This window comes from Rheinheimera sediminis, assembly GCF_004005375.1.
GTDB lineage: Bacteria > Pseudomonadota > Gammaproteobacteria > Enterobacterales > Alteromonadaceae > Pararheinheimera.
Map to the genome: position 1 here is coordinate 1 of NZ_RZUF01000013.1, position 57,671 is coordinate 57,671.

Sequence of the window (57,671 nt, forward strand, 5' to 3'; positions counted from 1 at the left end):
ACACCGAGAGGCTAATGGGTGACCCCATTTTAATTTTTTGCCAAGTTTTTAAGTTACAGTGCTATTAATTCGCTCATTAATTGGGTGAGCCAGGTATTCAAACGCTGGTCTGTTTGGTCATACTGATTTTCTTCATCTAATGCTAAACCATAGAACAAGGTACCGTCTGCTGTTGTTGCCTTAGAAGCGATAAAGTCATAGCCCTCAACAGGCCAGAAACCAATGCGAATGCAATCTTGTGGTGCTATGGCTTGATGCAGCATTCCCACGGCATCCTGAAACCACTCTGCATAACCCAGTTGATCGCCCATGCCGTAAATGGCAACAATTTTGCCGCTTAAATCAACACTTTTGATGTCGTCCCAGTGTGCTTCCCAGTCTTCCTGCAACTCACCAAAATCCCAGGTTGATATGCCTAATATCAGCAAATCATAGTCAGTCATTCGTGTCAGAGGCTGATCTTTAATATTATGAAGTGTTACACTGCTGCCATCAGGCATGCTCGGGTCGGCGCTTAAAAGCACTTGAATTTTTTCTGCCACTATCTCTGTGTAGCAGGTGGTAGAGCCGTAAAAAAGACCAATTTTCATCTGATGGGACTCAGCATTTTCTGTGGGCTGCAGTGTAGCAGAAGCGTCGAAATCAACAAAGTCAGGCAAAGTAAATTAACCCGGGAGCAGATACGTGGCGCTAGTGTTGGCCGTTTCAGAACAACAACTGATAAAGGCCTTTTTAGACCAGATCTGGCTGGATAAAGGTGTCAGCGAACATACGTTAAGTGCTTATGGCACAGACTTAACGAAATTCGCATTATTTTTGCAGCAACAGGGACAGCAACTGGTCTCTGTTGATCAAATGTTGCTCAACAGCTATTTGGCGTTTCGGGTGGATCAGGGCTTTAGTCCACGTAGCACCTCCAGAACCTTAAGCAGTTTGCGACGTTTTTATCGACACCTGCATAAAACTAAACAAATCAGAGAAAATCCATTATCCGAGGTGTTTAATCCAAAAATTGGCCGCTCTCTACCTAAGACTTTGTCCGAGCATGACGTGGATTTATTGCTTTCCGCGCCTGATGTCAGCGATTTAATTCAATTTCGTGACAAAGTGATGTTAGAAATTCTCTACGCAGCCGGTCTCCGAGTCTCGGAGCTGGTAGGTTTAACCTTACAGCAAATAAATCTGCGCCAAGGTTTGGTCAGGGTGACAGGCAAAGGTAAAAAAGAACGGCTGGTCCCTTTGGGTGAAACTGCAGTGGAGTGGCTAGACAATTACCTGAGACAAGGACGTGGCTTGCTGCTTGATGGACAGAGTGATGTAGTCTTTCCAAGTAGTAGAGGGCAACAAATGACCCGACAAACCTTCTGGCACCGGATTAAATTTTATGCCAAAGTGGCGGGCATTAGTGCAGAGTTGTCACCGCATACGGTACGGCATGCTTTTGCCACTCATTTATTGAATCATGGCGCAGATTTGCGGGTCGTACAGCTGTTATTGGGGCATAGCGATTTATCGACCACCCAAATTTATACCCATGTGGCGCAAGCCCGTTTACAAAGTTTACATCAACAACATCATCCCAGAGGCTAGCTTTGGGTTCAGGAAATACAGATGAAGAAGTTTAGCTACCTCGCCGTAATGGCTGCCTTTTTAAGTACCGGATTAACAGCTCAGGTCAGTTTGCCTGAAGTGAATAAAGCCTTCTCTGAAGTGGGTTTAAATGTCAAAGCTGTAGCTGAATCGACAGTGCCAGGCATGTTGCAGGTACAAACCGACAAAGGCTTATTTTTTATGTCAGAAAATAAGCAGTATCTGTTTGAGGGCAATATTTACGATTTAAAAACCAAAAAGCTGGTGAATGAAGACATTCTGAAAGATATCCGTAAAGCGGGTGTTAAAGAATTTAACGACTCAGCAATTGAGTTTAAAGCGGCTGATGAAAAATACGTGGTGCATGTATTTACTGACACCAGTTGCGGTTATTGCCGTAAGTTACATAATGAAATGGCCGACCTGAACAAAGCTGGTATTACAGTGCGTTATCTGGCGTTCCCTCGGGGTGGTATACAGTCTGCGACTTACGATGAATTGCAATCCATCTGGTGTGCGAAAGACACCCAACAGGCGATGACTGACGGTAAAGCCGGTAAAGCGGTAAAACAAGCCAGTTGCAAGAACACTGTGGCTCAGCAGTATGAACTTGGCCAGAGCTTTGGTATCAATGGTACTCCGGCATTAATTCTACCTGATGGTCGTTTAATTCCAGGATACCAACCAGCAGCAGCATTAGCTGCCACCTTGAGTCAAGAAGCGCCCTAAGCAGGTTTCAGTTTGAGTATCACTAAAGCAATACAACGCCGGTCTGTGCCGGCTATTTCGTCTGAATTGGCGCAGTACCACCCGGTGATCCAGCGTATTTACGCCAGCCGCGGTATTGAAAGCTCACTGCAACTGGCGCGAGGTGCCGCTCAGTTACTGCCTTTTACTTTGCTTAAAGGCATGACTGCTGCCGTTGCTTTGTTGGTTGATGCGTTGCAGCAGCAACAGCACATTGTCATAGTTGGCGACTTTGATGCCGACGGTGCCACCAGCACAGCCACTTTGCTGACCGGCTTAAAAAGCCTGGGTTTTAAGCATGTGGAGTATCTGGTGCCCAACCGTTTTGAATACGGTTATGGCTTGTCTGTCGAGATGGCAGAAATTGCTGTGGCTCAGGGCGCTCAGCTGATAGTGACTGTCGACAATGGTATTTCAGCGATAGACGGTATAGCGCTGGCGAAAAAAATGGGCGTGAAAGTGCTGGTCACAGACCACCATTTAGCTGGCAATGAACTACCGGATGCTGACGCTATCGTCAATCCAAACCAGCCGGGTTGTGACTTTCCCAGTAAGCAGCTGGCTGGTGTAGGGGTGGCCTTTTATCTGTTGTTAGCGCTGCGTGCTGAACTTCGTACTCAAGGTTATTTTACTGAAACTCAGCCTGAACCTAATTTAGCTGATCTATTGGATCTGGTGGCTTTAGGCACAGTTGCTGATGTAGTGCCACTGGATACCAATAACAGAATTCTGGTGTATCAAGGCCTACAACGTATTCGTAGCGGTAAAGCAAGACCAGGTATTGTCGCACTGATGGATGTTGCCAACCGTAAAGCGGAGAAACTGACAGCCCAGGATTTTGGTTTTGCCTTAGCGCCGCGCTTAAATGCTGCCGGGCGTTTAGACGATATGGGGCTTGGTATCAGCTGTTTATTAGCGCCTGATTTGCCCCGCGCCCGTATGTACGCCGCGGAGCTTGACAGTTTAAACGTTGAGCGCCGTGAAATAGAGCAGGGCATGCAGCAGGAAGCGCAAGCTTATCTGCAGCGTCTGTCTTTTGCTGCTGAAGAGTTGCCTGATGCCTTGTGTTTGTATCAAAGCGATTGGCATCAGGGCGTGATAGGTATTCTGGCTGGCCGGATTAAAGAGCAATACCACAGACCTGTACTGGTGTTTGCACAAGGCGATGCAGGCGAGCTGAAAGGTTCAGCCCGTTCTATTCCCGGCCTGCATATTCGCGATTTATTGGATGAAGTCTCTACCCAATACCCAGGCCTGATTAAAAAGTTTGGTGGCCATGCCATGGCGGCTGGTTTAACTATTGCCGAAGAGCGGTTTGAAACTTTTAAGCTGGCGCTGAATTTTGTCGCCAAAAAGTATCTAACCCCTGAGCTTTTGACCGCAGTACTCTTTACTGACGGAGATTTGAGCAGTGATTGTTTGTCTGTACCTTTTGCCCAGCTGTTACAACAGGCTGGACCTTGGGGGCAAGCTTTTCCTGAGCCGGTATTTGAAGGGGTATTTATCATACGCCAACAACGTCTGCTGGCGGATAAACACCTGAAACTGATGCTGGAGTCCAGTGATGGTAATCTGGTCGATGCCATCTGGTTTAATGCCGACAACAAAGCCTGGCCTGATGCCAACGTCAAAAAAATCCGCGTGGCTTATCAGCTCGATATCAACGACTACCGTGACCAGCAGTCTGTGCAGTTGATTGTCCGGTTGATTGAAAAAATCTGTTAGTTCCATGCTAAACGGATCCTGCACAGCTTATGTTGCAAAGCCAGTGCAGGATCCTGTCCAACTCTTTCAACAGAAAATCGTCGGGATGGCTGCATGTCTGCGGAAAAATTGCTACAATCGCCACCAATTTTTTTCTAAGCGCCTTAAATCATGTTTGAAGTAAATCCGGTATACAACGCCATTAAAGACCTGACTGAACGCACCAATGTGCTTCGGGGGTATCTTTGACTACGACGCCAAAAAAGAAAAGCTAGAAGAAGTCAGCCGTGAGCTGGAAGATTCTGCCGTCTGGAACAACCCCGAAAATGCACAGGCATTAGGTAAAGAACGTTCAGCGCTGGAACAGATTGTCGGCACCATAGACAAACTGGATCAGGGCCTGGAAGACGTGGCTGGCTTAGTGGAGTTAGCGGTTGAAGCCGAAGACGAAGATACCTTTCTCGAGGCTCAGGCTGAACTGGCCGATTTAGAATTACAGCTGGCGAAGCTGGAATTCCGTCGTATGTTTTCGGGCAAAAGCGATCCAAGCGATTGTTACCTGGATATTCAATCTGGTTCTGGTGGTACAGAAGCTCAGGACTGGGCCAGCATGTTAATGCGTATGTATCTGCGTTGGGGCGAAGCCAAAGGCTTTAAACCTGAGTTATACGAAGTGACAGACGGCGACGTGGCAGGCATCAAAGGTTGTACCATCAAATTTACCGGCGAATATGCTTATGGCTGGTTACGTACTGAAACTGGTGTACACCGTTTAGTGCGTAAAAGCCCGTTTGACTCAGGCAACCGTCGCCATACGTCTTTTGCATCCGTGTTTGTGTCACCAGAAGTGGATGACGATATTGAAATCGAAATCAACCCGGCCGACTTACGGATAGATACCTACCGTGCTTCAGGCGCTGGTGGTCAGCACGTCAACAGAACCGACTCAGCGGTGCGTATTACTCACTTACCGACCAATATTGTGGTGCAGTGTCAGAACGACAGATCACAACACAAAAACCGCGATAACGCCTACAAGCAGTTACGCGCCAAGTTGTATGAGTTTGAACTGCAAAAACAAAACGCCGAAAAACAAGCACTGGAAGACACCAAGTCGGATATCGGCTGGGGCAGTCAAATCCGCTCTTATGTGCTGGATGACTCGCGTATTAAAGACTTACGCACAGGCGTTGAAACCCGCAATACCCAGTCGGTATTGGACGGCGATCTCGACAAATTTATCGAAGCCAGCTTAAAAGCCGGTTTATAATTCAGTGTAAAATCAGGAACTTATCATGTCTGAACAGAATACTCCTATTGAAGAACATCAGGACGTCAATAAACTGATTGCTGAGCGTAAACATAAGCTGGCCGGATTACGTGAACTGGGTAACCCATTTCCAAATGATTTTCGCCGTGATGCCACTTCCGATCAGATCCATGCCCAGTACGAGCATCTGAGCAAAGAAGAGCTGGAAGAGAAAAAAGTTCGCGTTACTGTGGCCGGCCGGATTATGTTTCGCCGAGTTATGGGTAAAGCCAGCTTCGCCATTATTCAAGACGTTGGCGGCAAAATTCAGCTGTATGCTGCATTGAAAAGTTTGCCAGGTGATGTATACGAAGAAGGCTTTAAGAAATGGGATTTAGGCGACATCATAGGCGGTAGCGGTGTGTTGTTTAAAACTCAGACCGGTGAGCTGACGGTGTGGTTAGACGAAATCCGTTTACTGACCAAAGCCTTGCGTCCACTGCCAGACAAATTCCACGGTTTAACTGACCAGGAAGCCTGTTACCGTCAGCGTTATTTAGATTTGATTGTGAACGATCAGTCACGCAAAACCTTTTTAATCCGTTCAAAAACTGTGGCCTATATCCGTCAGTTTTTTAACAGCAAAGGCTTCTTAGAAGTAGAAACCCCAATGCTGCAAAGCATTCCAGGTGGTGCTTCGGCTCGTCCTTTTGAGACGCACCACAATGCGCTGGATATGCAAATGTTCCTGCGTATTGCACCAGAGCTGTATTTAAAGCGTTTAGTGGTCGGTGGTTTTGAAAAAGTATTTGAGCTGAACCGTAACTTCCGCAACGAAGGCGTTTCCACCCGTCATAACCCAGAATTCACTATGCTGGAATTCTACTGGGCTTATGCCGATTACAACGACTTAATGGATATCACTGAAGAGTTATTCCGTGGTCTGGCGCAGTCTGTGCTGGGCACCACTGAAGTGCCTTATCAGGGCAACCTGTTTGACTTCGGCAAACCTTTTGCCCGTATGTCAGTGACTGAATCTATTCTGCACTACAACCCTGAAGTGAAAATTGAGCAGTTAACGACCCGTGAAGCTGTGGCTGAATTGGCTAAGTCGTTAGGCATTGAAGTCAAAGCCAACTATGGCCATGGCCGTATTCTGATGGAAGTCTTTGATGAGCTGGTCGAAACCAAGCTGCAACAACCTACTTTTATCACTGAGTACCCGGCTGAGATTTCTCCGCTGGCCCGTCGTAATGATCACAATCCGGAAATCACTGACCGTTTTGAGTTCTTTATCGGTGGTCGTGAATTAGGCAATGGTTTTAGCGAATTAAACGATGCTGAAGATCAGGCTGAACGTTTCCGTGAACAGGTTGCGCAAAAAGAAGCCGGTGATGATGAAGCCATGTACTACGACGAAGATTTCGTCACAGCTTTGGAACATGGTCTACCTCCAACTGCAGGTCAGGGTATTGGTATCGACCGTCTGGTGATGTTACTGGCCGATGCGCCAAGTATCCGTGACGTCATTCTGTTCCCGCATATGCGTCATAGCGATAAACAGGGTTCGTAACAGGTACCCAACAAAGGCAGCGCAAGCTGCCTTTGTTTTATCGTTTTTAGCCAAAATCTAAGCCCATAATTGCGCTTTATTGATTTATTCTGTTTTTATCCAGCCTTTTGATTGAGCGACAAGCCGCCCTTTGTTATAATTTCCCCCCGTCCTAAGTTCGTAAATTCTTTATTGCCAATGGCGTCTCAGGGGTCTCATGACTACAAGATACATCTTCGTGACGGGTGGGGTTGTCTCATCCTTAGGTAAAGGCATTGCTGCAGCATCCTTAGCTGCTATTTTAGAAGCCCGTGGCCTGAAAGTGACCATCCTTAAACTGGATCCGTACATCAACCTGGATCCGGGCACCATGAGCCCTATTCAACACGGTGAAGTGTACGTCACAGAAGACGGTGCAGAAACCGACCTCGATTTAGGTCACTATGAGCGGTTTATCCGCACCAAAATGACCAAACGTAATAACTTCACTCAAGGCCGTATTTACTCAGACGTTTTACGTCGTGAGCGCCGTGGTGATTATTTAGGCGCCACTATTCAGGTGATCCCTCATATCACCAATGAAATCAAAAGTCGTGTGATTGCAGGCGCCGAAGGCTACGACATCGCTATCGTAGAGATTGGTGGCACTGTAGGTGATATCGAATCCTTACCATTTTTGGAAGCTATTCGTCAGTTAGGGACTGAAATTGGCCGCGAACGCGCCATGTTTATGCACCTGACTTTAGTGCCATATCTGGGCACTGCCGGTGAAATTAAAACCAAACCTACTCAGCATTCTGTGAAAGAGCTTCGTTCTATTGGGATTCAGCCTGATATTCTGGTTTGCCGTTCTGACCGTGCTATTCCATCCAACGAGCGCGCTAAAATTGCACTCTTTACCAATGTGGAAGAACGTGCCGTTATTTCATTAAAAGACGTGTCCAGCATTTACCAAATTCCTGCGCTGTTAAAATCACAGGGTCTGGATGAATTAGTAGTACGCCGTTTCCATATGACGTGCCCTGAAGCTGACCTGACCGAGTGGGAACAGGTGTTGTATCAGGAGTCCAACCCGACTGGTGAAATCACAGTAGGTATGGTGGGTAAGTATGTTGAATTGCCGGACGCTTATAAATCAGTCAACGAAGCCTTAAACCATGCTGGTTTAAAAAACCGTTTAACTGTGCATATCAAATACATTGATTCGCAAGATGTCGAAAGCAAAGGCACAGATATTTTGGGCACTGTAGACGCTATTCTGGTGCCTGGTGGTTTTGGTGAACGTGGCGTGGAAGGTAAAATTATGGCCGCCCGTTATGCCCGTGAACACAAAGTGCCTTACCTTGGTATTTGTTTAGGTATGCAAGTGGCGTTGATTGAATATGCCCGTAACGTAGCAGGTATGAAAGACGCACACTCGACAGAGTTTAATAAGAACACGCCTTACCCTGTGGTGGGTCTCATCACAGAATGGCTGGACTCGGACGGTAATGTTGAACAGCGGACCGACAGGTCTGATATGGGCGGCACTATGCGTTTGGGCAGCCAAAACTGTAACCTCAAAGCCAATACAAAGGCCCGCGAGATCTATGGCAGCGACATCGTCAGCGAACGTCATCGTCACAGATACGAAGTGAACAACAACTATGTTGCTCAGCTCGAAGAGGCTGGCTTAAAGATCTCTGGTTTGTCGGCGGACAACCAGCTGGTTGAAATGATTGAAATACCTACACACCCATGGTTTGTGGCGGGGCAGTTCCATCCGGAATTTAACTCAACGCCACGTGACGGACATCCGTTATTCCAGGGCTTCGTGGCCGCCGCTTATAAATATCAGAAACAGCAACTCGTTTAATTTGATTAAAGCCGGGCCTCACAGTCCGGCTTTTGTTTATGCAGCATATAAGGGGATTTACATGTCTGAGATCGTCAATATTATCGCCCGTGAGATCATGGATTCACGCGGTAACCCAACTGTAGAAGCCGACGTTTTCCTGGCCAGTGGTGCCATGGGGCGTGGCTGTGCGCCATCAGGTGCTTCTACCGGTACCCGTGAAGCTTTAGAACTGCGTGATGGCGATAAAAGCCGTTATTTGGGTAAAGGCGTGCGTACTGCAGTAGCCAATATCGATGGCCCAATCAAAGCCGCTTTACTGGGTAAAAGTGCCTATAAACAAGCTGAAGTGGACCAGATCATGATCGACCTGGACGGCACTGAGTCTAAGTCTAAATTAGGCGCAAACGCTATTCTGGCTGTGTCTTTAGCTGTAGCCCGCGCAGCTGCTGCTGACAAAAAAATCCCACTGTATCAGCACATTGCTGACTTAAACGGCACACCTGGCCTGTATTCCATGCCAGTACCTATGATGAATATCATCAACGGTGGTGAGCATGCGGATAACAACGTTGATATTCAGGAGTTTATGGTGCAGCCTGTGGGCGCTAAAACTTTCGCTGAAGCTCTGCGTATGGGCGCCGAAATTTTCCACCAGCTGAAAAAAGAACTGCACAGCCAGGGCTTAAACACAGCTGTAGGTGATGAAGGTGGTTTTGCTCCGGATCTGAAATCAAACGAAGAAGCTTTAACTGTGATTTCTAAAGCAGTGGCTTCAGCTGGTTATGAGCTGAACAAAGACATCACTTTAGCCTTAGACTGTGCTGCCTCTGAGTTTTATGTCGATGGTAAATACAAACTGTCTGGCGAAGGCAAAGAATTCACTTCTTATGAATTCAATGACTTCCTGGCCGGTTTAGCCAGTCGTTTCCCTATCATTTCTATTGAAGACGGCTTAGACGAGTCGGATTGGGATGGCTGGAAAGACATGACCAATAAAATGGGCGATAAAATCCAGCTAGTGGGCGACGATTTATTCGTGACTAACACCAAGATCCTGACCCGTGGTATTGAGCAGGGCATTGGTAACTCCATCCTGATCAAATTTAACCAAATCGGTAGTTTAACTGAAACTTTAGCCGCTATTAAAATGGCAAAAGACGCGGGTTTCACTGCAGTGATTTCACACCGTTCAGGCGAAACTGAAGATTCCTTTATTGCTGACTTAGCTGTAGGTACAGCTGCTGGTCAAATCAAAACAGGTTCTTTATGCCGTTCAGACCGCGTGTCTAAGTACAACCAATTACTGCGTATTGAGCAGGAGTTAGGTGCTAAAGCGCCGTATCGTGGCCGCGTAGAAATTAAAGGTCAGGTGTAAGCCAGGCCAGATAAACTGAACAAGGGGTCAGGGTCTGTCATTCAGACCCCTTGATTGGTTTTGCTCCCTTGATTACCATCAACGGATGAAAAAACATTCAGCCGATCAACATCAGCTGTGGCATGGCCCGGCGCAGGACCTGACTTATACAGAGCTTTGTAATGCTTTGTATGAACGGGAGTTGATGCGTTATGCCAAAACTGCCCCCGAGTTTTTAGCTGGTCTTCCTAAAAAAATCGCCAGTTTACCTTTTTATATCCGCCGCGCTGCCAGCAGTATTTTGTCGCATAAATCTCCGCTTGAAATCGATAGCCAGAATGCCAGTTGGATGGGACGCCAAAGTCCACAATGTCCGGCCAAAGAGCAGGGCATAGAGCAAATTGAACAGTTTTATTTGAAACACAACAAACTGGCTTTATTAGTCCCTGTGTACCAAAACCAGCAGTCGCAGGAAACCGTCTGGCTGGATTCAGTGGATGAAATTGATTTGGCAGGGCAAAGGTTACACTGTAACGAACATGGCTGGTTTAGTTTTAACGGCACCCCTCTTACTGACGAAAACAGTGATAAATTCCTGCTTAAGCCGACAAAAAGCTTAATGACGGCAGCTTGTTGCGGTCATCAATGGCTAAACGGCGAGCGCAAAAGCCCACGAGTGCTGAGTTTAAGAGAATTATTGTTGGCAAGCCGGCTGAATTGGCAGAACTTCGCTAAACCTTTTCAACCTTAAGCCGCTTTTTTCCGCAGCAAGCCTTTGTTTTCGGCTTTATTAGGGCTTTCCAGTCAGGCCGATAAGCTTCATAATACTATTGTGTATTTATTTTTTGGTTCGTTATGCGCCTGTTAGTTTTACTGCTATTTATACTGCTTGCAGCACTTCAGCACCGCTTATGGCTTGGCCAGCATAGCGTGATGGAGTATTGGGCGCATAAAACTGAATTGGCGAAGATGGAACAACAAAATGAGGTCCTGGCGAAACGCAATAAATTGCTTAAAGCAGATGTGACTGACCTGCAAATAGGGCTGGATGCGATTGAAGAGCGCGCCCGCAACGAATTAGGTTTGATCGGACAAGACGAAGTATTTTTTCGGATTATTACCCCGCTGGATAAAAAATGACCGCTATTCCTGCTATTGCGACTGTGATCCCGGCCGCTGGTGTTGGCAAACGAATGAAAGCGGATAAGCCCAAGCAGTACCTGCCACTTTGTGGTCTGACTGTGCTGGAGCAAACTCTGCATCGCTTAAAACAAGTTCCTGCTTTACAGCAGTTTTATCTGGCGCTAAGCCCGGACGATCCTTATTTTCCCGACCTACCTTTAGCCGCTGACCGACAAATTCAACGAGTGGATGGCGGAAGCGAGCGGGCTAATTCTGTGCTCAATGCTTTAATTCAGATTGATGCACAGCAGTACCCCTGGGTTCTGGTGCATGATGCCGCCAGGCCTGTAGTGCGAGTCAGCGATATTGAGTTGTTAATTCAGTGCTGTCTGCAAAATGAACAGGGTGGTATTTTAGCTACGCCAGTACGGGATACAATGAAGCTCGCTACAGCTGAGAACACTGTAAAGCAAACCGTGGATCGCACAACTTTATGGCATGCCTACACGCCACAGCTATTTCCGACTGTTTTACTCAGAGAGGCGTTGCAACGAGCTTTAGCTCAGGGCGTGGCTATTACCGATGAGGCCAGCGCTATGGAATGGGCCGGATGGCCTGTCCAGTTAGTGCAGGGCCATTCTGACAATATCAAAATTACTCAGGCTGAAGATTTAGCTTTGGCCACTTTTTATCTGGAGCATTCTGTATGATGCCGTTTCGTATTGGTCATGGTTTTGATGTGCATGCTTTTGGTGGCGAAGGCCCTATTACTTTAGGTGGCGTAAAAATACCTTACGGACAAGGTTTACTGGCGCATTCAGATGGCGACGTGGTGTTACATGCTGTGTCCGATGCATTGTTAGGCGCTATGGCTTTAGGGGATATTGGTCATCATTTCCCTGACACAGATGCGGCCTTTAAAGGTATAGACAGCCGTATTTTGTTGCGAAAAGTATTTGCTGATGTCAAAGCTTTGGGTTACGAAGTCGGTAATCTGGATGTGACTATTATGGCTCAGGCACCAAAAATGGCTCCTCATGTCGATGCGATGCGCGCCTGTATTGCCGAGGATCTGGTCTGTGGTTTATCGCAAGTCAATGTCAAAGCGACTACAACAGAGAAACTGGGTTTTGTTGGTCGTAAAGAAGGCATAGCTGTTGAAGCGGTAGTGCTGTTGGTGAAATCCTGATGCAAAATACAGTACAGCTGCCAAGCTTAAGTTATTTATATGGTCAGCCTGAAACGACCGCTTTATTGCGTGTACAACCTGATGATTTTATTGTGCATGAAGAGCTTAGCTTTACGCCCACCGGTGCTGGCGAACATATGCTGCTATTGGTGGAAAAAATTGGCCAGAATACTCAGTATGTCGCCAAACTGCTGGCTGAATTAGCTGGCTGTAAAGCGCGCCAGGTCAGTTATGCCGGGTTAAAAGACCGACACGCCGTTACCCGTCAGTGGTTTTGTTTACCTGTGCCCATTAAGCAAGAATTAAACTGGCAAGAGTGGAACATCGAAGGCGTCAAAATTCTCGACAGCATACGACATCAGCGCCGCTTAAAATTAGGCTCGATAAAATACAATGAGTTTAGCCTGACGTTGCGCGATGTCAGCGATATTCCAGCGCTGCTAAAGCGACTGGAGTTGGTGAAACAAGGCGTGCCGAATTATTACGGCGAACAACGTTTTGGCATTCAGGGCGGCAATTTACGTCTAGCCGAGCAGCTGTTTTCCGGTGGCGGTATTGAGGACCGCAAAATTCGAGGTTTAGCATTGTCGGCCAGCCGTTCATTTTTGTTTAATTTACAGGTCGATGCCCGTGTCAAAGCTGGCACTTTTAATCAGCTTCTTAAAGGCGAAGTGGTACAGCTGGATGGTTCAGGCTCAATTTTTAAAGTGCCTGAAATTGATGAGACCTTAAAACAACGATTACTGGATGCCGACATTCACCCAACAGCAGGTTTACCAGGCTTAGGTGAGCCTTTAATTGCGGCAGAAGCGCTGACCTTTGAGCAACAGAGTCTGACGCAATGGCAGCATTGGGTCAACAAACTGGCACAACTGAATGTCAGGGCAGAACGGCGCAGTATCAGAGTGTTGCCGAAAGATTTAAAGGCCGAAGTACAGGGCCAAAATGTAAAAATTAGCTTTAAACTCTATTCTGGTTGTTTTGCTACCTCTGTACTAAGAGAGCTGGTGGATTATCAGGACGTACAGCGTAATTACGCCACTTTGGATTAATCGATTTTATGGCGACGGCGGGTGATGAATGCGGATTTTATTGAGTAACGACGATGGCGTATATGCTAAAGGTATACAGGTATTGCAGCAGGCCTTATCTGAAATTGCAGAAGTAACTACGGTAGGACCGGATCGTAATTGCAGCGGCGCCAGTAACTCACTGACCTTGCTTAACCCTTTACGTACACAACAACTGGACAATGGTTTTATTGCAGTCAATGGCACACCAACAGATTGCGTGCATTTGGCTATTAGTCAGTTATTGGCTGATACACCAGATCTGGTCGTAGCTGGTATTAATCACGGCGCTAATTTAGGTGACGATGTATTGTATTCAGGCACAGTGGCTGCAGCGACAGAAGGCCGGCATTTAGGTTTACCTGCTATTGCTGTCTCTTTGGCCGGGCGAGATGAGCAGCATTTTGCTACAGCTGCCTATGTGACTGTTCAGGTGATTAAAAAGCTTAAATCTCACCCTCTGCCTGCAGATCAAATCTTAAATATTAATGTTCCTGCTATCCCCTTAGAACAACTCAAAGGTATTCAGGTGACTCGTTTAGGCCGGCGCCATAAAGCTGAAACTATGCAAAGTTCAACTGATCCCTGGGGGAGAGCCATTTATTGGTACGGCTCTTTAGGGCCAGAGCTCGATGCAGGCCCGGGCACTGATTTTTATGCCGTCGCTCAGGGTTTTGCTTCAATTACCCCTTTGCATGTGGATATGACTGCTTATCGTAGTATGGAATTGTTAACGGACTGGTTAGATGGAATTGAGTGTTAAGTTATGGCTGTAGTGACCCATCGCAGTGCCGCGGTATTGGCACAGAAACTTCAGCAAGATGGCATTCAGGACTCAAGAGTGTTAGCTGCTATAGCACAAACTCCACGGCATTTATTCGTTGAAGCTGTGCTGGCACACAAGGCCTACGAAAATACCGCTTTGCCCATAGGTCAAGGGCAAACCATTTCACAGCCTTATATAGTGGCGAAAATGACAGAGTTACTGCTGCAATCGCAACAATGTCAAAAAGTACTGGAAATCGGTACTGGTTCAGGTTACCAAACCGCGGTATTAGCGCGTTTATTTTCACAAGTTTGTAGTGTAGAGCGTATAAAGTCGTTGCAGTTTCAAGCCAAGCGTCGTTTGCAGCAGCTGGACTTGCATAATGTGTCTATGAAACATGGTGACGGTTGGCTTGGATGGGCAACCAAAGCTCCTTTTGACTGTATTATAGTCACAGCGGCACCTCATCAAGTGCCACAAGCCTTGCTACAACAACTGGATGAAGGTGGGATACTGGTGATCCCTGTTGGGGCTCAGGAACAGGTATTAAGGGTATTTACTCGTGTAGGTGATACCTTTGAACAGAAAGACGTTGAGGCGGTACGTTTTGTGCCATTAGTGCCAGGCGAGCTGGCGTAATTAATAAGGACAATGTAGTTGAAAATTTTTCAATGGATGTATGACAAAGCTCTGGTCTGGGCCAGGCATCGCCACGCTGAACGTTATTTAGCAGGTTTAAGTTTTACTGAATCCGTCATTTTCCCTATTCCACCTGATGTAATGCTGGCTCCTATGGCGCTTGCTCAACCAGAAAAGGCCTGGCGATTTGCCTGGGTGACGACTTTGTTCTCAGTATTGGGTGGTATTTGCGGCTATTTCCTCGGATTGTGGTTATATGAACCCGTCGTGTTGCCCGTAGTTGAATATATGGGCTATCAGGAAACCTTTGCCAAAGTAGAACATTGGTTTACAACCTATGGGGTTTGGGTGGTATTCATTGCTGGTTTTTCGCCTGTTCCTTACAAGCTATTTACCGTAGGCGCTGGTTTAATGAATATGGCATTTTTGCCTTTTGTCATTGCTTCTTTTGTCGGTCGAGCCAGTCGTTTCTTTCTGGTGGCTGGATTGATGTACTGGGGCGGTGAAAAAATGCAGCAAAAACTGCGGGATATAGTTGACTGGCTTGGCTGGGGCACAGTAGCACTTGGCGGTGTTTTGTATTTGGTCTATCGCTAATTAATGAAATCTTTTTGTCTGTGTTGTCTGGTGTTTTTCTTAAGCGCTTGTAGCTCAAGAGAATCACCAGCGCCTGTCACTACACTCAATGACATCAAAAACTATTATAAAAAATATCCTCAGGGAGAGCCCGGTTCTTCGCATGTAGTGCAGCCGGGTGACACGCTTTATTCCATCGCATTCCGCGCAGGTGTGGATTACCGTCAGCTGGCAAAACAAAACAATATTGCGCCACCTTATCGTATTTTGGTAGGGCAGAGAATACATTTAGTTAATAATTATGCAACATATCCAGCGTCTGGAAAGCCTGCTTTGGCGTTAAAAGGCCAAAAAAACACGACCAGTGCTGTAAAGACTCCGAAACAAACTCAAGATAAATTAACAAGTCCTAACAAAGCTATTGCGCGTAACAATCAAACGGGTTATGTTCAGAACCGGACAGTAAAGGAAAATGCAACTTCAGCGACGAGTGCTGTTTCTAGTTCAAAAGTGCGGTGGGCATGGCCAGTTCGCGGACCTATACTGGCGGGGTTTTCCAACGCTGAACATGGTAACAAAGGATTGGATATAGGAGGAAAAGCAGGTACTCCTATAAAAGCAGCAGCAGCGGGCGAAGTGGTTTATGCGGGTAATGCACTAAGAGGCTACGGCAATCTGGTGATTATTCGTCACAATGACGACTTTTTAAGTGCCTACGCTCATAACAGGAAATTATTGGTGAAGGAGCGTGATACTGTCGTAAGTGGACAAACTATAGCCGAAATGGGCAATACAGATGCACCCTCAGTTCGGTTGCATTTTGAGATCCGTTTTCGTGGTAAAACTGTAGACCCAAAACGATACTTAAATAATTAAATACAATAATAAAAAAACATCACCCCGAAAGGGCAAAAGGTAGGGATACCAAGCAGTTCAGGTGATACCCAAAGCTTGTAGAAGTGGGAGAAGGATATGGGCCATAAAGATGACGATGATGTAATAGAATTTAAAGAAGCCGAATTAACGGATGATATTAGTGATGTTAGTTTAGTGGATGACGACAGTGCCGAACCAGATTTAGCTGCTTTGGCAGCGGAAGAAGACAATACTACTGAAGACGTATTTACCCCTAATGATAACCAGCGTGCTATGGACGCGACCCAGATTTATCTGGGAGAAATTGGTTTTTCCCCCTTATTATCCGCCGAAGAAGAAGTGTATTTTTCCCGCCTTGCGCTCAAAGGCGACAAAGCAGCCCGTAAACGTATGATTGAAAGTAATTTACGTTTAGTGGTGAAAATTGCCCGCCGTTATATTAATCGTGGTTTAGCTTTGCTGGATCTGATTGAAGAGGGCAATCTGGGCCTGATCCGGGCCGTGGAAAAATTTGATCCTGAACGCGGTTTCCGTTTTTCAACTTATGCCACCTGGTGGATCCGCCAAACCATAGAACGGGCCATCATGAACCAGACCCGAACCATTCGTTTGCCTATTCATGTGGTCAAAGAGCTGAATATCTATCTGCGTGCCGCCCGCGAGTTATCACAACGACTCGATCATGAGCCGACACCTGAGGAAATTGCAGCAGCCTTAGACAGGCCGGTTGAAGAAGTTCGCAAAATGTTGAAGTTGAACGAAAAAATTACTTCAGTGGACACTCCGGTTCCCGGTTCATCAGAGAAGCAGTTGCTTGACGTATTGGCGGATGAAAAAGAACTAGGCCCTGAAACTGAATTACAGGATGCTGATATTCGTCAGCATTTGGTGATTTGGTTGGATGAACTTAATGCTAAACAACGCGAAGTGTTAGCCCGACGTTTTGGCCTGTTAGGCTATGAGCCGTCGACGCTGGAGGATGTAGGTAAAGAAATTGGTTTAACCCGCGAACGAGTGCGGCAAATTCAGGTAGAGGCTCTTCGTCGCCTGCGTGAAATCGTCACTCACCAGGGGCTGAATATCGAAACCTTATTCCAGGAATAGTCTGTAAAGATGGGGTCAGATCACAGTGTTAACTATTGACTTAACACTGTGATCTGACCCCATTTTTTTGGGCTGGCACAACCCTTGCTCTTTTCTGATACAGAACAAAAAAAGCAGGCCTTGAACTGATGTTGTTCGGGTTGTATCGGACGGGAAGGAGTCGCCAATGGGTGCAAAAAGTTTTGGGCACTATCAACAAATTGAGCAGTGTTTTGATGAGTTGGTACAAGCGGATGGACAAATACGATCACCAGCTGCTGCTATAGCCCGTTTTATAGATCGTCATGGTTCTGCTGAGCTGATTCAGAGGCAAAATCAGTTAAATCAAACGATTAGCTCTATGGGTGTCTGTTTTACCTTGTATTCAGACGGTAATAATATTGATCGTTGTTGGCCCTTGGATGTGATGCCGCGTACCATTCCCAGCTCAGAATGGCAAAAAACCAGTGCTGGCTTAAAACAGCGCCTGGCTGCGTTAAACCTGTTTATCGATGACTTGTATCACGACCAGCGTATTCTTAAGGACGGTGTAGTACCATCGGATTTAGTGCTGGATTCCCGCAATTATCTTGCACCATGTAAGGGCATTTCGCCCCTTTATGGGGTGTGGGCCAATATATGTGGGACTGATTTGGTGCGTGATGGTTCTGGCCAGTTTTTAGTGCTGGAAGATAATTTACGGGTGCCGTCCGGTGTGTCCTATATGCTGGAAAACCGCACCGTGATGAAACGAGTCTTTCCGGAATTATTTGCCGACTCTTTTATCTACCCTGTAGACGATTACCCACATCAGCTCTGGCGCATGTTAGCCTCTTTATCGCCTCGCCCTGGTGACGTGCCTTGCATAGTACTGCTGACTCCTGGTGTCTATAACTCAGCTTATTTTGAGCATAGCTTTTTAGCTCAGCAAATGGGTGTTGAACTTGCCGAAAATACAGATTTAGTGGTGCAGGACGACATAGTTTATTTAAAAACTCTGCATGGCTTGCAGCGTGTCGATGTGATTTACCGCAGAGTGGATGATGTGTTTATCGATCCGCTGGCGTTTCGGCCTGATTCAGTCTTGGGTATTCCGGGTTTAATTAAGGCTTGGGCCAAAGGTAATGTGTCTATCGCTAACGCTCCTGGCTCTGGTGTGGCGGACGACAAAGTGATTTATGCTTATGTACCGCAAATCATTAATTATTATCTGGGTGAGCAGCCGCTGATTGACAATGTTCCCACCTATTTATGTCTAGACGCAAAGCAGCGTGAGTATGTGCTGGCCAATCTGGATCAACTGGTGGTGAAGCCTGCCAATGAATCCGGTGGTTATGGCATTTTAATAGGCCCACGTTCCACTAAAGAAGAACAACAACAGATGGCGGAAGCCATCAAAGCCAATCCTCGTAATTTTATTGCCCAGCCGACACTGGCGTTATCCACTGCCCCTACTTTATGTGATGGCGTGCTCGAACCACGGCATTTAGATTTACGGCCCTTTATTTTGCAGGGCAGAGATTTGTACTGCACCACAGGCGGATTAAGCAGGGTGGCGCTGAAAAAAGGCTCTTTGGTGGTCAACTCGTCGCAAGGCGGCGGTAGCAAAGATACCTGGATCATCAACGATGAGGTCTGATTTATGTTATTAAAATCTTTAGATCATATATTCTGGTTAGGTCGTTATCTGGAACGACTGGACGACACGGCCCGCTTAATCAATGCCACCAGCCATTTACTAATAGATAGTCACAAAGACAGCCAGTTTAGCTGGCCTTTATTGCTGGATGTGTTAGGCCAGAATAGCGAGGAACTTTTGAGTCAGCTACCCGTCAGCGATTTAACGGTAGAGCAGCAGGTCATGGGATATCTAATTACAGATGTCTACAGTCAGGTATCGATACGTTCGGCCTGCAGCGCGTTAAAACAAAACGCCAGAACAGTGCGACAGCTGATCCCCCGAGATATGTGGGAGGAATTGAATTCACTGGATTTGTTTTTACAAGAGCATTGCCAACAATTACAGGGACGTCAGCACAGATACCGTTTAATGACCGAAGTGAGTCGTCGCTGCCAAATGGTGGTGGGGGTGCTGGATGGCACCATGCTGCGCAGTGATGCGTTCGATTTGTTTAATATTGGCCGGCACTTAGAGCGGGCTGATATGACGACCCGTATTATGGATGTAATGGTGTTACAGCAGTTGCAACCGACCGATATCAAAAGACCACGATTTCGCTGGACTTCGATCTTAAATGCCCTGGGCGGGGTAGAGTCGTATCACTATTATCTGGCGCATCAAAACACCGAAGTGGATGCGGTGGATTATTTACTGACGTATGCTGATTTCCCTCGCTCTATTGCCTATTGTCTGAACAGAGTGGCGGCTTCTGCCAAAGCTCTACCTCATGGTGCTGCTATTTTGCAACGGGTCTGGCTGTTACAGGACTTGTTAAAAACACAACAGCTGGCGGAACTAACGACAGGCCAGCTGCATCAGCTGATCGATCAACTTCAGACAGGAATCATTGAATTGCATCAGGTCATCAGCACTCCTTCACTTGAGTTTTCTTCAGAGCTCAGTCAACAAATGTCGGCTTGAGGATGGCAGTGCAAAGTCAGCAATTCAACGAACAGCAGCTTTGGGTGGACTTGCCGCAGTGGCAACAGTTACAACTCTGGTGGCAGCAACAGTCTGAGCCGCAGCTGTTGCAGTTGCATACGGAGCTGCAGCATCAACTGCGGGAAAATGGTGCCACTTTTGATCCCTGGCTGGAGCAGCAACGGCAGCTGGATTTAATGCCTTGGCTGGTCAGTGACTCTGAGTGGCAGCAGCTGCAAGCTGGAGTAAAGCAGCGACAATTGCTGCTCTCGATGATCTTGCAGGACTTGTATGGCCCCCAGCAGCTGATCCAACAGGGTCTGCTACCAGCTGAACTGATTTTTCAGAATAAAAACTATTTGTTGCCTTGCCACCAGTTGGTACCTACTCATCAGCAGTGGCTGAGCTTACTGGCTGTGGATATAGGTCGGGATAGCAAAGGCCAGTTTTGTGTCTATGCCGATCAAAGCCAGATGCCAGCAGGATTAGGTTTTGTGTTAGAACACAGGCTGGCCTTTAACCACTGCATTGGTGAGCTGAATCACAGCATAGGTAAAAGTCAGCTGGCTGGTTTTTTCCGTAAATTGCAGCTGGTGTTTGCACAGGGCACTGGCCATACAGCCGAAGGGCGACGGCCACTTTGTGGTTTATTAACCCATGGCAAACGGGATGCTGCTTATTTTGAACATGCCTTTTTAGCCAATTATTTAGATATAGCCCTGATGCACAGTGCCGATCTGATGTTTAAAGACGGTGCTTTATGGCTTAAAACAGTTACAGGTTTACAGCAGGTCGACAGCCTGATGCGCTATTTACCCGATGCACGTTGTGACGCATTGGAACTGGACCCGGATTCAACAGGCACTGCAGGTTTATTGCAAAGCATCCGTCAGCAGCAGCTATTTTGTGCCAATCCACCGGGAGCTGCCTTAGTGGACTCCGGTGTGTTATTGCCTTTTTTACCGCAATTATGCCGGGTACTGTTGAATGAAGAGTTGCAGCTACCTGGCACTGCGGCTGTTTGGTGTGGTGAACCTGATCTGCTACAGCAGGTGTTGTCTGATGCCATGCAGTATAGGTTCCATCGGGTCGACACTGGCCAAAGCTGGCTTTGGGCTCAGCTGGATCCGTTGCAACAACAGCAGTTGCAGCAGCAACTGCAGGCAGAGCCCAGACTTTTTATTGCCATCCATTTGCTGCCTTTAAGCACAGTGCCTTGCTGGAATGCGACTCAAGGCGAGCATCAGCAATATGGCGTGTTGCGGTTATTTGGATTGTTGTCCGAGCAGCATAGTCCTGCTGTGATGCCGGGCGCTTTGGCTCGTATCAGCCCGGATCCGCTTTCTTTGCAACATCTGTACACTATGGGATTTGTTGCTAAAGATGTCTGGGTACTGGCCGACCAGGACCACGCGGTTAGCCTGCTGCAAAATACCCAAAAGCGAATTTTATTGTCCCGCCACAGTGGATTACTACCAAGCAGAGTGGCTGATCATTTGTTCTGGTTAGGCCGTTATAACGAAAGGCTGAACTTAGTGTGCCGGGCTTTACGTTACACAGTGCCGCTCTTAACCAGCTTCCAGGTAACAGCCATTCAGCAACATGACAGCAGAGCTTTAGTCCGGTTTTGCCTGCAGGCCAATGGCACTTTGCCTACCAGTGCAGCTTTGAGTTCGTTGCAACACACCAGTGCCTTGCAACAGGCCTTAAGTGAGCTCTTTTCACTGCAACATCCGGCAGGTTTAGCACAGGTGTTGAAAAACTTACTCTTTAATGCACAGTCGGTGCGGGAATATTTCAGCGAGGATACTTGGTATGTGCTGGACAAATTACAACTGGCGCTGACGCAGTGGCCTCATCCGCTGAACTGGCAACAGCCACAACAAATGGTGCGTTTGTTGGATGAAGTGATTTTATTACAGACCGCTATTTATGGGCTGAATAACGAAACCATGAGCCGAACTCAAACACTGCGATTTATGGATCTGGGCCAGCATCTGGAAAGGGCTCTACAAAGTGTCACTTTGCTGCAGGAAGTTTTTGTGTTTGAGCAGGGGCATAGCTGCAGCGCCTCCTTGATGGAATCCGTGCTGCGGATGACAGATACGCTGATGACTTACAGACGCCGTTATAAAACCGAACTGCATCCGCTGGCTGTGATTGACTTACTGCTACTGGACGACAGCACGCCACGCTCTGTAGGCTATCAATGCGCCCGTCTTGCCAGTCAAATTCAGCAATTGCCTAAGCCAGGAGCCGCCGCAGTGCTGAGTCGTGAGCAAAAATTGGCGGTGGAACTGGTGTCTTTGCTACAACTAGCGGAACCTGAACAACTCTTTGATGACCAGTTAATGGCGACACCAGAGCTGAGCCAGTTGTTACAGCAGCTGCATGCTGTACTGAGGCAATTATCCGACAGCATAACATTGTCTTATTTCAGCCACGCCGAAGCTGGCACTTCCTGGCAGAGTTTTTAATGGGCATTGACTTGAACACCGGACGGGCGGGTGCAAGACCCGCCCCTACAAGGCCGCACCTATGAAGTACCAGATCCGCCATCTGACCCGTTATTGTTATCAGCATCCTGTAGCTAACAGTTATAATTTGGCGTGTTTACAGCCAAGGCAATTACCAGGTCAGGAGCTTTGTAGTTTCAGTCTGGACGTAGCGCCGACAGCCTCTTCTGTCTATGCCAAAACGGATAGCTTTGGCAATACTCAGCATTTTATCCATTTGCAACCGCCTCATCAGCAGCTCACTGTCACCGCCCATTCAGTGCTGGAAGTTATGCCGCGTCAGCACAGTCTGGCACTGGATTTAACTCAGGCCTGGCCACAGGTTGTGGCTTTTTTCCAGCAGCGGCAAGGCTATTCAGCGGAGCAACTTAAAGCACTGTTATGCACTGGAGCAAGCCGGATGATCCCGGTATTGCCAGAAACTAAGGCGCTGATCCAGAGTATTGCCGACCCCAAACTTACAGTGTTGCAGTTGGCACAGCAGCTGACGGATTTAATATTTCAGCAGTTTGAATACGACCCTGAATTTAGCTCAGTCGTCACTCCTGTATCTGAAGTGCTGCAGCACAAAAAAGGCGTTTGCCAGGATTTTGCTCAACTGGCGATCAGTTGTTTACGAGCTTTAGGTATTCCTTGCCGTTATGTCAGTGGTTACCTGGAGACATCGCCACCAGAAGGTCAGCCACGTTTAATAGGAGCAGATGCCTCTCATGCCTGGTTTGCTGTGTACGATCCGGAGCTGGGTTGGGTAGATTTTGATCCTACCAATAACCTGATGCCAGAAGATCGCCATATCACTTTGGCCTATGGCCGTGATTATGCCGACCTGGTACCGTTAAAAGGTCTGTTGCAAGGCCATGGCGTGCATCAGTTAGAAGTGGAAGTGGATGTCATGCCGATTTGAGCCTGGCTGAGCTCTGAGTTACAAACTCAAATCCAGCTCAGTTTCATCATCGCCTTTTTCCAACTCAAAACTAACAGTGTCACCGTTGGCGCAAAGCTGGATAATTTTGCTGGGCACGCCTTCAGGCGTGAGCTCTACTAAACCTATACCAGCAGCATTGACCAGACGGCGACCTTTGGTTTCGCCTATGGGTTTGTGGTGGGTGATTTTCATCCGGCGTCTTTTGGTAAACCAGTTCAATGGCGAGCGCGAGGCATAGAGCCAGCGGTTGGCTGTATCTAAGATAACCAGCAGAGTGTGTGGAAACTCATTTTTCAGGCCACTGCTGGTGATTTGCCAAATCGACGGGCTTTGCTCTTTGTAGCGCAGTTTTACTTCAAAGACAAAGCTGTAATGCACATCACCGGATAGAATGACAAAGTTGCGTGGTGTTTTTGGATGGCGGAATAAATTCAGTAGTGCATGGGCAGAACCTGGATGAGTCATCCAGTTTTCAGCATCCACCATCAGAGGTTTGCCAAAACTGGTAAAAACTCGCTGAATAGTTTCAATTAGTTTCACGCCAAACACAGGGGCGGGGGAGACCAGCAATACAGCTTCGCGGCCAAGCAACTGCTGCTGCAATTCAGTAATAGCTTCCCAATCCATTAAACCTGAAGGCTTTTCCAACGACGTTTCTGAGCGCCAGCGCTGGGTTCTGGTATCCAGCACTAACAAAGGGGGTTGGGTCGGCCAGCTGTAATGCCATTCAGAGAATTTAAGCAGGCGAGTTATGCAGTCATCATGAGTTTCAGTACTGGGTTGACTCAGAGCTTGTTGGCACAAAGGCAGCAGCTGTTGTACTTTCTCTGGCGCATTCCCCCAGCCCTGAAACAGCAGATAGCCCATTAGCGCGTTGCCAATAATACGGCGCGAAAACGGGTGTTCGTAGGCGGTTTTTTCCCACTCTGCAGTTAAATTCCAATCGTCAGTAATATCGTGATCATCAAACATCATAGCCACAGGCAGGTGGGCCATTAAACGTCTGACCTGGCCTAAACCAGCTTTAAATACTGTCAGGTTTTTGCTGTACGTAGCGCAGCGCTTTTGCCGCTCTGGACTAAAATTGTTGAGAAAAGCGTTCGGCATTTGTAAGTCTAGCCCCTGCCATGGTGCAGGCGACCAGACCAGCAGGTACATTGAAAATATTTCAGCCATAGAGATCAAATGGTTGTGAGCGCTGTCTGTGGTAAATACCGGCTTTTTTACGCCTTGAAACAGCTGTTTTAATACCTGATAACTGGCTTCGGTAGCAGGCAGAAGTTTCTCGCGTTGGTAATAAAATGGTGTTTTGCTGTGAAGTTCTTGGGCTGAGCTTAAGGTGGAACAAGGTAACTCTTCGTCAGCAAAATCCAGTTTTGCAATCAACTGATGAATAGCATAAAGCGTAGGTGCTGCCACATCGTCTGTATAGACCTGATCACCACTCAACATCAGTAAGGACGGCCACTGTGCAGGGCTTGTTTCTAATAGCTGCTGATCGGCACGGACTAAGCCATCGCCAGCGCCAAAATGCGGTTTGCGACAAGAGCCATGCAATACCGAATGCACTTTGGGTTTGATGATAAAACCCGGTAAATCACGGCCCGGATAGACTAAATCCTCTGCCCACTGCCGCCAGTTTTGCCAATCGCTGCTGCTGGTTTTCAGCTGCAGATCATAACTAATCCAGCATTCAGTCGGCAGTGCTTCGGTAAGCTGCAGATCCAACAAAATCACGTGCAATTTGCCAGCCAGTTGCATCTGCTGGATAAAGGGCTGCAGCTGTTTTGCATCAAACTGCAGCGCCTGGCTTTGTTCAGGTTGAAGCTGAAGTTTCAGTTCCACTGGTTCAGAAGTGGCTAACCAGAGACAGAGCCGCTCTGGGGTCAGACGACGTAACAGAGGGCCAGCCCAGACTAAGGGTAACGCTGTATCTGCTGCAGATAATGTGACCTCTGAAATAACAACTCTCCTTTTATAAGCTGGCTTTAAGCTGATACAACAAATCCAAAGCCTGACGGGCTGATAGCTGATCCGGATCCAGGTTGGCCAGTTGCTCCAGTATTGGATGAGGTTCGGCTTCGACAAATAATTGTTGTTGCAGCGGCTCTGCTGTTTTAGTCACTGCTGGTGCTTTGGCACTGACAACAGACTGTTGTTCCAATTGGGCCAGTTTTTGTTTGGCTTTTTGGATCACTATCCGGGGTACACCGGCGAGCTGGGCTACCTGTAAACCATAACTTTTGCTGGCGGCGCCGTCTTGCACCTGATGCATAAACACAATGTGTTCGTCGTGTTCTACTGCATCCAAGTGAATATTGGCTAAGCCCTGTAACTGCGAAGCCAGCTCGGTCAGTTCAAAATAATGGGTGGCAAACAAGGTCATGGCTTTGAGTTGCTGTGCCAGGTATTCAGCACAGGCCCAGGCCAAAGACAAACCATCATAAGTACTGGTGCCACGGCCTATTTCATCCATCAGCACTAAACTCTGGGCTGTGGCATGATGCAAAATAGTGGCGGTTTCTGTCATTTCCACCATAAAAGTAGAACGGCCAGAGGCCAAATCATCAGATGCGCCTACTCGGGTGAATATCCGGTCGACCGGGCCTAATACAGCACGCTCTGCCGGTACAAAACTACCTATATAAGCCATCAGGACGATCAGCGCGTTCTGGCGCATATAAGTCGATTTACCGCCCATGTTCGGGCCTGTAATCATCAGCATGCGTCGCTCTGGCGACAGCTTAAGCGGGTTAGCGATAAAAGGCTCCGTCATCACCTGTTCCACCACAGGGTGGCGGCCAGCTTCAATCTGGATACCAGGCTCAGAAGTTAGCTCTGGTTGATGGTAATTCAGCTGTTCAGCGCGTTCAGCAAAGTTAGTCAGCAAATCCAGTTCGGCCAAAGCCGCGGACAGTTGCTGTAAATCAGCCAGATAAGGCGCTGTTAAATCAAACAACTCTTCATACAGCTGCTTTTCCAACGCCAAAGCTTTGCTTTGACTGCCAAGCACCTTGTCTTCGTATTCTTTTAATTCAGGAATAATATAACGTTCGTTGTTTTTTAAGGTTTGGCGGCGAATATAATCCGCTGGCACCTGATCGGCAGCGCTGCGGCCAGTTTCAATGTAATAACCCGCTACTCTGTTAAAACCCACTTTGAGTGAGGCTATGCCGGTACGCTCTTTTTCACGCTGCTCCAGCCGCTCCAGATAATCCGTAGCGCCTGTCGCCAGTTCACGCCATTGATCCAGCTCAGCGTTGTAGCCTTGAGCTATCACGCCGCCATCGCGAATCAGCATGGGCGGTGTGTCCACTATAGAGCGCTCTAATAAATCACTAAGCTCTGGTAGCGGCTGGCATTTAGCAGCGAGCTGCGCCAATAAAGGGCTTTGCAATGGGCTAAGTTCAGGTGAGAGTTCAGGCAATAACTGCAAAGCTGCACGTAAACGCGAGAAGTCACGAGGCCTGGCACTACGCAGAGCTAAACGGGCAATAACACGCTCTGTATCACCCACTTGTTTAAATAGCGGCTGCAAACTCTGGTGGTGTTGCTGCAATTCAGCCACAGCCTGATGTCGGGCTGAAACTAACGCCTGATCGCGCAGCGGCGCATGGATCCAGCGCTTCAATAAGCGGCTACCCATAGCGGTTTGGCATTGATCAAGCACAGCTGCGAGGGTGTGATCAAACTGGCCTGCCAGGGTTTGGGTCAGTTCTAAGTTGCGTCGTGTAGCCGCATCCAGAACTATGCAGTCCTGATTGCGCTCAAGGGCTATAGAGCGGATATGAGGCAACTGAGCGCGCTGGGTGTCTTTGACATAACCCATTAAGCAGCCTGCAGCCATCAGTGCCACTGGTGCTTGTTCTACACCAAAACTTTGTAAGTCGCGGGTGCCAAATTGTTGGGTCAGTAATCGTTTGGCATTGCTTAACTCAAACTCCCAGACTGGGCGGCGACGCACGCCTTTGCGGCTGACAATGCTATCCGGCCAGTCTTGCTCTTCGGCATATAAAATTTCTGCAGGGTTTAACCGCTGCAACAAGGCCAACAGGTCGTCTAAGTGAGAGACTTCGTTAATTAAAAAGCGGCCGCTACTTACATCTAAATAAGCAAAACCATAACTGCCTTTTTGCTGATACAAAGCGGAGACTAGGGTGTCCTGACGTTCATTCAGCAGCGCTTCGTCTGTGACTGTGCCTGGCGTCACAATACGCACCACAGCACGTTCAACCGGGCCTTTGCTCAAAGCAGGGTCGCCAATTTGTTCACAAATAGCAGCAGATTCGCCCAGTTGCACTAAACGGGCTAAGTAACCTTCAATCGAATGATAAGGCACGCCTGCCATAGGAATAGGCTGGCCCGCCGACTGACCTCTTTTGGTCAGGGAAATATCTAACAGCGCAGAGGCCTTTTTGGCGTCATCGTAAAACAGCTCGTAAAAGTCACCCATACGATAAAACAGCAAAATATCAGGATGCTGGCATTTCAGGCCAAGGTACTGTTGCATCATCGGAGTATGCGGGCTTAGGGCTTGCCCGTCTTTCTGTTCTGGCGGCATAATGGCTTAATAATTCCTGCGTTGGACCAAAGATGACAATTCCAGTAACCACCTACAACTTGGCGGCGGATCTCGGAGCGCTATTATTGCGGAAAAATATCAGTATCACCACAGCAGAATCCTGCACTGGCGGTGGTATTGCTTATGTGTTGACCGCAGTGCCTGGCAGTTCAGCGTATCTGGACCGATCTTTTGTCACTTACAGTAATAAATCCAAGCAGCAGTTGTTAGGAGTCAAAGCCGAAACCTTGTTGCAATACGGCGCTGTCAGTAAAGAAACAGTACTGGAAATGGCCATAGGCGCAGCCAAAGTTGCTGGGGCTGAAGTTGCAGTGGCTGTATCTGGGATAGCAGGACCTGGCGGTGGTTCAGCCGGTAAGCCTGTAGGCACTGTGCATTTTTGTTTTGAAATTTCAGGCCATCAGGTGCTGTCGCACCGTATCTTTGATGGCGATAGAGCGACAGTACGGCAGCAGGCGATCGATTTTGTCTTACAGCAGCTCATCTTGTTATTGACAGACTAAAACAAAAAGACTACTGTATGAGCATACAGCACTTTGAGTGCATCCAAGAATCCACCGGAGAGAGCAATGGACGACAATAAACAAAAAGCACTGACCGCAGCCTTAGGTCAAATCGAACGCCAGTTTGGTAAAGGTTCTATTATGCGTCTGGGCGATAGCACAGCGCTTGATATCGACTTTATCCCTACAGGTTCGTTGGGTTTGGATATTGCGCTCGGCATAGGTGGTTTGCCTTGTGGTCGTATTGTTGAAATCTACGGTCCTGAATCTTCAGGTAAAACCACCTTAACATTACAAGTCGTCGCTGAAGCGCAGCGTATGGGTAAAACCTGTGCTTTTATCGATGCTGAACACGCGCTGGATCCGGTGTACGCGAAAAAATTAGGCGTAAACGTTGATGATTTATTAGTGTCTCAGCCTGATACAGGTGAACAGGCGCTGGAAATCTGTGACATGTTAGTGCGCTCAGCTGCGGTAGACGTCATTGTTGTCGACTCAGTAGCTGCTTTAACACCACGCGCTGAAATTGAAGGCGATATGGGTGACAGCCATGTAGGTTTACAGGCCCGTTTAATGTCTCAGGCGCTGCGTAAACTGACAGGTAATATCAAACGTTCAAACACTTTATGTATTTTCATCAACCAAATCCGGATGAAAATTGGTGTGATGTTTGGTTCACCAGAAACGACCACTGGCGGTAATGCGTTGAAATTCTACGCTTCTGTGCGTTTAGATATTCGTCGTACTGGTTCTGTCAAAGATGGTGACGAAGTGACAGGAAACGAAACCCGCGTCAAAGTGGTGAAAAACAAAGTAGCACCGCCATTTAAACAAGCCGAATTTATTATTATGTACGGCGCTGGTATCAGCAAAGACGGCGAGTTAGTCGACTTAGGCGTACTGCATAAGCTGATCGACAAAGCCGGTGCCTGGTATGCCTACAAAGGTAACAAGATTGGTCAGGGTAAAGCCAACGCCATGAAGTACCTGCAGGAAAACCCTGCGGTTGCCAAAGAAATTGAAGCTGAATTACGTCGTATGCTGTTGCTGGAACCTTCTAAAGGAGCTCCATCACCAGCAGAAGATTTTGGTATGCTGCCAGCTGACGCAGAAACTGATCTGTAATTTTTACAGAGTTTACACTTCGGGTGCTAAACCCAAGACAAACCCGGCTTAAGCCGGGTTTGTTATTTTTAACTGTACTGAATGTGAGAAAATACAGATTTTATTTCCTGTTCTGCCGGCTATTTTCAAGCTCAAAATTTCATAATGCGGATGCCTGAACAACTTGTATGCATTCATCGATCATCTTTACTTTTATTTAGACGTCTAAACGTGTAGATGTTGACATTTCCGCAGCTTTAAGCCAAAGTAACCTCATTTTTCAGCCTTGTCGGAGATGCTATGCCTATTAAAGTCATTGATCAGTTACCTGCTGTGGAAGCTCTTTCTGCGGAGAATGTGTTTGTCATGACTGAAAGCCGGGCTTTGTCTCAGGATATCCGGCCGCTGAAAATAGCCATTTTGAATTTAATGCCGAACAAAGTGGCGACTGAAATTCAACTGTTACGTTTGTTAGCTAACAGCCCGCTGCAGGTGGATGTAGAGCTGATTCGTCTTGATAACCATGTCAGCAAGCATACGCCGCAAAATCACCTGGACTGCTTTTATCGCTATTTTTCCGACGTACAACAGCAAAATTATGACGGTTTAATTATCACAGGTGCGCCTTTAGGTTTAGTCAATTATGAAGATGTCAGTTACTGGCCTCAGTTGGCAGAAATCCTGACCTGGGCTGACCGCCACGTTACTTCGACCTTGTTTTTATGCTGGGCTGCTCATGCTGCGCTATATCACTACTATGGTTTGCAACGCGAAATTAGGGGAGAGAAGTTATCAGGAGTGTACTGGCAAACTGTATCCCAGCCTTTAAGCCCTTTAGTGCGGGGTTTTGATGATGAGTTTTTAGTGCCTCACTCGCGTTATGCCCAGGTGCCTAAACAAAAGTATCAACATCATCCAGACTTGCATGTAGTGGCTGAAGCTGACGCTACAGGTGCCTACTTACTGCAAAATAGCAGCGGCAGCCGGGTTTTTGTTACTGGTCATCCTGAGTATGATTTAACCACCTTAAACGATGAATATCAGCGTGATCTAGCCGCAGGTCTTGAGCCTAAAATTCCAGAGAACTACTATAAACAAAATGATCCGGCCAAAGGTCCACATAAATTATGGCAAAGCCATGCGTTTTTATTGTTCAGCAACTGGTTGAACTATTATGTGTACCAGGCCACACCTTTTGATATTCAGCAGATAGGGCAGTAGTAATGAGTAATCGTAGTGTGTTAACTCCGGACGCCCTTCGTGCGCTGTTGGCGGAACGTATTTTGGTGTTAGATGGTGCTATGGGCACCATGATCCAGCAGTATAAATTGCAGGAAGCGGATTATCGCGGCACAGAGTTTGCTGATTGGTCGACCGATCTGAAAGGCAATAACGACTTGCTGGTGTTGACCAAACCTGAACTTATTCTGGAGATCCATCGGCAGTACTTAGCAGCTGGTGCTGATATTCTGGAAACTAATAGCTTTAACGCTACACCTATTGCGATGGCGGACTACGATATGTCGCATTTATCAGCGCGCATCAATCTTGAGTCTGCGGCTTTGGCGCGTCAGGCCTGTGATGAATACAGCACGCCAGATAAACCCCGTTTTGTCGCTGGTGTATTAGGCCCAACCAACAGAACTGCTTCTATTTCACCTGATGTAAACGACCCAGGTTATCGTAATGTCGACTTTGATACCTTAGTCACTGCCTACTCTGAATCCACTCATGCGCTGATTGAAGGTGGGGCTGACATCATCATGTTGGAAACCATTTTTGATACCCTAAACGCCAAAGCTGCAGCTTTTGCCGTGCTGAAGGTCTTTGACGAACTGGGCTACAGCTTGCCTGTGATGATCTCAGGCACCATCACAGACGCCTCAGGCCGCACTTTATCCGGTCAAACCACTGAAGCATTTTATCATTCACTTTCTCATGTAGAGCCAGTCAGTTTCGGTCTGAACTGCGCTTTAGGGCCGGATCTATTGCGGCCTTATGTTGAGACTTTGTCAGGTATTTCAGAATGTTATGTTTCAGTGCATCCAAATGCAGGTTTACCTAATGAATTTGGTGAATACGATTTAGGTGCAGTTGAAATGGCCAAAGAAATAGCTGATTGGGCAGAGCAGGGCTTTTTAAATATTGTTGGCGGTTGTTGTGGCACTACACCTGAACATATCAAAGCCATCAGTGATGTGGTCGCTGGTTTACCTGCCCGGCAGCCGAAACAGAAAACGCACCAGTTTCATTTGTCTGGTTTAGAAGCTTTTGGTCTGGAGTGGTAATGCGACAACAAGCCCGGTTTATCAACGTAGGTGAGCGCACCAACGTCACAGGCTCAGCCCGTTTTAAAAAGCTGATATTAGAAGGCGAATACGAAAAAGCTTTGGATGTTGCCCGTCAACAAGTTGAAAGTGGCGCTCAGATCATCGATATCAACATGGACGAAGCTATGCTCGACAGCAAGGCTGCCATGGTGCGATACCTGAATTTACTGGCATCCGAGCCGGATATTTCCCGCGTGCCTATTATGGTCGACTCATCCAAGTGGGAAGTGATTGAAGCAGCGCTGAAGTGCATTCAGGGTAAACCTGTGGTCAATTCTATTTCGCTGAAAGAAGGCATAGAGCCGTTTTTGTATCAGGCAAAATTGCTGCGTCGTTACGGTGCAGCAGTGGTGGTGATGGCCTTTGATGAAAAAGGTCAGGCCGATACCAAAGAGCGCAAAGTAGAAATCTGTCAGCGTGCTTATAACATTCTGGTCAAGCAAATTGGTTTTCCGCCTGAAGATATTATCTTCGACCCAAATATTTTTGCCGTCGCTACCGGCATCGAAGAGCACAACAACTACGCAGTGGACTTTATTGAAGCCACCCGTGACATCAAAGGCTTATGCCCTTATGCCAAAATTTCAGGCGGCGTATCCAATATCTCTTTTTCGTTCCGCGGTAACGACCCGGTACGTGAAGCTATGCACTCAGTATTTTTATACCACGCTATTCAGGCTGGTATGGATATGGGCATAGTCAACGCTGGTCAATTGGCTGTCTATGACGATATCCCAGAGTTATTACGTGAGCGGGTTGAGGATGTGATCTTAAACCGCCGCGAGGATGCGACAGAACGCTTACTGGACATTGCCGCCGAATTTAAAGGCGATGGTTCTGTTGCCGTCAAAGAAGACCAAGCCTGGCGCGCCTGGCCTGTGAATAAACGTCTTGAACATGCCTTGGTCAAAGGCATCACCGACTTTATCGATCAGGACACTGAAGAAGCCCGCCTCACTGTTGAGCGGCCTTTGCACGTGATTGAAGGTCCGCTGATGGACGGTATGAACGTGGTGGGCGACTTATTCGGTGAAGGCAAAATGTTCCTGCCTCAGGTGGTTAAATCCGCCCGGGTGATGAAAAAAGCAGTGGCCTATTTACAGCCTTATATCGAACTGGAAAAAGCCGGTACTGGTGCTCAGGCTCAGGGCAAAGTGCTGATGGCGACAGTCAAAGGTGATGTACACGACATAGGCAAAAACATTGTAGGCGTGGTGCTGCAATGTAATAACTATGAAGTGATCGACCTTGGTGTGATGGTGCCTTGCGCCACCTTGCTGCAAAAAGCCAAAGAGCTGAATGTCGATATTATTGGTTTGTCTGGCCTGATTACGCCTTCTCTAGACGAGATGGTGCATGTAGCCAAAGAAATGACGCGTTTAGGTTTTGACATTCCGCTGTTGATTGGTGGCGCTACCACATCCAAAGCCCATACTGCGATCAAAATAGCGCCAAGCTATAAGCATGGTGTGGTTTATGTGCCTAATGCTTCGCGCAGTGTATCTGTGGTGCAGTCGCTGATTAGCAAAGAACATAAACCGGCCTTTTTAGAACGGGTCAATGACGAATACGACAGAGCCCGTGACCAGCATGCCCGCAGTCGGCCTGGTGAAAAGTTATTGAGCCTCGAGCAAGCCCGCGCTAATAAATTCCAGCTGGATTTAACCAAAGTGGCACCTGCGCCAAAACAACCTGGTGTGCATTTATGGCAGGACGTGGATTTAGAAGTGCTTCGCGATTATATCGACTGGACGCCATTTTTCCTGACCTGGCAGTTGTCTGGTAAATATCCTGCCATTTTGAATCACCCTGAAGTGGGCATGGAAGCTCGTCGTGTACATAAAGATGCTAACGCTATTCTTGACTTGATGATCCAGCAGAAGAAAGTGCAGGGCAAAGCTGTGTTTGGTTTCTTTCCTGCCAATAGCGAAGGCGATGACATCATTGTTTACACAGATGAGAACAGAACAGTGGAGCGTTGCCGTTTATTTAATTTACGTCAGCAATTGCAGCTGCGTAACGATAATCCAAACTGCTGCTTAGCTGATTTTGTCGCTCCTGTAGGTTCTGGCATTGCTGATTATATTGGCGGTTTTGCTGTCAGCACTGGTTTTGGTGCTGATGAGCTGGCTGCTGAATTTGCCGCGCAGCACGATGATTACAACAGCATTATGGTTAAAGCTCTGGCCGACCGTTTAGCAGAAGCATTAGCCGAATACCTGCATATGAGAGTGCGCCGGGAATTCTGGGGTTATGCGCCGGATGAAACATTGAATAACGAGCAGCTTATTCGTGAGTTGTATCAGGGCATACGACCAGCACCTGGTTATCCGGCTTGTCCTGAGCACACCGAAAAAGGCACTTTATGGCAGTTATTGGATGTTGAAGCTCAAACCGGCATTCAATTGACTGAAAGTTATGCCATGTGGCCTGGAGCCGCCGTCAGTGGTTGGTATTTGGGGCATCCGGACAGCAAGTATTTTGCCGTCAGTAAAATAGGTGCTGATCAAAAAGATGAGTATGCTGTGAAAAAAGGCTGGTCAGTGGAACAGGCTGAAACTTGGTTAGCGCCAAACCTAGGCTAGTAAAAATTGCAGCATAGATCTGTTGTACAGCAGCAGAATGTGCAGGTGTTTCAACATTAGATTTTTGTTGTTCCGGCGCTGCTTTTTGTCTGAAAAAAGCAGCTATGTTTAGTGCTTTTTCCGGGATAACGAATAAAGTTTTTGCTCCTGTTCTCGCCCTTGGCATCGATTGGGGCAGGCAACAAAGCTTAGGTCGCCTGTTCTGTTTTTTCGCGGCTTATGCACTGGTTTATGTCGGTTAACTGCACTGTATTCGCGCTGTCCGGTATGCCAATAGGACGAAATGCTGAACAAGTAACCCTAAAACCTTTAGAGGCTTAAGGCTAACATAAGCGCATTATTCGTTTTAGTTTACAAGGTTCGGCTTTTAGTCCTCTGTGGTCACTACAGAAAAACCTGATAACTTGAATTTAGCTTAACGAGTGTCAAACACATTTTATTTAACCTGAACTCGGGATGATGAGTGTCGAACACTCTAAATTTAGCATTATAAATCATAAAGATAAGTTAATTCATTTAAGCAGGCTCAGTGGCGTAGCATATCCCGGGTTCAGGTGGCATACGTCAGGTGATAGGAGTTGTTTTTCTGATGTTCAAGTCATTCGATACATCTTTATTGTATAAACCTTGGTAATACCTTCTGCAACAACTAGGTCTGGACAGCCTCTCTACCACCTCTTTACCTTTCTTGCCTCTCTTCAACCTCTCTCCTGGCTGTCTGTCGTTTGAGGACTAAAAATTTTTTTCGCAAGACGAAAACCAGGTTCGGACTCAAAGGCTAGTGATATGGAGAAATTATAAAACTGCCAGCAGAGCTGTTGATAAAAATGCCCTATAGTTGAAAGATAAATACTTAATACAGATGACGACTATGAAACTTTTTCTGAGTATTGGTGTGTTGATATGTTTGAGCGCATGCCAGCAAAGCTATACAGTGAAATCAACGCCTTATTCCTTGCTGCAGGACCACTTATTTAACCCAGTGGATGTTGCTATTGAAACTCCGGAACAAATTTTCGCTTTGCCGGAACAAACCAAAGCCGAAATCCGACAGTTATCACGTTCCGCCAGTTCAGCCCGGATGAAAACAGATCTGTTGTTAAACTACTTGTTTGAGAAAAAGGGCAGCAGTTTGTTGTATCAAAATGATGCAACTCTGACAGCAGCTGAGACTCTGGCAGCACGACAGGCCAATTGCTTGTCTTTAACTATTTTGTCTTACAGTCTTGCTCAGGAAATGGAGCTTCAGGCTGAATTCAGGGATATTAAAATACCGGAATACTGGACTCAGAATAACGGTCAAAGTTTGTTAAATGGCCATGTTAATTTAAGTATTGTAGGTGGTAAAAGCAGAGGAAAAAATGGCAGCATTAACTATAGTGTCTTTAATTACACCATTGATTTTGATGTACAAAATTACAAAAATCACTTTCCCTCAGTTAGCCTGAGGCAACATCAGATCACAGGCATGTTTTATACTAACAAGGCAGCCGAGGCTATGTTGCAGGGTAAAGATGATCTGGCTTATCTGTATTTGAAAGCCGCAATCTCTATGGATCCAGACGCTGCTGAAAGCTGGAATAATCTTGCCGTACTATACAGGCAGAAACAGCAACTTGGATTGGCGGAAAAGGCCTATGTCTTTGCTGCGCAATTGGCTCCCGACCAGCTTAATTCCAAAGCCAATCTGGCTCTGCTTTATGACATAATGGGCGAAATAGAAAAGTCTAATCAGTTAAAACGTCTGGTTGCAGCCAAAAGAAATCTCAATCCTTATTATCATTTGATGTTGGGGCATGAATCTTTGGCTTCAGGTTCAGCACAAAGAGCTATAGCGCATTACAAAAAAAGCCTTGGTTTGAATAAACAGCTGGCTGAAGCCATGTTTGGTTTGGCTAGAGCTCATTTGGCTTTGGGCGAAAAGAACAAAGCTCAGTACTACCTGCAGTCTGCAGAAAAATTGGCGCTTAATCCCGATGAACGTCAGCGTTATCAATACAAACTAAAGCTACTGACAGTGGCGGCAATGCAACATTAAAAGGTAATTATTCAAGTGCTCTCAAGCTTTGATTTTCTTCGGGCTGGGCTAAAAATGCCAAGTGCCGTTTTAACCTTGAATCCTGCAAAACATCTAACGCTTTTGGTCACTGGTTTGATTAAAAGGCTTTTTGCTGTCATTGAATTCTGCGCCTTGAAGTTACAGAGCAATTTAACAGTGCTGCGTTTTTTAGTGTTTTTTCTACTAAGCGCTATTCTGCCTTTCGGTTTGCAGGCTCACCCTGGCTTATTGCATGATATACAGCAGTTATCTGATCACCAGATGAGCGGACGAAAAACCGGAACTTTTGGCGCACAGCTTGCGAGAAGCTATATCCAACAGCGCTTTACAGATTTAGGCTTAACGGCATTAGCAGCAGATTATCAGCATCCTTTTAGCTACAGCCGCGGTTTCTCTGAGCAACAAGGTATTAATTTGATCGCCGAGCTAAAAGGCTGCGTTCAGCCTGATGCTTACATTGTACTCACAGCCCATTATGATCATTTAGGGGTCATTGGTGGAAAGACTTATTATGGAGCTGATGATAATGCTTCTGGCGTTGCTACTATGCTAGCGCTGGCAGAGCTGCTGAAAAATCAGTCCTGCCCCCAGTACAGTTATCTTTTTGTAGCTACGGATGCTGAAGAGTTGGGGCTTTATGGCGCAAAAGCTTTTGTTTCATCCCCTCCAGTGGCTTTGCAGCAGATGCTATTGAATATTAATCTGGACATGCTCAGTAGGGGAGAGCGTGCGAATCATTTGTATTTGTATGGCGCATTTTCGTTGCCTGGTATGGCGGATTTCGTAAAGAGCCGGGAGTTTGCGGTGAAGCTCAAAGTGCGCAAAAGAGGTAAAGGTTTAACAGGGCAACAGCAGTTAGACTGGGCTAATGCCAGCGATCATGCTCCTTTCCGGCGCGCTGGAATACCCTTTTTGTTCTTTGGCGTCGACTCACACAAAGACTATCATACGCCGCAGGACAGCTGGCAGAAGATTAATCCTGCCTATCTGCAACGCATGTTTCATAGTCTGAGTCAGATCGTGTTATGGCTGGATCAGCAACCGCCTGCCTGGTATCAGGCGGCTCGTAAAACCAAATAATCAGGTATTTTTTTTAGCCTTATGGGGCTGGGATCCACTCTGGGTCGTCAGCTAAACGAGGAAAATAACCACTGTTCCACTCTTCTTTCGCCTGAGCTAAGCGCTGTTGGCTGCGAGCTACAAAATTCCAGTTCAGCAGCACAGGATCTTGCACTTGGTCACCACCCAGAACCATAAAATGTGCGCCGTCATCACCAGCCACAACAGTTAAATCCTCCGTCATCACCAGCATTTGTCCCGCGTTCAGTGCGGGTTGTTTTAACGAGCCTTTGGCCAGGTAAATCGCCAGCTGCTGTTCTGATTTAGGTAAAGCTAAGCTACTGCATGGATCCAGTTTTAGCTCGGCATAACAACAGCGCGATGGAAAAGTGACCACTGAACTTTGGGAGAAGTATTCACCTAATAAGACTCTGATTTCGCTACCTGGTACCTGGATAGCCGGAAACAAAGCTGCCGGATAATGCTGGAAAGACGGCTCTGATTCAGCCTCGTTTTCAGGCAGTACCAACCAGATTTGCATACCTTCAACCTGAAGCTGTTGATCTCGGATATCTGCAGGTATGCGCTCTGAGTGAGCTATACCGCGACCAGCGCGCATCAGATTAATAGCACCTGGTTCAATACGCTGTCTGGTGCCTAAAGTATCACTATGGTACATGGCACCGGAGAACAAATAGGTCACAGTGGCCAGGCCAATATGGGGATGTTGACGTACGTCACCTTCAGTAGTGCCTGGCGCAAAAGTAGCAGGGCCCATATGATCAACAAAAATAAAAGGCCCGACACGACGCTGAGCTTTGGCTGGCAATAATCTTTTGATCACAAAGCCGATATCACGTTCTTGTGGCTTAATAATCAGTGGCTCGGCCGCAGCAGCTGGCAATGCTTCTGGTTTCAGGCTGGTATGGACCTGAACATCAGCCTGAGTCACTAATTTATGGATAGGACATTTATCTGCTATCGCCAGCAATTGTTGCCGCTGTTCAGCCGTTAAATCTCCTGTTAACTCCAGGCTGACGTGCAATTGGTACAGGCCTTTTTGCTCAGCGCTATCGTTTCTTTCGATTGCTACTTTCACTTCATGTAGCGGGATATTTTTACGTTGGGCATACAACTGCAAGGTCATAGCTTTGCAGGTGGCTATAGCTGCATCAAACAAATCATGTGGATCTGGCCCAGTGTCTGTGCCACCAGCGGCTTGAGTTAAGTCTGCATTGATCTGATGGTCATCAATCTGAATAGTTTGACGCAATTGGCCTGCAGTATGTTGACTGACAAAGATGGTCATCACTTGATCCTTTTGTACTTTGACTGACTTCAGCATAACGCAAATTGCATAGAAAAAGTCTTACTCGTTCAGATCTAAGCTCAATTGCGCCTTATCAGCTGTGGAAGCTTTGCTGCGTTTTGATGAGCGTTTTCTGCTGGCATGACGCTGCACCACCTGACGTTTTTGTTCCCGCCACCATAGTGGATCTTGTTGCTGCTTGCATTCGGTCAGGCGCTGTTTGGCCAGTCGCATCGCCTGTTGCAGCTCAACCACAGGCATAGGGTAATCTCTGCCCAAAACACAAGCATACTGCTGCTGCAATGCCAGAGGCATTAACCAGGGCTGGTGCAGCCAGTTGTCTGGGACTAAACGCAATTCAGGGCACCAACGCCGGATAAAGTGGCCTTGCGGGTCTTTTTGCTGGCTTTGTAGCACAGGATTGTACATCCGGTTGGGGTTGATGCCTGTGGTACCGGCTTGCATCTGAATTTGTGGGTAGTGAATACCTGGTTCATAGTCGACAAAACACTGAGCCAGATGCAAAGCCACAGGTCGCCAGTCCAGCCACAAGTGATAACAGGCGAAGGCGACTAACATAGCGCGGGCGCGAAAGTGCAGCCAGCCTGTCGCCAGTAAGCTGCGCATACAGGCATCAATCAGCGGATAACCGGTATGACCATGAGACCAGGCCCAAAACCAGTCGCTGTTAAAATCTTGCTTGCGCAAACGGGCATAACCCGGATGCAGGGCTTCTGTTTCTATCAGTGGGTCTGATTCTAGCTTCTGCATAAAATGACAATGCCAGCGCAGTCTGCTGTAAAAAGACGATAAGCCAAAACTTAAGGCGGGTTGTTGCTTGATGCTGCGCAGTGTTTGTTGCTGTAAGGCTCTTAAACTCAATTGGCCATAGGCCAGATATGGGCTCAAGCGTGAGCTGCTGTGCCGCGCTTTATCAGGCAAGGAAATATGACGGCTGTAGTCTTTGGCTCTGTGACTAAAAAAACTTTGCACTGTATCAGGCAAAGCAAAAGCAGTTTGCCCAGCACTACAAGGCGGTAAATCCAAGGCACGCTGCGGCAGGAATAGCTGCTGCGGTTGACGGCTGTGGCAGAGAAAAGGCAAAGCGTCAGGCCTGCGGTACAAGGTGCCTGATAAATACAAGTCGGCCTGCTCTGTCCACAAATCCCTATTGGTTAAAGTCCGAAACACAGCGTGCTGGCGATACTGCCGCCACGGAATGGCTAAGTCTTTTAGTAACTGTTTGACGGCTAAGTCGCGCTGAAAGGTCCATAAATTGCCGGTTTCTTCATGACTAAGCACTTGAGCTATTGGAAACTCCTGACATAACTGACGGATCACCTGAGTGGCAGGGCCTTTGATCACCAGCAGAGGTTGGCCTAAGGCTGTCAGTTGTTGATCCAGCAGCTGCAGGCTTTGCTCGACAAAAAGCCACTGCCTGACTGAGGTATCCGGTTGTTGCCAGTAGTCAGGTTCAATAATATACAAAGGCAAAACTGCACCCTGACGTGCTGCATCGGCCAGGGGACCGTGGTCATCAAGCCGCAAGTCGCGCTTAAACCAGACCAGACTGATCATGCTTTATGCTTCAACTGCTGAAGATAGGGCCGCCAAAAATCCTGCACTATGACTTTAGCTTCAGGCCAGTGCACTAAAGCGCCAGCTGCGGTTTTTTCCGGTAACCAACGCCGGACAAAATCACCGTCCGGATCATGAGTTAAGGCTTGTTTGATTTGGTTAAACTGCCGGGCACCGCTATTACCAACACCTGCAATATAAGCCCAGTTGCACCAGTTGCTGGCACAATCATAGTCCAGCAGATGCTGCTCAAAAAAAGCTGCCCCTAAACGCCAATCTTGCTGCAGCTCAAAAATCAGATAGCTGGCGACGTTCTGTCGGCCCCGGTTCGACATCCAGCCTGTTTGCACTAACATCCGCATATTAGCGTCGACAAAAGGCAGGCCAGTTTGGCCTTTACACCAGAGTTCAAAGCGCCTGTCTGCATGCGGTGCTGAGAAATTCAGCGGCGGACGAAAGGCATTTTTGCTAAACCAGGCTCTGCCATGCTGGCGCATTTGCCAGCGAAAATACTCGCGCCACAACAGCTCAAAGCGGATCCAGTAGGTGGATTCATTGGCCAGCTGCTGCTGTTCAAAATCCAGCACTTGCTGCCAGGCATAGCAGGCCGATAAACAACCATTGGCCAGATAAAAACTCCATAAACTGCTATTCCACTGCCCATCCAGGGCGTCACGGCTTTGTTTGTAGTGCGTTACAGCGCGCTGTTGCCAGATAAATTGCTCCAGGCGCTCTAATGCCGCAGCTTCGTTTAGTAGTGCGGCATTTGGGTTATGGTGCTGGCTGATAAAATCCTTGCTGCTTTGATCCAGCGCCTGCTCAGGTTCGCCATAAAACTGTGAAGAAATGCCGTAAAATTTTGGCTGTTGCACCAGAAGCTTCGGTTCACGCTGACGTCTGAAGGCTGAAAAGCTTTTTGGCAAGGTGGCCAGATCCGGTCTGAGCTGGTGTTGCAACAAGCTATTCAGATCGTGCAGCTTTAAGCTTAAACCACAATTTTGTAGCTGCTGGTACTGCTCAGGCGCTGTGGGTTCTGCTGCTATTAAAGCATCAGCCTGATAGTGCTGCGCCAGCTGTTGCAGGCACAAGCTGGTGTCACCTATACGCAGATGCAACACCAGTTCTTGTTGTTGCCATTGCTGCTGCCAGTCGAGCAGCCGTCTGAGTTGGCTTTGCAGGCGCAGCGCACTGGCGCGTTTTATACCGTACTCTGAATTCAAGTATTCAGCCGGGTCTAGTATCAACACAGCAATTAACTGATCAAAGCCGGCTTGCTCTGCCAGCAGCAAATTATCCTGCCAGCGTATCGCCTGATTCAGCAGTACCAAAGCGCGTTTCATAGCTGCTCCAGATGGATCAGCAACTGCTCGGCTTTGGCCGTGATTTGTGCACGCTCTTGATCCGACTTTCGGTGCCAGTTCTGATAACTCAGCTGCATGCGGGCATTACCGGACAATAGAGCCTGATTACGTTCCAGGAAATTCCAATACAGAGCATTAAAAGGGCAGGCGGTTGGACTGGTTGTTTCAGCCACGTCATAAGCGCAACTTTTGCAGTAATTGCCCATGCGCTGAATGTATTTGCCGCTGGCCGCATAAGGTTTAGATGCCAGTACGCCTTTGTCAGCGAATAGCGCCATACCCAGGGTATTAGGCAGTTCTACCCACTCATAGGCATCAGCGTACACCGCCAGATACCAATTGCAGACCTCTTCGACCGATAAACCAGCCAGCAGAGCAAAGTTGCCAGTCACCATCAGGCGCTGTATGTGATGAGAGTAGGCATGTTCAATAGTGTGGCTGATGGCTTGTTGCATACAGCGCATTTTGGTGTCGCCTGTCCAGTAATAAGCAGGTATAGCTCTGTTGGCATTTAAAAAGTTGCGCTCTTTGTATTCAGGCATCAGCAGCCAGTACAAGCCCCTGACAAACTCACGCCAGCCAATCAATTGGCGAATAAAACCTTCGGCCGCATTCAGCGGTACCTTGCCTTCTTTATAGGCTAACTCGACCTTTTGACAAACCCAGCGCACATCCAACAGGCCGCAGTTTAAATACATCGAACAGATACTGTGGAAAAGGTGAGGTTCGTTCAGTTGCATGGCGTCCTGGTAATCACCAAACAGTGGCAACTGATGCTCGACAAAATGCAAAAACGCCTGACGAGCCTGTTTGCCTGTCACGGCGTAGCTAAAAGTGTCGGCATTACCCATATTATTTGGAAATTGCTGTTTGACCAGAGTGATCACTTCAGCAGTGATCTCGTCAGGTTCGAACTTCAGTATTTCCGGCAGCTTCTGTTTGGCAGGCAGTGACTTTCTATTGCTGGCATCAAAGTTCCACTGGCCACCCACTGGCTGACCGTCCTGCATTAACAGGCCGGTGTACCGACGCATTTCGCGATAGAAGTATTCCATTCTGTACTGCTTTCGATCCAAAGCCCAATGTTGAAACATCGACTTAGTGGCAATAAATCTATCGTCTTCCAGCTGCTGCACCGGGCGCTGAAACAAGGCCTGCCAGCTTAAAATCTCCTGCTCTAGCCTATATTCGCCGCATTCGGTCAGGCAAATCTGATCCAGCTGTGGATAACGGGCAAGTTCACTAGCCACAGCTTCAGTTAGGCTACTGATTTTTTGTTGATAGTCTATATAACTGACATTGATCCCCTGCTGTTGCAATACAGCGGCGAAATGGCGCATAGCACTGAAGATCAGAATGATTTTTTGTTTGTGATGAGGGGTATAGTTGGCTTCACTGGCTACCTCAGCCATTAAAACTCTGTCCTGAGGTTGTACATCGCGTAATGCAGCAAGCGCAGGACTGAGTTGATCGCCTAATACCAGAATTAACTTCGCCATTGAGTAATGCCATTTGTTTGCTTTTTGATACGCCAGTTACAGCGCTTCAGATCAACAGTAGTTAGAAAAGGTGGATAAAGTTGAAATAACAAAAAACTGCGGCGAAAACCATGCTGAACTGCCTACAGACGGACCTGCTGAGGTTACTATAAGTCATATTTTTCTAAGGAGCGGGCTGTAATGACACTAAAAATTGCGAATGCAAAAACTATCCTGACAGGCTTGTTTGTAGCCAGCTGTTTCTGCGCTGGAAATCTGACCGCACAGGAACATCATCATCATGAAGAACATGGCAGCCATACTCATGGTGAAGCAACTTTAACTTTTGTGTTGGAAGGTAATGAGGCCGAGCTTGCTTTTGCCACGCCAACTGCGAACGTGGTGGGTTTTGAGCATCAGGCGAAAGATGAAGCAGAGCGACAACTGGTGCAAAAAATGATGGCTGACTTTGCTAAGACCACCTGGTTTAGTTTTGATCCGCAAGCCAATTGTGTGGTGACCGGAACTGATATCAGTTCGGATTTAACAGCAGAACGCAGCAGCAAACCACAACATGCAGATCTCAACGCCAATTACACTTTGGTCTGTCAGAATCCAGCTCGTTTACAGACACTGACTTTGGATCTGGCGACCATAGCAGCTGGTGTGGAAAAAGTGACTGTGCAGTGGATTGTTAACGGTGAACAAGGAGCTGCAGATTGGGTCAGGGGTAGTGCTGGACTTCAGTTAAAGTAAATGTGAAAGGCTGCAGAGGAGTTTTACCGCTGCCGCCTGATTTAGCTTGTTTTGTCCCTGACTTATCTCCGTTCAGTGCATTATTGCGCCAATTTTAAAAATTCATCCCGGATTCATATTTGCAAATACTATTTGTTTTGATAAGGTCATTTTGTATGCAGGAATACTGCGACAAATGATTAAAAAAAAAACAACCTATCCAGGGAAATATAAAATGACACTACCACAACAGAGAGTAAAAACTCGCTTAGCTATTGCTATGGGTTGTCTATTTGCCTCTTCGGCATTTGGCCTTCAGGCCCAGCAGGAAATCGTAGAACAAGAAAAAGTTGAAGAGGAGCAGGCTGCGGAACGAATTTCCGTTGTAGGCTCCCGTATTCGTACAGGCGGTTTTGATAATGCTGCACCTGTTTCTGTGATCAATGCGCAAGCTGCATTAAGTCAGGGCTTAGGTAATTTAGGTGAATTGTTGCGCAGCTCCACTTTAGCCGCAGGTTCAAATCAGGTGACATCTGCCTCTTCAACAGCTTTTGTTGAATCTGGTGGTACTGGTGCAGAAACTCTGTCGCTGCGCGGTTTAGGTGCTAACCGAACTTTAGTTTTATTAAATGGCCGTCGCGCAGGTCCTGCAGGAACCCGTGGTGAAGTAGCTTCATTTGATATGAACGTTATTCCTCTTGAAGCTATTGATCGGGTTGAAATTTTAAAAGACGGTGCGTCGTCACTTTATGGTTCTGATGCAGTCGCTGGTGTTGTCAATATTATCACCAAAAAAGGCGACGACAGTTCTATTAACTTTAACACTTCTCAGCCTTTTGACAGCGGCGGCGAGACTATGAGCGGTAACGCCACTTTTGGTCGCAGCACAGAAAATGGCTCATTCCGTCTTTTAGCTGATTACAAGCTGGACAAAGAGTTAGCCAAAGGCCAACGTGACTTTTACAACTGTGGTGAACGTTATGTGTTTGATCCAGCCACAGGGGAACGTGCGGATTTAATAGACCCAAGGACAGGTTCATACCACTGCAGTGATTTACCTTGGGGCCATGTCTGGATTTATGATTATCAGGATGAAGGTGGAAACGTTCGCCCCGGTACTTTAGCTCAATACGATTATGATGGAAATCTTGGGGGCTATCTACCAGGATTTGCTGTAGATCCAAGTAATCCTGGTTTTATGGTCACGCCTCCAGGGTGGTTCCCGGTACGTTACGATAATGCGTCCGATGCGTTGGTGAATTCTGACCATCCATTTCAGGATTTAGAGTCTTTAATTCCGCGTAAAGAAACCATTACTTTATACGGTCAGGGCGACTATTCGCTGACAGATGATATCACTGTGTATGGTGAAGCCTTGTTAAACCGTCGTGAAACTAATACCAAGGGTTACCGTCAGTTCTGGACCTACACTTACAACGAAACTTTCTTTGGTACCAACCCAACCTCAGTTGGCTGGAGTGGCGATCAGTGGTTAAGCCCAACTCCTATTACTGACCATTCAGGTTCAGATATTACTGTGGATTATCGCCGTTTTGTGGTTGGCGCCAATGGTACGCTGGGTGATTGGTTCTGGGATGTTGCCTATCAGGACAGCCATAGTGATGGTAAGTATACTAACGCTATTATTTTTGAAGACGCCGTTGCTATCTCTGAGTTCGCCACAGGTTCTTGTGTAGGTGAAACTACTGCAATACGAGGTGTGGCTTGTATTGATGTGCCTTGGCTGGATCCACAGTTCCTGGCTGGTAATATAGCCCAACAATATAAAGATTTTTTGTTTGGCTATGACACGGGTAAAACCATCTATAAACAACAGTCACTGGAAGGTTTTATCACTGGCGACCTGATGGATTTACCTGCCGGGCCTTTGGGTTCTGCTTTTGGTTTTGCTTATCAGCGTGATTCTTTGAACGATACACCGGGTGAACATACTTTAGCCCGTAACGTTTGGGGTGCTTCTGCCGCCGGTATTACCAAAGGGAAGGATAACTCTAAAGCTGTGTTTGCCGAGTTCCAGATCCCGCTATTAAGCGACCTGACTATGGTGGAAGCTTTAGATTTAACTACTTCAGCTCGTTACACTGATGTTGACTCTTACGGTAACGATACTACGTATAAAGTAGGCTTGAACTGGACCATAGTAGATGGTTTCCGTTTCCGTGCTTCACAAGGTACGTCGTTCCGTTCACCAGCTTTGTATGAGTTGTACTTAAATGATCAAACCAGCTTTGTTGGTCAAAGGACTGTAGATCCATGTATTCGTTGGGGCGCAGCTCTGGAAGAGGGCAGTATCACTCAACGTTTAGCGGATAACTGTGCTGCGGACGGTATTCCTGCTAATTTTGCGGGTGGCGCGAGTTCGGCTACAGTGATTTCAGGTGGTGGTGCTGGAAATCTGAAAGCCGAAACCTCTGTTTCTAAAACCTATGGTTTTGTCTGGACTCCAGACTTTATCAATTTCAGCGCTTCTATTGATTACTTCGATATCGAAATTGACCAGGAAGTCACTGAGTTGTCGGCTGCGCAAATAGTTCGTCAATGTTATTTGTCTGAAAACTTTGCGACAGAGCCTTTATGTACGCAGTTTGATCGTGCCACGGTCGATCAGCGCATAGAGACTGTTCGTAGTGGTTTCTTAAACATTGCAACTCAGCGTAACCGCGGTATAGATATTGAAACGGCATACGATATAGATACTGAATACGGCACCTTCATAGCAGGCTATGAACATACCATTCAGTTAGAAGCCAGCCGTGTACTATTTGCTAATAGTGCACCAGAAGATTTTACCGGAAATATCGGCAGTCCTAAGCATGTCGGCAACTTCAAGCTGGGTTGGAATAAAGGTGATTGGTCGGTAGATTACTCAGCGCGTTACGTGGGTGCCGGCGATAACTACACCACATACGGTGAAGGCGAATTCCGCAACACGACGACAATCCGCGGTAAAGAAGTTCGTCTGGTGTTGGATACGGATGCAGTGATTTATCATTCTCTGTCTGTAACTAATTCACTGAAAGACTATGGTTTAACTACGACTTTAGGTGTAGCTAACCTGCTGGATGAAGAACCTCCTCGTATCAGCTACATAGGTAACCGTGGCCTGCGTCGTGAAGGTAACTCTGCGTTCTACAGTCAATATGACTCACTGGGACGTCGTGTCTTCCTGAATTTGTCGTACAAGTTCTAATTGGTCGTACACTGAATAAAAATGCCGGCTTAGTCCGGCATTTTCTTTTACTTTTAAATTGAACTGGGATAAGTTCAGTTTTGTCTGTTTTCCGCTTTGGGCGGGATACTTTATTTCAGAACCATAATAAGAGAGCCTGCAATGCCAAGGGTAATAGCTAAACCTGATACCTTAAATGAATTGAACTCAAACTTTGTGCAAACCCCATTGCAGCAACCTGTGTTCTTAAATTCAGTGCCAAAATGTGGCACTCATTTGATCCGCAATATTTTCCGTATGTTTGTGCCTGTGGCGCAGCAATACCATCAAACTTTTATTCAAATCCCTATTCTGCGTCAGCATCTTGCAGCTTTTTCCCCACAGATGCCGATGTTGAGCTGGGGCCATTTATTGTTTTCTGACGACTCAGCTATTGCGTTACGTCATGTACCGCAGATAGTAGTAGTCAGAGACCCTTACGACTGGGTGTTAGCTCGTGCCCGTTTTTTCTTATCTGATACTTTTCAGGGCTCTTTGGAACATTTAAAAGGTGGCAAAGTCTCCATTGAAGAAATGCTAAATATGATGATTTTTGGTATTTACCAAAAAGCCCCAACCTTAAACGAAATTTTTACCCATAACGCTGTGGCCTGGTTAGGCACAGGTGTGAAGCTGGTGCGTTATGAAGAGATAGTGAAACACTTAAAAGCCATAGATAAACCTGAAGCCGAAGCATATTTCCGCGATTTGCTTAGCGTATTGAACCTACCTGCATGGCCGGAAGACTGGATGGAGCGAGTTCTGACTGGATCTGATCGGAAACAAAGCGGTACTCACAGAGAGAATTTAGTGGGCCTTGAGGCTGAACTACCGGATGAGTTGCCTCTGGTGCAAAAACAGCTGGTGGAATATGCTGCACCGGGTTTGCGCCATTTGTTAGGTTATTATTGAACTGTTATTCACTAAAAAACCGGCTAATGCCGGTTTTTTAGTGACCCTGAAAAGCTATTACTCGTAGCTATATTCCTCAATTTTATCGGCTTTCATTGAGTAGGCCGATTTTGCCAAATCATGGCTCATGGTTTCAGTAGTTAAAGTGCCGCTGATCCAAAAAGGCGAATAAATCATGTCACCCTGAATTTTTTGTTTATTGGTGACAAAAATAATCTGGTTTGGTGGTGGCGGTGGCACGTGAATACAAGCGCCAAAATAAGGCACTAAAAAGAATGCTGTGACGTTTTGCTCTGCATCGTACTCCACTGGCACTATAAAACCTGGAACTCTTACTTTTTGATTGTTGAGCTCGCCTTTGACATTGGCAGACATTAACACTTCATTCCAGGCTGCCGCAGCCGGATCCTGATTACCAAAAGCCTGATTTAATGCACCGCCAGCCGGAGCTTCACCACCTTCATGGCTGATTTCTGGTAGCTGTTCCATCTTTTTTAAATCTTCTTCCGGCAACAAATCTGTCCATTCCAATGTTTTGTAGTCTTCAGCTTTTACCGGTAACGCAGTAAATGCGACCAAAGTCAGAATTAACGCCATGTATAACGATTTAACCATTGGAGCCTCAGCCTCTGCTTATGTTATAAGGTCTCAAAAGAAGCCGTATCATAACATGAGCATTGTAATGTCAGCGCACACAGACCTGAAAATTCCGGCACTTGAACTCAAATCTTTGGTGTTCAGTTGGCCCGGGCAAGCCCCTTTATTGGATATACCGCAACTGAAATTAGAGCAGGGCCAGCATTTATTTATTTATGGCTCATCTGGCTCAGGCAAAACCACCTTATTGAATTTGCTGGCCGGAATTTACCCTTGTAAGTTCGGTGATATTTTGATTGCCGGTCAGTCTATGGCTGCTTTATCAGCGGCCAAACGGGATCAACTACGCGCCTGTTCTATAGGGGTGGTGTTTCAGCAGCTGAACTTAATTCCTTATTTATCTGTGTTGCAAAACGTCTTGCTGGTTAGTGCTTTTGCTAAAAAAATCCCACAGGCAGAACAACGAGCCCGTTACTTATTACAAAAGTTGGGTTTAGAGCAACAGCTATGGCAAGCGCCAGCCAATCAGTTAAGTGTGGGGCAGCAGCAAAGGGTGGCGATAGCCAGGGCTTTGTTGAGTCAACCTGCTTTATTGATTGCGGATGAGCCTACGTCAGCTTTGGATCATAAACACAGAGACAACTTCATGCAGTTGATGCTCAGCGAAGCTGAACTTTGTGGCACTACTGTTGTATTTGTCAGTCACGACCCGGCTTTGCGTGCGTATTTTAACTTTGAACTGGATATGGAACAGTTACATAAAGGAGTTCAGCCATGTTAATGCAGTTGGCAAGAGCCAGTTTATGGAACCGTAAAGGCACAGTGCTGATGACGGTTATTTCGTTAACTATCAGTATCGCCTTGTTATTGGGCATCGATCATATCCGACATGAAGCTAAAAGTAGTTTTACCAGCACAGTGTCTGGTACTGATCTGATTGTTGGAGCCCGTTCCAGCCAGTTGAATTTATTGCTGTATTCAGTATTTCGTATTGGTAATGCCACCAATAATATCGGCTGGAAGAATTATCAGCAGGTCAAAACTCATCCACAGGTGGCCTGGAGTATTCCATTATCTTTGGGCGATTCTCACCGGGGCTATAGGGTGATAGGTACCAACGAAGACTACTTTAAGTTTTACCAGTACGGCGAAAAACAGCCACTGAAACTGGCACAGGGTAAGGTTTTTGCTGGTGTGTATCAGGCGGTTTTAGGTGCTGTGGTTGCGCAAAAACTAGGCTATCAGTTGGGTGAGCAAATCATTTTGTCGCATGGTGTTGGCAGCGTCAGTTTTGCTCAGCACAAAGACAAACCTTTTGAAGTGGTTGGTATTCTTGCTGCCACTGGCACTCCTGTGGATCAGAGTGTGCATATACCGCTTGAAGGCATTGAAGCTATTCATTTGGGCTGGCAGGGCGGTGGTATGCCTGCGCCAGGCCGTAGTGTCAGTGCCGAACAAAGCCTGGCTATGGATTTGGAGCCTAAAGTCATTACTGCTTACATGCTGGGGCTGAAATCTAAAATGGCGACTTTCGCGGTGCAGCGCCAGTTGAATGAATTTAAAGGCGAGCCGCTATCCGCCATTTTACCTGGCGTTGCTTTAGCAGAGCTGTGGCAAATGCTCAGCATGGTGGAGAATATGCTGCTACTCATCACTGTACTCGTCATAGTGGCGACTCTGGTTGGTATAGTCACAACCTTGCTGGCAGGGTTAAAAGAACGTCAACGTGAAATGGCGATTTTAAGAGCTGTTGGTGCTCCGGCTGCCACTGTATTTTTACTGATAGAGCTGGAGTTACTGTTGATGGCATTGTTATCCATTGGATCTGCTTTTATTATTTTAGTAGCAGGCCTCTGGGGCTTCCGTGAGCTGTTAGCCAGTCAATACGGGCTTTTTATCAGTATCAATCCTTGGCATGACCAGACAGGTATACTGCTTGCTGCTGTGCTTGGCCTGACGTTATTGCTGGGCGCTATTCCAGCATTTTTAGCATATCGCAGAGCGCTAGCTTCTGGACTCATGGTCAGACTCTAACTTGATTTGGGCGTATCCGTTCTGGTTTGCGCCCAATTTTTGTTTTTGTTATAAACACATAGCGCACAAATTCCCCAGCAAAGTTAAATTTCTCGCTGGGATTTGTTTGATCATTTGTTATAGTAGAACCGCGCCTTTAACCGAACCATGACGAGCATGACAGCAGACCCATCAAAATTAGAGCAACAACTGGCTGAACTTCATTATCAATATATGGAGCGATTAAAAGCTGATATCCCTGTTTTGGTTTCAGAGGTCGGTTTACTTGCCAATTTGTCCGCTCAGTCAGATTGGCGTTCCCTGATGCTCCCGCTCAAACATAAATTTCACACCTTGGCTGGCTCAGCTGGTACTTTTGGCTTGCCACATTTAGGCACTTTGGCAAAAAAGCTGGAATTGCAGCTCAAAGACTGGATGAGCGCAGAATCTTTGCCTGATCTGTCCGAAATGAGCAGCTTCATGGCGATTTTCCAACAAGTGCAATACGCTCATCAAAGCGGACATCAAATGATGAACCTTGCGTCCTCAAAGCTCGATCTGAAACATGATCAGAAGGCCTTGATCTACGTTTTGGAAGATGATGAAGATACAGCACAGCATTTGACTTTAACGCTCGCCACTTTTGGTTATCAGATCCAAAGTTTCAGACGCATAGCTGAATTAGACATGGCACTGAAAGTTAAGCTGCCAGAAGCTCTGATCCTGGATATCTCCTTACCCGATGAAGAACAAACAGGCTTAGATTATATTGCTGCATTTCAGCAGACCTTAGATGAGTCCTTACCTGTACTGGTGTTGACCAGCCACAACAGTTTTGAACACCATTTGCAAGCAGTGCGTATAGGTGCTCAAGGTTATTTTGTTAAACCTTTAAACACCACAGCGCTTGAGGCTCGTTTACAACGTTTGTTAGCCGTTAGGCGGCGCGAGGCTTTCCGTGTATTGATAGTTGATGATGATCAATTATTGGCTGAGCACTATGCTTTGGTGCTGCAAGGAGCGGGTTTACGTTCAGAGCTTCTGTTGGACCCTTCACAGATTTATGAAGGACTGAGTCGTTTCCGCCCGGATGTGATTTTGCTGGATGTGTTGATGCCAGATTGTTCAGGCCCTGAATTGGCTCAGCTCATACGTCTGCAGGACGAGTGGCTTAGCGTTCCTATTATTTATTTATCTTCTGAGACAGATGGTGAGCGTCAACTTGCAGCCTTAGTGAAAGGGGGCGATGACTTTCTGACGAAACCTATTACCGATACTGAATTAGTAGTGGCAGTGTTTGCCAGAGCTCAACGCGCCAGACAACTCGCCGATATGATGACAAAAGACAGCTTAACAGGCTTGTTACAACACGCCAGAGTAAAAGAGCGCTTAAGTCATGAATTACAACGCAGTGAACGCACAGGGGAACCATTAAGTGTTGTTATGCTGGATATTGATCAATTTAAAAAGGTTAATGATCAGTATGGTCATCTGATAGGGGACCAAGTGATCAGCAGTTTAGCCAACTTATTGAAACAGCAACTGCGTAAGACAGACATTATTGGTCGCTACGGCGGTGAAGAATTCTTGTTGATCTTACCCGATTGTAACCAGCAGCAAGCGTTAGGTTTAATAGAACAGTTGCGTCAGTCATTTGCCAGTTTGCCTTTTAGTTTTGATTATCATCATTTCCACTGTACCTTCAGTGCTGGTATTTCTCAGGCAACAGCCAAGGAGCAAACGGATCAGGTGATTGCTAAGGCTGATAAAGCTCTGTATGCAGCTAAAGATGCAGGACGAAATAAAACTCACTTATTTCAGTCTGCTGAATACTCTAGTCTGATGGCTTGTCAGCCCTGATTCTTGAAGACACTAAGTTCAGACATTCACTCGCTACTGCACCGGGGGCAGTAAATTTTTTAGTTTTTGTAGCAAGGCTGGTAAGTCGATACGACTTTTCGCTAAGACCAAATCCACTTGATGCCTTTGCTGCTGATTAAGCTCTTGAGCAGACCAAATCACTACAGGTGTCTGTGGCTGGCGAAGCGCTAATTCCGGCAGTAATTCCAGTCCTGAGCCGTCCGGTAGCCCAATATCAAGTATCACTAAATCAAATTTTTGGCTGTTCAGCAGTTTTAATGCCGATTTGACACTGGTCGCTTGAACAGAGGAAGCAAACTCTGCCAGATGCATCGCCAGAATATGGCCCAGATGTGGGTCATCTTCCACATGAAGTATTCGGGTGGAAAGATTTTTATCCGGCCCTAATAACAACTCAAGTTTGCCAAACAGCGACGAAGGCGATATGGGTTTATCCAGCCAGTCCAATGCATTAATTCCGCCTAAAAACTGAGTATGGTTATCTTTGGATTCTGAGCTGACTATTAATACAGGTGTCGTTTGATACAGGTTTCTGCTGCGTAGTTCAGGGAAGAATGAGGAGCCATGGCCATCTGGTAAATTCAGATCCAGCGTAATAGCTTGATAGAGATCCTCATCTAAAGCTGTTATCGCCTCTTTGAGGGTTTGAGCGCAGTGGCTTTGGTAACCCTGGCTGTGCAGCAGTTGCATGATAAAACCAGCAACATGAGGATCATCCTCCACCACCAGTATTTTCGGTTGATTCATGCTTGCTTGCCCGGCCTGAGCAAAGCTCAGATAGAAGCAGCTGCCAGTTGGACTTAAGTTGTAAAAGCCTACCTTGCCATCCATATGCTCTGTCAGCTCTTTTACGATAGACAAACCAAGGCCTGTGCCTTCACTTTGTCTGCTGTCTGCGCCATCAGCTTGCGAAAATTTTTCAAAAATAAATGCTTTAAATTCTTCTGATATACCAGGGCCTTGGTCCTCTACTTCGATCACAACCCGATCGTCTCTGAGCAAAGAGCGAATTTTGACTATAGAGCCTTCGGGCGAAAATTTAGCGGCGTTGGATAACAAATTCGCCATAATTTGTTGAAACCTCATAGCGTCTACCATCACCAATAGGTCGACCTGCTCAGATAATTGCAACTGAACACCGTATTTAGCGGCATAAGGTTGATTGCTTTGTACTGATTTTTCCAGCAGATCTGAAATCAGGCACAAGCTCATATCAAAATGCATTTTGCCCGCGACCAGTTTATCAATATCGAGCAAATCATTGATCAATTGGCTGAGTCTGGCACAGTTATCTTTAGCAATGTCGAGCATAGGCATCACTGACGCTGGTATTGAGCCCAGTACACCGCCAGCAACTAAGGCGAGAGAGCCGGAGATGGAGGTCAGAGGTGTACGTAGCTCGTGGCTTACCATAGAAACAAATTGGTTTTTCATTAGCTCAATACGCCGACGTTCAGTAATGTCCTGAATAATGGACCAGATGTGCTGCTCGCCCTGATGGTTTTGAATAAGAACCCCTGTGACAGACACAGGTACTAAGTGCCCATCATTGTGCTTTAGTTCATGTTCTTGTGGCCCAAAGCGACCTTGATGATGCAGCTGTGCCTTGTGCTGGCGGGTGAGGGTGGCGAATTCTGCTAATGATGCTGTGTCAGCTGCAGTTCCTTGATTCGGGTAACCCAGCATACGATAAAACTCCGGGTTTGCTTCAAGAAAGACGCCGTCGTTGAAACGATTCAACACTATGGCCAGTGGTGCCATTTTATACAAGGATGATAACTTCTGTTCACTGGAGCTCAAGGCCTGCGAGGCCGCATGTTGTGAAGACACATCCCAGATGAAGCCATCTATATATAAAAGTTCTCCTTGCTCATCAAATACACCCTGACCTAGTTCCTGTACCCAGCGCAGGCTGCCATTCTTATGATATAACCGGTATTCCACATTAAAACGCTGCTTGTTGTTTAATGCGTGTTGTACCAAAGCGCTCGCTTGCTCCGCATCCTCAGGATGATAAAGTTGCGCAAAATTGACTTCTTTATTTCGAATTAATTGCTCAGCGCTATAACCTGTGAGCTCAAATACCTCATCACTGACGAACAGCATGGTCCAGTAGGCATCATTGCGGCATCGATAGACAACGCCAGGCAAGTTGTCCAGCATGGAACGATAACGTTGATCGCTCATCAGCAAAGCATGATGTAAATGCTCTAACTGTGTTACGTCAACAGCTACTCCTAAAAATCCCCGGATGTTATTTTTTTCGTCCCGCATTGCCGATACGCTGAGTCGTACCTGTTTTCGTTCACCGTTTTTACAGATATAGGTCCATTGCCGTGTTTCGGTTTGCGCCCGCTTTGCCTGACATACAACCACGTCAAAGCCTACAATGCTCTGCTGGTAAGTTTTACTGAGCACTTGACCATAAGCATCTATTTCATTTTTGTCATGAAACAAGGTGGGGCTATGCTGGCCGATAAGCTCGTCCGCAGTGTAACCTAATAGACGTTCTGCTCCTGTATTAAACAGGCTGATGATGCCGCTTGGATCTACGGATATCAGGGCTACTTCTGTTGAAGAGTCAATAATGGCTTGTAACCAAGAGCGGGTTTCTAAAATTTCTGTTTCTTTTTGTAATGCTTGAGTCACATCAGTATGTATACCAAACATCAGCAAGGGCTGGCCATCGCTGGTCCAACTCATAACTTTACCTATGGCGTGGATCCAAACCCAATGGCCATTGTGATGTTTCATTCGGAAAGTACAATCGTAATAGGGTATTGCTTGTGCAAAATGCTGATGAAGTAGCGCAGTACAATATTGCAAATCATCAGGGTGAGTCAGTTCTGACCAAAGGTCAACAGAGGTAGCTTGAATTGGCGTTAAACCAAGCAGGGTAAACCAACGTTCATTATAAACAGTGGTTCCTGTTTGAATATTCCACTCCCAGGTACCAAGGTTAGAGCCATTGATAATGGCATCCATTCTTTGATGTTCTTGCTTGGTTTGCAACTGTTGTTGACGAACTTCGGTGACATTGGCTGCAATAATAATAATGCTTTCAACTAAGCCTCTTGGATCCTTTTGTGGTACAAAGTTGATCTCAAAAGTTTGGCCATTGACTGGAGCTGAATGAAACTGTGAAGTGACCCCAGTCAGACAGAGTTCAAGCGCTGGCTGAGCTTCAGCGAACGCTTTTTCGCCAAACACCTGACGAATAGTTTTTCCCTCAGCGACATCGGGCGTCACGCCAAACCATTCTGCGTACTTATGATTGCAAAACATGTAACGGAACTGCGTATCAATTTGGCCTAATAATAAGGGCGTGTGTTCAATCACTGTGGTTAAAGTGCGCTGTTGACGGTAATAGACTTCAGCCTTTTGTCTGGCGTCCAATAGCTGTACAGCTTGCAACCCAAGCAGCTTTAAGCCTTGTTGTTGCTCCGCAGTGAGCTGTTTTACTTTGGTATCCAATACACATAAAGTGCCAAGTACAGCACCATTACTCAACGTCAGCGGCGCGCCAGCATAGAAACGTATACCTTCAGCTTTGGTGACATCAGGATTATCGGTAAAGCGAGGATCCTTGGTTGCATCGGGCACATAAGTGAGTTCATGCGGAGCCAATATGCTGTGGGCACAAAAGGACAGATCTCTGTGTGTTTGAGAATGGTCAATACCCACTTTACTTTTAAACCATTGCCTGTCTTGATCGACCAGTGTCAACACAGCACAGGAAGTCTGGCAAATCAGGCTGGCAAGTTGTACCAGCGCATCAAAGGCGGGTTCCGGTGCTGTATCAAGAATATTCAACGAATAGAGGGTAGTCAGACGTTGTGATTCATTGGATGGAAAAGCAGCCCGCATATCAAGTTCCAGAGAGTAGCTATGGTTTGAGTCTAACTGTAAATTTAGAAGCTTTTTGCTAAAAAACCTAAACATAGCAGGTATTTAGTGAATTAATTTTTATTGAGGTGAATAGAGGGCAGCAGTCTTGGTGCCAAAGTAAACAAAGTTGGCGAGCCCGAAGAAAATAATCAGCAAGCTTTGTGCGGTGGCTGGCTAGTTGGGTGGGGATTTATTTGAATCAGTCGCGGCTTTGCCGCTCACCTCTCGTTTTCAACGAGAGGCCGCCCTTTGGGCGTTGTCTGCGCTTGCTGCGCAAGCTCCGGCTGAACCCCGAATGGCGCTTCGCGTCCGCCGCGAAACCACAATAAAGCAAAAGGCCACCTTGCGGTGGCTGTTTGCTTTATTGGTGGAGCCGGGGGGATTTGAACCCCCGTCCGAAAAACCTAGATCGTCGGTACTACATGCTTATCCAGTTATTTAGTTAACCCTATGAGCGCCAGCTGGCAGGCTATCGTCGGGCGAGTCTGATTGGTTTTAGCATCTTGGCTCCAGACAAAGCCGCCATGCGATCCTATTAGGGGTGATCTTCCAGAGTCTCAGCTTATAGGCATGCGTGAGGGGAAGAGCGCTCTACTGCTTATTAGGCAGCGAGTGCGTATGTTTCGTCGTTTGCGACTACTTGTTTGCGGCTTTTTTACGAGGCCTACCGCACCTCGGCATGCACCTAAGAGTTCGTGAATCCCGTCGAATCCAGTATCGGCCCCGAATTCTTTCGTATTTCTGAACACTTCAGTGTTGAGCGCATTCTACGCTCTGCAGTTCAAGGCAGCAAGGTAAGAACTAATCTTTTCTTGTTGCGTTTGACTGTTATTACTCTATATGGTGATGAATTGAACAATTTCAAGCTACAGTGTGTAACAACACTGCTGCAATTATCTTTTGCTGTGTTTCATCATGCGTTCTTTTTCACGCGACCAGTCTCTGTCTTTGATGTCGTCACGTTTGTCAAAGTGCTTTTTACCCTTGGCCAGATGGAACTCCAGCTTCACCCAACAGGCTTTCCAGTACATGGAAGTTGCTATTAAGGTATAACCGTCTTGTTCTTTTTTA

General features: G+C 46.9%; 42 protein-coding genes, 1 other RNA gene and 1 pseudogene (1 of these 44 running past the window's edge). 33 read left to right on the forward strand and 11 right to left on the reverse strand.

Annotated elements, in window-relative coordinates; genetic code table 11:
• Window positions 1–53: 53 nt before the first annotated feature.
• Window positions 54–590 carry a flavodoxin FldB gene (fldB, locus tag EMM73_RS10150; RefSeq protein WP_127686321.1) on the reverse strand — a complete coding sequence of 179 codons (537 nt, stop codon included), beginning with the start codon at window positions 588–590 and terminating at the stop codon, window positions 54–56.
• A 94-nt stretch (window positions 591–684) separates the two neighbouring features.
• Between fldB and xerD the strand changes: the two genes are divergently transcribed.
• The 21 genes from xerD (at window position 685) to EMM73_RS10255 (ending at window position 23,376) form a co-directional block, all read left to right on the forward strand.
• Window positions 685–1,590: a site-specific tyrosine recombinase XerD gene (gene xerD, locus EMM73_RS10155; protein WP_127686322.1), complete on the forward strand. Its 906-nt coding sequence runs from the start codon at window positions 685–687 to the stop codon at window positions 1,588–1,590.
• A gap of 21 nt (window positions 1,591–1,611) precedes the next feature.
• Window positions 1,612–2,319, forward strand: a complete 708-nt coding sequence (dsbC, locus tag EMM73_RS10160; RefSeq protein ID WP_127686323.1) for a bifunctional protein-disulfide isomerase/oxidoreductase DsbC — start codon at window positions 1,612–1,614, stop codon at window positions 2,317–2,319.
• Between the two features lie 12 nt (window positions 2,320–2,331).
• Window positions 2,332–4,062, forward strand: coding sequence for a single-stranded-DNA-specific exonuclease RecJ (recJ, locus tag EMM73_RS10165; protein ID WP_222422644.1), 1,731 nt, complete (start codon window positions 2,332–2,334; stop codon window positions 4,060–4,062).
• 150 nt (window positions 4,063–4,212) lie between these two features.
• A protein-coding gene (gene prfB, locus EMM73_RS10170; RefSeq protein ID WP_186435181.1) for a peptide chain release factor 2 occupies window positions 4,213–5,311 on the forward strand; the annotation gives its coding sequence in 2 pieces (ribosomal slippage) (window positions 4,213–4,287 and window positions 4,289–5,311; 1,098 coding nt in all).
• Between the two features lie 25 nt (window positions 5,312–5,336).
• Entirely contained in the window at window positions 5,337–6,863 is a 1,527-nt protein-coding gene (lysS, locus tag EMM73_RS10175; RefSeq protein WP_127686325.1) for a lysine--tRNA ligase, read from the forward strand.
• 196 nt (window positions 6,864–7,059) lie between these two features.
• A complete protein-coding gene (locus tag EMM73_RS10180; protein WP_127686326.1) occupies window positions 7,060–8,697 on the forward strand; it encodes a CTP synthase in 1,638 nt (545 codons plus the stop codon).
• A gap of 61 nt (window positions 8,698–8,758) precedes the next feature.
• Window positions 8,759–10,054, forward strand: coding sequence for a phosphopyruvate hydratase (gene eno / locus EMM73_RS10185; RefSeq protein ID WP_127686327.1), 1,296 nt, complete (start codon window positions 8,759–8,761; stop codon window positions 10,052–10,054).
• 85 nt (window positions 10,055–10,139) lie between these two features.
• Window positions 10,140–10,784: a hypothetical protein gene (locus EMM73_RS10190; RefSeq protein WP_127686328.1), complete on the forward strand. Its 645-nt coding sequence runs from the start codon at window positions 10,140–10,142 to the stop codon at window positions 10,782–10,784.
• A gap of 104 nt (window positions 10,785–10,888) precedes the next feature.
• Window positions 10,889–11,173, forward strand: coding sequence for a cell division protein FtsB (gene ftsB, locus EMM73_RS10195; protein WP_127686329.1), 285 nt, complete (start codon window positions 10,889–10,891; stop codon window positions 11,171–11,173).
• Entirely contained in the window at window positions 11,170–11,865 is a 696-nt protein-coding gene (gene ispD / locus EMM73_RS10200) for a 2-C-methyl-D-erythritol 4-phosphate cytidylyltransferase (protein ID WP_127686330.1), read from the forward strand. The genes ftsB and ispD overlap by 4 nt, the downstream gene beginning before the upstream one ends.
• Window positions 11,865–12,344, forward strand: coding sequence for a 2-C-methyl-D-erythritol 2,4-cyclodiphosphate synthase (gene ispF / locus EMM73_RS10205; protein WP_127686433.1), 480 nt, complete (start codon window positions 11,865–11,867; stop codon window positions 12,342–12,344). The genes ispD and ispF overlap by 1 nt, the downstream gene beginning before the upstream one ends.
• Entirely contained in the window at window positions 12,344–13,396 is a 1,053-nt protein-coding gene (gene truD, locus EMM73_RS10210) for a tRNA pseudouridine(13) synthase TruD (RefSeq protein ID WP_127686331.1), read from the forward strand. Before ispF ends, truD begins: the two co-directional genes overlap by 1 nt.
• 28 nt (window positions 13,397–13,424) lie before the next feature.
• On the forward strand, window positions 13,425–14,177 hold the full coding sequence (gene surE / locus EMM73_RS10215; RefSeq protein WP_127686332.1) for a 5'/3'-nucleotidase SurE: 753 nt from the start codon (window positions 13,425–13,427) through the stop codon (window positions 14,175–14,177).
• A 3-nt stretch (window positions 14,178–14,180) separates the two neighbouring features.
• On the forward strand, window positions 14,181–14,819 hold the full coding sequence (locus EMM73_RS10220) for a protein-L-isoaspartate(D-aspartate) O-methyltransferase (protein WP_127686333.1): 639 nt from the start codon (window positions 14,181–14,183) through the stop codon (window positions 14,817–14,819).
• Window positions 14,820–14,837: 18 nt separating this feature from the next.
• Window positions 14,838–15,416 (forward strand): YqaA family protein, encoded by a 579-nt coding sequence (locus EMM73_RS10225; RefSeq protein ID WP_127686334.1) that lies wholly within the window; start codon window positions 14,838–14,840, stop codon window positions 15,414–15,416.
• A gap of 30 nt (window positions 15,417–15,446) precedes the next feature.
• Window positions 15,447–16,271, forward strand: coding sequence for a peptidoglycan DD-metalloendopeptidase family protein (locus EMM73_RS10230; RefSeq protein WP_261373378.1), 825 nt, complete (start codon window positions 15,447–15,449; stop codon window positions 16,269–16,271).
• Between the two features lie 96 nt (window positions 16,272–16,367).
• Window positions 16,368–17,375 (forward strand): RNA polymerase sigma factor RpoS, encoded by a 1,008-nt coding sequence (gene rpoS / locus EMM73_RS10235; protein ID WP_127686336.1) that lies wholly within the window; start codon window positions 16,368–16,370, stop codon window positions 17,373–17,375.
• Window positions 17,376–17,541: 166 nt separating this feature from the next.
• Complete coding sequence (locus EMM73_RS10240; RefSeq protein ID WP_127686337.1) at window positions 17,542–18,993, forward strand: circularly permuted type 2 ATP-grasp protein; 1,452 nt, start codon at window positions 17,542–17,544, stop codon at window positions 18,991–18,993.
• A 3-nt stretch (window positions 18,994–18,996) separates the two neighbouring features.
• Window positions 18,997–19,956: an alpha-E domain-containing protein gene (locus EMM73_RS10245; protein WP_127686338.1), complete on the forward strand. Its 960-nt coding sequence runs from the start codon at window positions 18,997–18,999 to the stop codon at window positions 19,954–19,956.
• 2 nt (window positions 19,957–19,958) lie between these two features.
• Entirely contained in the window at window positions 19,959–22,433 is a 2,475-nt protein-coding gene (locus tag EMM73_RS10250) for a circularly permuted type 2 ATP-grasp protein (RefSeq protein WP_127686339.1), read from the forward strand.
• Between the two features lie 61 nt (window positions 22,434–22,494).
• A complete protein-coding gene (locus EMM73_RS10255; protein ID WP_127686340.1) occupies window positions 22,495–23,376 on the forward strand; it encodes a transglutaminase family protein in 882 nt (293 codons plus the stop codon).
• 18 nt (window positions 23,377–23,394) lie between these two features.
• Here the strand turns inward: EMM73_RS10255 and EMM73_RS10260 are convergent, their stop codons facing one another.
• Together EMM73_RS10260 and mutS are read right to left on the reverse strand one after the other, a co-directional pair.
• Window positions 23,395–25,485, reverse strand: a complete 2,091-nt coding sequence (locus EMM73_RS10260; RefSeq protein ID WP_261373379.1) for an alkaline phosphatase D family protein — start codon at window positions 25,483–25,485, stop codon at window positions 23,395–23,397.
• On the reverse strand, window positions 25,373–27,958 hold the full coding sequence (mutS, locus tag EMM73_RS10265) for a DNA mismatch repair protein MutS (RefSeq protein ID WP_127686341.1): 2,586 nt from the start codon (window positions 27,956–27,958) through the stop codon (window positions 25,373–25,375). The genes EMM73_RS10260 and mutS overlap by 113 nt, the downstream gene beginning before the upstream one ends.
• A gap of 32 nt (window positions 27,959–27,990) precedes the next feature.
• Between mutS and EMM73_RS10270 the strand changes: the two genes are divergently transcribed.
• From EMM73_RS10270 to EMM73_RS10300, 6 genes and pseudogenes are all read left to right on the forward strand, one after another.
• The gene (locus EMM73_RS10270; RefSeq protein WP_127686342.1) at window positions 27,991–28,482 is read left to right on the forward strand and encodes a CinA family protein; all 492 of its coding nucleotides are present in this window, start codon (window positions 27,991–27,993) and stop codon (window positions 28,480–28,482) included.
• Between the two features lie 66 nt (window positions 28,483–28,548).
• Window positions 28,549–29,607: a recombinase RecA gene (gene recA, locus EMM73_RS10275; RefSeq protein WP_127686343.1), complete on the forward strand. Its 1,059-nt coding sequence runs from the start codon at window positions 28,549–28,551 to the stop codon at window positions 29,605–29,607.
• Window positions 29,608–29,886: 279 nt separating this feature from the next.
• Entirely contained in the window at window positions 29,887–30,807 is a 921-nt protein-coding gene (gene metA / locus EMM73_RS10280; RefSeq protein ID WP_127686344.1) for a homoserine O-acetyltransferase MetA, read from the forward strand.
• 2 nt (window positions 30,808–30,809) lie between these two features.
• Window positions 30,810–34,501: pseudogene (metH, locus tag EMM73_RS10290) on the forward strand (methionine synthase).
• Window positions 34,502–35,372: 871 nt separating this feature from the next.
• A complete protein-coding gene (locus tag EMM73_RS10295) occupies window positions 35,373–36,539 on the forward strand; it encodes a tetratricopeptide repeat protein (RefSeq protein WP_186435182.1) in 1,167 nt (388 codons plus the stop codon).
• 54 nt (window positions 36,540–36,593) lie between these two features.
• Window positions 36,594–37,640, forward strand: coding sequence for a M28 family peptidase (locus EMM73_RS10300; RefSeq protein ID WP_127686348.1), 1,047 nt, complete (start codon window positions 36,594–36,596; stop codon window positions 37,638–37,640).
• A gap of 19 nt (window positions 37,641–37,659) precedes the next feature.
• Here EMM73_RS10300 and EMM73_RS10305 read toward each other — a convergent pair whose 3' ends face one another.
• From EMM73_RS10305 to EMM73_RS10320, 4 genes are read right to left on the reverse strand one after another with little or no spacing between them, the layout of a single operon-like run.
• Window positions 37,660–38,964: a pirin family protein gene (locus EMM73_RS10305; RefSeq protein ID WP_127686349.1), complete on the reverse strand. Its 1,305-nt coding sequence runs from the start codon at window positions 38,962–38,964 to the stop codon at window positions 37,660–37,662.
• A gap of 24 nt (window positions 38,965–38,988) precedes the next feature.
• Complete coding sequence (locus tag EMM73_RS10310) at window positions 38,989–40,506, reverse strand: cryptochrome/deoxyribodipyrimidine photo-lyase family protein (protein WP_186435183.1); 1,518 nt, start codon at window positions 40,504–40,506, stop codon at window positions 38,989–38,991.
• Entirely contained in the window at window positions 40,503–41,846 is a 1,344-nt protein-coding gene (locus EMM73_RS10315; protein ID WP_127686350.1) for an FAD-binding domain-containing protein, read from the reverse strand. The genes EMM73_RS10310 and EMM73_RS10315 overlap by 4 nt, the downstream gene beginning before the upstream one ends.
• Window positions 41,843–43,366 carry a cryptochrome/photolyase family protein gene (locus EMM73_RS10320; protein ID WP_127686351.1) on the reverse strand — a complete coding sequence of 508 codons (1,524 nt, stop codon included), beginning with the start codon at window positions 43,364–43,366 and terminating at the stop codon, window positions 41,843–41,845. The genes EMM73_RS10315 and EMM73_RS10320 overlap by 4 nt, the downstream gene beginning before the upstream one ends.
• A 180-nt stretch (window positions 43,367–43,546) precedes the next feature.
• Here EMM73_RS10320 and EMM73_RS10325 point away from each other — a divergent pair, with 180 nt between their 5' ends.
• The 3 genes from EMM73_RS10325 to EMM73_RS10335 all read left to right on the forward strand — a co-directional run bounded on the left by EMM73_RS10325 (window position 43,547) and on the right by EMM73_RS10335 (window position 48,221).
• The gene (locus EMM73_RS10325; RefSeq protein WP_127686352.1) at window positions 43,547–44,101 is read left to right on the forward strand and encodes a ZrgA family zinc uptake protein; all 555 of its coding nucleotides are present in this window, start codon (window positions 43,547–43,549) and stop codon (window positions 44,099–44,101) included.
• A 214-nt stretch (window positions 44,102–44,315) separates the two neighbouring features.
• Window positions 44,316–47,291, forward strand: a complete 2,976-nt coding sequence (locus EMM73_RS10330) for a TonB-dependent receptor domain-containing protein (RefSeq protein WP_127686353.1) — start codon at window positions 44,316–44,318, stop codon at window positions 47,289–47,291.
• Between the two features lie 141 nt (window positions 47,292–47,432).
• Window positions 47,433–48,221, forward strand: coding sequence for a hypothetical protein (locus EMM73_RS10335; RefSeq protein ID WP_127686354.1), 789 nt, complete (start codon window positions 47,433–47,435; stop codon window positions 48,219–48,221).
• A 57-nt stretch (window positions 48,222–48,278) separates the two neighbouring features.
• On the opposite strand, the gene EMM73_RS10340 is transcribed toward EMM73_RS10335, so the two are convergent.
• Window positions 48,279–48,836, reverse strand: a complete 558-nt coding sequence (locus EMM73_RS10340; protein WP_127686355.1) for a DUF3299 domain-containing protein — start codon at window positions 48,834–48,836, stop codon at window positions 48,279–48,281.
• A gap of 67 nt (window positions 48,837–48,903) precedes the next feature.
• On the opposite strand from EMM73_RS10340, the gene EMM73_RS10345 reads away from it, so the two are divergent.
• The 3 genes from EMM73_RS10345 to EMM73_RS10355 all read left to right on the forward strand — a co-directional run bounded on the left by EMM73_RS10345 (window position 48,904) and on the right by EMM73_RS10355 (window position 52,691).
• Window positions 48,904–49,599 (forward strand): ABC transporter ATP-binding protein, encoded by a 696-nt coding sequence (locus tag EMM73_RS10345; protein WP_127686356.1) that lies wholly within the window; start codon window positions 48,904–48,906, stop codon window positions 49,597–49,599.
• Entirely contained in the window at window positions 49,593–50,852 is a 1,260-nt protein-coding gene (locus EMM73_RS10350; protein ID WP_127686357.1) for an ABC transporter permease, read from the forward strand. The genes EMM73_RS10345 and EMM73_RS10350 overlap by 7 nt, the downstream gene beginning before the upstream one ends.
• A 156-nt stretch (window positions 50,853–51,008) precedes the next feature.
• The gene (locus EMM73_RS10355) at window positions 51,009–52,691 is read left to right on the forward strand and encodes a diguanylate cyclase (RefSeq protein WP_127686358.1); all 1,683 of its coding nucleotides are present in this window, start codon (window positions 51,009–51,011) and stop codon (window positions 52,689–52,691) included.
• Window positions 52,692–52,724: 33 nt separating this feature from the next.
• Here the strand turns inward: EMM73_RS10355 and EMM73_RS10360 are convergent, their stop codons facing one another.
• The 3 genes from EMM73_RS10360 to smpB form a co-directional block, all read right to left on the reverse strand.
• On the reverse strand, window positions 52,725–56,579 hold the full coding sequence (locus tag EMM73_RS10360) for a PAS domain S-box protein (protein ID WP_186435184.1): 3,855 nt from the start codon (window positions 56,577–56,579) through the stop codon (window positions 52,725–52,727).
• Between the two features lie 386 nt (window positions 56,580–56,965).
• Window positions 56,966–57,325, reverse strand: a transfer-messenger RNA (tmRNA) gene (ssrA, locus tag EMM73_RS10365).
• A 168-nt stretch (window positions 57,326–57,493) separates the two neighbouring features.
• Window positions 57,494–57,671, reverse strand: the final stretch of a protein-coding gene (gene smpB, locus EMM73_RS10370; RefSeq protein WP_008897453.1) for an SsrA-binding protein SmpB. 305 nt of this gene lie beyond the right edge of the window; the window shows 178 of its 483 coding nt (coding positions 306–483); its start codon lies off the right edge, out of view; it ends in the stop codon at window positions 57,494–57,496.

Excerpts from the sequence above, each read along its gene's own strand:
- fldB (WP_127686321.1), bottom strand. The coding sequence starts at position 590 with ATGAAAATTGGTCTTTTTTACGGCTCTACCACCTGCTACACAGAGATA.
- dsbC (WP_127686323.1), top strand. The coding sequence starts at position 1,612 with ATGAAGAAGTTTAGCTACCTCGCCGTAATGGCTGCCTTTTTAAGTACC.
- lysS (WP_127686325.1), top strand. The coding sequence starts at position 5,337 with ATGTCTGAACAGAATACTCCTATTGAAGAACATCAGGACGTCAATAAA.
- EMM73_RS10180 (WP_127686326.1), top strand. The coding sequence starts at position 7,060 with ATGACTACAAGATACATCTTCGTGACGGGTGGGGTTGTCTCATCCTTA.
- eno (WP_127686327.1), top strand. The coding sequence starts at position 8,759 with ATGTCTGAGATCGTCAATATTATCGCCCGTGAGATCATGGATTCACGC.
- EMM73_RS10190 (WP_127686328.1), top strand. The coding sequence starts at position 10,140 with ATGAAAAAACATTCAGCCGATCAACATCAGCTGTGGCATGGCCCGGCG.
- ftsB (WP_127686329.1), top strand. The coding sequence starts at position 10,889 with ATGCGCCTGTTAGTTTTACTGCTATTTATACTGCTTGCAGCACTTCAG.
- ispD (WP_127686330.1), top strand. The coding sequence starts at position 11,170 with ATGACCGCTATTCCTGCTATTGCGACTGTGATCCCGGCCGCTGGTGTT.
- ispF (WP_127686433.1), top strand. The coding sequence starts at position 11,865 with ATGCCGTTTCGTATTGGTCATGGTTTTGATGTGCATGCTTTTGGTGGC.
- truD (WP_127686331.1), top strand. The coding sequence starts at position 12,344 with ATGCAAAATACAGTACAGCTGCCAAGCTTAAGTTATTTATATGGTCAG.
- surE (WP_127686332.1), top strand. The coding sequence starts at position 13,425 with ATGCGGATTTTATTGAGTAACGACGATGGCGTATATGCTAAAGGTATA.
- EMM73_RS10220 (WP_127686333.1), top strand. The coding sequence starts at position 14,181 with ATGGCTGTAGTGACCCATCGCAGTGCCGCGGTATTGGCACAGAAACTT.
- rpoS (WP_127686336.1), top strand. The coding sequence starts at position 16,368 with ATGGGCCATAAAGATGACGATGATGTAATAGAATTTAAAGAAGCCGAA.
- EMM73_RS10240 (WP_127686337.1), top strand. The coding sequence starts at position 17,542 with ATGGGTGCAAAAAGTTTTGGGCACTATCAACAAATTGAGCAGTGTTTT.
- EMM73_RS10245 (WP_127686338.1), top strand. The coding sequence starts at position 18,997 with ATGTTATTAAAATCTTTAGATCATATATTCTGGTTAGGTCGTTATCTG.
- EMM73_RS10250 (WP_127686339.1), top strand. The coding sequence starts at position 19,959 with ATGGCAGTGCAAAGTCAGCAATTCAACGAACAGCAGCTTTGGGTGGAC.
- EMM73_RS10255 (WP_127686340.1), top strand. The coding sequence starts at position 22,495 with ATGAAGTACCAGATCCGCCATCTGACCCGTTATTGTTATCAGCATCCT.
- mutS (WP_127686341.1), bottom strand. The coding sequence starts at position 27,958 with ATGCCGCCAGAACAGAAAGACGGGCAAGCCCTAAGCCCGCATACTCCG.
- EMM73_RS10270 (WP_127686342.1), top strand. The coding sequence starts at position 27,991 with ATGACAATTCCAGTAACCACCTACAACTTGGCGGCGGATCTCGGAGCG.
- recA (WP_127686343.1), top strand. The coding sequence starts at position 28,549 with ATGGACGACAATAAACAAAAAGCACTGACCGCAGCCTTAGGTCAAATC.
- metA (WP_127686344.1), top strand. The coding sequence starts at position 29,887 with ATGCCTATTAAAGTCATTGATCAGTTACCTGCTGTGGAAGCTCTTTCT.
- EMM73_RS10295 (WP_186435182.1), top strand. The coding sequence starts at position 35,373 with ATGAAACTTTTTCTGAGTATTGGTGTGTTGATATGTTTGAGCGCATGC.
- EMM73_RS10300 (WP_127686348.1), top strand. The coding sequence starts at position 36,594 with ATGCCAAGTGCCGTTTTAACCTTGAATCCTGCAAAACATCTAACGCTT.
- EMM73_RS10305 (WP_127686349.1), bottom strand. The coding sequence starts at position 38,964 with ATGCTGAAGTCAGTCAAAGTACAAAAGGATCAAGTGATGACCATCTTT.
- EMM73_RS10310 (WP_186435183.1), bottom strand. The coding sequence starts at position 40,506 with ATGATCAGTCTGGTCTGGTTTAAGCGCGACTTGCGGCTTGATGACCAC.
- EMM73_RS10315 (WP_127686350.1), bottom strand. The coding sequence starts at position 41,846 with ATGAAACGCGCTTTGGTACTGCTGAATCAGGCGATACGCTGGCAGGAT.
- EMM73_RS10320 (WP_127686351.1), bottom strand. The coding sequence starts at position 43,366 with ATGGCGAAGTTAATTCTGGTATTAGGCGATCAACTCAGTCCTGCGCTT.
- EMM73_RS10325 (WP_127686352.1), top strand. The coding sequence starts at position 43,547 with ATGACACTAAAAATTGCGAATGCAAAAACTATCCTGACAGGCTTGTTT.
- EMM73_RS10330 (WP_127686353.1), top strand. The coding sequence starts at position 44,316 with ATGACACTACCACAACAGAGAGTAAAAACTCGCTTAGCTATTGCTATG.
- EMM73_RS10335 (WP_127686354.1), top strand. The coding sequence starts at position 47,433 with ATGCCAAGGGTAATAGCTAAACCTGATACCTTAAATGAATTGAACTCA.
- EMM73_RS10340 (WP_127686355.1), bottom strand. The coding sequence starts at position 48,836 with ATGGTTAAATCGTTATACATGGCGTTAATTCTGACTTTGGTCGCATTT.
- EMM73_RS10345 (WP_127686356.1), top strand. The coding sequence starts at position 48,904 with ATGTCAGCGCACACAGACCTGAAAATTCCGGCACTTGAACTCAAATCT.
- EMM73_RS10350 (WP_127686357.1), top strand. The coding sequence starts at position 49,593 with ATGTTAATGCAGTTGGCAAGAGCCAGTTTATGGAACCGTAAAGGCACA.
- EMM73_RS10355 (WP_127686358.1), top strand. The coding sequence starts at position 51,009 with ATGACAGCAGACCCATCAAAATTAGAGCAACAACTGGCTGAACTTCAT.
- EMM73_RS10360 (WP_186435184.1), bottom strand. The coding sequence starts at position 56,579 with ATGCGGGCTGCTTTTCCATCCAATGAATCACAACGTCTGACTACCCTC.